The sequence below is a fragment of the Arthrobacter sp. JDC6 genome (genome assembly GCF_056484025.1).
In genome coordinates, this window is the sequence record NZ_CM151278.1 from 4,328,690 (window position 1) to 4,386,360 (window position 57,671).

General features: G+C 62.7%; 50 protein-coding genes (2 of these 50 running past the window's edge). 28 read left to right on the forward strand and 22 right to left on the reverse strand.

Going from position 1 to position 57,671, the window contains the following annotated elements; genetic code table 11:
* Together uriT and uriH are read right to left on the reverse strand one after the other, a co-directional pair.
* Positions 1-1,041, reverse strand: partial view of a uridine transporter UriT gene (gene uriT / locus ACV095_RS20080; protein ID WP_478222572.1) — the 5' portion only. It extends 387 nt beyond the left edge of the window; 1,041 of the gene's 1,428 nt are visible here — the first part of the coding sequence; its start codon is at positions 1,039-1,041; its stop codon lies off the left edge, out of view.
* Positions 1,042-2,106, reverse strand: coding sequence for a uridine-preferring nucleoside hydrolase UriH (gene uriH, locus ACV095_RS20085; RefSeq protein WP_478222573.1), 1,065 nt, complete (start codon positions 2,104-2,106; stop codon positions 1,042-1,044).
* 217 nt (positions 2,107-2,323) lie between these two features.
* Here uriH and ACV095_RS20090 point away from each other — a divergent pair, with 217 nt between their 5' ends.
* Both ACV095_RS20090 and ACV095_RS20095 read left to right on the forward strand, forming a co-directional pair.
* Positions 2,324-3,313, forward strand: a complete 990-nt coding sequence (locus tag ACV095_RS20090; protein ID WP_186447859.1) for a LacI family DNA-binding transcriptional regulator — start codon at positions 2,324-2,326, stop codon at positions 3,311-3,313.
* Positions 3,314-3,358: 45 nt separating this feature from the next.
* Positions 3,359-4,465: a GTP pyrophosphokinase gene (locus tag ACV095_RS20095; RefSeq protein WP_018770343.1), complete on the forward strand. Its 1,107-nt coding sequence runs from the start codon at positions 3,359-3,361 to the stop codon at positions 4,463-4,465.
* Positions 4,466-4,766: 301 nt separating this feature from the next.
* Here ACV095_RS20095 and ACV095_RS20100 read toward each other — a convergent pair whose 3' ends face one another.
* The gene (locus ACV095_RS20100) at positions 4,767-5,108 is read right to left on the reverse strand and encodes a YegP family protein (RefSeq protein ID WP_478222574.1); all 342 of its coding nucleotides are present in this window, start codon (positions 5,106-5,108) and stop codon (positions 4,767-4,769) included.
* Positions 5,109-5,418: 310 nt separating this feature from the next.
* On the opposite strand from ACV095_RS20100, the gene ACV095_RS20105 reads away from it, so the two are divergent.
* Complete coding sequence (locus tag ACV095_RS20105) at positions 5,419-5,634, forward strand: death domain-containing protein (RefSeq protein WP_478222575.1); 216 nt, start codon at positions 5,419-5,421, stop codon at positions 5,632-5,634.
* A 361-nt stretch (positions 5,635-5,995) separates the two neighbouring features.
* On the opposite strand, the gene ACV095_RS20110 is transcribed toward ACV095_RS20105, so the two are convergent.
* Positions 5,996-6,298: a DUF4193 domain-containing protein gene (locus ACV095_RS20110; protein ID WP_478222576.1), complete on the reverse strand. Its 303-nt coding sequence runs from the start codon at positions 6,296-6,298 to the stop codon at positions 5,996-5,998.
* A gap of 273 nt (positions 6,299-6,571) precedes the next feature.
* On the opposite strand from ACV095_RS20110, the gene ACV095_RS20115 reads away from it, so the two are divergent.
* Positions 6,572-7,135, forward strand: a complete 564-nt coding sequence (locus tag ACV095_RS20115) for a recombinase family protein (RefSeq protein ID WP_478222577.1) — start codon at positions 6,572-6,574, stop codon at positions 7,133-7,135.
* Here ACV095_RS20115 and ACV095_RS20120 read toward each other — a convergent pair whose 3' ends face one another.
* The 9 genes from ACV095_RS20120 to ACV095_RS20160 form a co-directional block, all read right to left on the reverse strand.
* On the reverse strand, positions 7,136-9,142 hold the full coding sequence (locus ACV095_RS20120) for a hypothetical protein (protein WP_478222578.1): 2,007 nt from the start codon (positions 9,140-9,142) through the stop codon (positions 7,136-7,138).
* A gap of 293 nt (positions 9,143-9,435) precedes the next feature.
* On the reverse strand, positions 9,436-11,514 hold the full coding sequence (locus tag ACV095_RS20125) for a beta-galactosidase trimerization domain-containing protein (protein WP_478222579.1): 2,079 nt from the start codon (positions 11,512-11,514) through the stop codon (positions 9,436-9,438).
* 481 nt (positions 11,515-11,995) lie between these two features.
* Positions 11,996-14,905, reverse strand: coding sequence for a carbohydrate binding domain-containing protein (locus tag ACV095_RS20130; protein ID WP_478222580.1), 2,910 nt, complete (start codon positions 14,903-14,905; stop codon positions 11,996-11,998).
* A gap of 509 nt (positions 14,906-15,414) precedes the next feature.
* A complete protein-coding gene (locus ACV095_RS20135) occupies positions 15,415-17,088 on the reverse strand; it encodes a glycoside hydrolase family 43 protein (RefSeq protein WP_478222581.1) in 1,674 nt (557 codons plus the stop codon).
* 197 nt (positions 17,089-17,285) lie between these two features.
* A complete protein-coding gene (locus ACV095_RS20140; RefSeq protein WP_200953176.1) occupies positions 17,286-18,248 on the reverse strand; it encodes a carbohydrate ABC transporter permease in 963 nt (320 codons plus the stop codon).
* Positions 18,245-19,225, reverse strand: coding sequence for a carbohydrate ABC transporter permease (locus ACV095_RS20145; protein ID WP_200953177.1), 981 nt, complete (start codon positions 19,223-19,225; stop codon positions 18,245-18,247). Before ACV095_RS20145 ends, ACV095_RS20140 begins: the two co-directional genes overlap by 4 nt.
* A gap of 78 nt (positions 19,226-19,303) precedes the next feature.
* Positions 19,304-20,647 carry an ABC transporter substrate-binding protein gene (locus tag ACV095_RS20150; RefSeq protein ID WP_478222582.1) on the reverse strand — a complete coding sequence of 448 codons (1,344 nt, stop codon included), beginning with the start codon at positions 20,645-20,647 and terminating at the stop codon, positions 19,304-19,306.
* 229 nt (positions 20,648-20,876) lie between these two features.
* Positions 20,877-21,923 (reverse strand): hydroxyacid dehydrogenase, encoded by a 1,047-nt coding sequence (locus ACV095_RS20155; RefSeq protein ID WP_056391991.1) that lies wholly within the window; start codon positions 21,921-21,923, stop codon positions 20,877-20,879.
* Positions 21,920-22,768 carry a sugar phosphate isomerase/epimerase family protein gene (locus ACV095_RS20160; RefSeq protein ID WP_478222583.1) on the reverse strand — a complete coding sequence of 283 codons (849 nt, stop codon included), beginning with the start codon at positions 22,766-22,768 and terminating at the stop codon, positions 21,920-21,922. Before ACV095_RS20160 ends, ACV095_RS20155 begins: the two co-directional genes overlap by 4 nt.
* Before the next feature lie 445 nt (positions 22,769-23,213).
* On the opposite strand from ACV095_RS20160, the gene ACV095_RS20165 reads away from it, so the two are divergent.
* From ACV095_RS20165 to ACV095_RS20175, 3 genes are all read left to right on the forward strand, one after another.
* Positions 23,214-24,305 (forward strand): LacI family DNA-binding transcriptional regulator, encoded by a 1,092-nt coding sequence (locus ACV095_RS20165; protein ID WP_056391993.1) that lies wholly within the window; start codon positions 23,214-23,216, stop codon positions 24,303-24,305.
* A 146-nt stretch (positions 24,306-24,451) separates the two neighbouring features.
* Positions 24,452-25,636, forward strand: a complete 1,185-nt coding sequence (gene manA / locus ACV095_RS20170) for a mannose-6-phosphate isomerase, class I (RefSeq protein WP_478222584.1) — start codon at positions 24,452-24,454, stop codon at positions 25,634-25,636.
* Positions 25,633-26,505, forward strand: a complete 873-nt coding sequence (locus ACV095_RS20175) for an N-acetylglucosamine kinase (protein WP_478222585.1) — start codon at positions 25,633-25,635, stop codon at positions 26,503-26,505. The genes manA and ACV095_RS20175 overlap by 4 nt, the downstream gene beginning before the upstream one ends.
* A 134-nt stretch (positions 26,506-26,639) precedes the next feature.
* Here the strand turns inward: ACV095_RS20175 and ACV095_RS20180 are convergent, their stop codons facing one another.
* Both ACV095_RS20180 and ACV095_RS20185 read right to left on the reverse strand, forming a co-directional pair.
* On the reverse strand, positions 26,640-28,607 hold the full coding sequence (locus ACV095_RS20180) for an immunoglobulin-like domain-containing protein (protein ID WP_478222586.1): 1,968 nt from the start codon (positions 28,605-28,607) through the stop codon (positions 26,640-26,642).
* A 360-nt stretch (positions 28,608-28,967) separates the two neighbouring features.
* On the reverse strand, positions 28,968-29,666 hold the full coding sequence (locus ACV095_RS20185; RefSeq protein ID WP_056392000.1) for a GntR family transcriptional regulator: 699 nt from the start codon (positions 29,664-29,666) through the stop codon (positions 28,968-28,970).
* A gap of 233 nt (positions 29,667-29,899) precedes the next feature.
* On the opposite strand from ACV095_RS20185, the gene ACV095_RS20190 reads away from it, so the two are divergent.
* The 11 genes from ACV095_RS20190 (at position 29,900) to ACV095_RS20240 (ending at position 41,664) form a co-directional block, all read left to right on the forward strand.
* The gene (locus ACV095_RS20190) at positions 29,900-31,066 is read left to right on the forward strand and encodes a mandelate racemase/muconate lactonizing enzyme family protein (protein WP_056392002.1); all 1,167 of its coding nucleotides are present in this window, start codon (positions 29,900-29,902) and stop codon (positions 31,064-31,066) included.
* A gap of 98 nt (positions 31,067-31,164) precedes the next feature.
* Positions 31,165-32,538: a cation:dicarboxylate symporter family transporter gene (locus ACV095_RS20195; RefSeq protein WP_478222587.1), complete on the forward strand. Its 1,374-nt coding sequence runs from the start codon at positions 31,165-31,167 to the stop codon at positions 32,536-32,538.
* A 116-nt stretch (positions 32,539-32,654) separates the two neighbouring features.
* Positions 32,655-33,602: a phosphoglycerate dehydrogenase gene (locus ACV095_RS20200; RefSeq protein ID WP_478222588.1), complete on the forward strand. Its 948-nt coding sequence runs from the start codon at positions 32,655-32,657 to the stop codon at positions 33,600-33,602.
* Positions 33,603-33,638: 36 nt separating this feature from the next.
* Complete coding sequence (locus ACV095_RS20205) at positions 33,639-34,718, forward strand: tartrate dehydrogenase (RefSeq protein ID WP_478222589.1); 1,080 nt, start codon at positions 33,639-33,641, stop codon at positions 34,716-34,718.
* Positions 34,715-35,026: a hypothetical protein gene (locus ACV095_RS20210; protein WP_478222590.1), complete on the forward strand. Its 312-nt coding sequence runs from the start codon at positions 34,715-34,717 to the stop codon at positions 35,024-35,026. The genes ACV095_RS20205 and ACV095_RS20210 overlap by 4 nt, the downstream gene beginning before the upstream one ends.
* Before the next feature lie 16 nt (positions 35,027-35,042).
* The gene (locus ACV095_RS20215) at positions 35,043-35,960 is read left to right on the forward strand and encodes an HpcH/HpaI aldolase/citrate lyase family protein (protein ID WP_478222591.1); all 918 of its coding nucleotides are present in this window, start codon (positions 35,043-35,045) and stop codon (positions 35,958-35,960) included.
* 113 nt (positions 35,961-36,073) lie between these two features.
* On the forward strand, positions 36,074-36,910 hold the full coding sequence (locus ACV095_RS20220; RefSeq protein WP_478222592.1) for a fumarylacetoacetate hydrolase family protein: 837 nt from the start codon (positions 36,074-36,076) through the stop codon (positions 36,908-36,910).
* A gap of 244 nt (positions 36,911-37,154) precedes the next feature.
* Positions 37,155-38,843 carry a Mu transposase C-terminal domain-containing protein gene (locus ACV095_RS20225; protein WP_478222593.1) on the forward strand — a complete coding sequence of 563 codons (1,689 nt, stop codon included), beginning with the start codon at positions 37,155-37,157 and terminating at the stop codon, positions 38,841-38,843.
* A 2-nt stretch (positions 38,844-38,845) separates the two neighbouring features.
* Entirely contained in the window at positions 38,846-39,754 is a 909-nt protein-coding gene (locus ACV095_RS20230; RefSeq protein WP_478222594.1) for a TniB family NTP-binding protein, read from the forward strand.
* The gene (locus ACV095_RS20235) at positions 39,751-40,953 is read left to right on the forward strand and encodes a TniQ family protein (protein WP_478222595.1); all 1,203 of its coding nucleotides are present in this window, start codon (positions 39,751-39,753) and stop codon (positions 40,951-40,953) included. Before ACV095_RS20230 ends, ACV095_RS20235 begins: the two co-directional genes overlap by 4 nt.
* A 99-nt stretch (positions 40,954-41,052) precedes the next feature.
* On the forward strand, positions 41,053-41,664 hold the full coding sequence (locus ACV095_RS20240) for a recombinase family protein (RefSeq protein WP_076705917.1): 612 nt from the start codon (positions 41,053-41,055) through the stop codon (positions 41,662-41,664).
* 157 nt (positions 41,665-41,821) lie between these two features.
* On the opposite strand, the gene ACV095_RS20245 is transcribed toward ACV095_RS20240, so the two are convergent.
* Together ACV095_RS20245 and ACV095_RS20250 are read right to left on the reverse strand one after the other, a co-directional pair.
* Positions 41,822-42,478, reverse strand: coding sequence for a flavin reductase family protein (locus ACV095_RS20245; RefSeq protein WP_478222596.1), 657 nt, complete (start codon positions 42,476-42,478; stop codon positions 41,822-41,824).
* A gap of 29 nt (positions 42,479-42,507) precedes the next feature.
* Positions 42,508-43,929 carry a purine-cytosine permease family protein gene (locus ACV095_RS20250; protein WP_478222597.1) on the reverse strand — a complete coding sequence of 474 codons (1,422 nt, stop codon included), beginning with the start codon at positions 43,927-43,929 and terminating at the stop codon, positions 42,508-42,510.
* 183 nt (positions 43,930-44,112) lie between these two features.
* On the opposite strand from ACV095_RS20250, the gene ACV095_RS20255 reads away from it, so the two are divergent.
* On the forward strand, positions 44,113-44,787 hold the full coding sequence (locus ACV095_RS20255; RefSeq protein ID WP_478222598.1) for a GntR family transcriptional regulator: 675 nt from the start codon (positions 44,113-44,115) through the stop codon (positions 44,785-44,787).
* Here the strand turns inward: ACV095_RS20255 and ACV095_RS20260 are convergent.
* The 4 genes from ACV095_RS20260 to ACV095_RS20275 all read right to left on the reverse strand — a co-directional run bounded on the left by ACV095_RS20260 (position 44,730) and on the right by ACV095_RS20275 (position 48,139).
* On the reverse strand, positions 44,730-45,077 hold the full coding sequence (locus ACV095_RS20260) for a hypothetical protein (protein ID WP_478222599.1): 348 nt from the start codon (positions 45,075-45,077) through the stop codon (positions 44,730-44,732). The two genes, ACV095_RS20255 and ACV095_RS20260, sit on opposite strands and share 58 nt — an antisense overlap.
* 91 nt (positions 45,078-45,168) lie before the next feature.
* Positions 45,169-45,801, reverse strand: a complete 633-nt coding sequence (locus ACV095_RS20265) for a LutC/YkgG family protein (RefSeq protein ID WP_478222600.1) — start codon at positions 45,799-45,801, stop codon at positions 45,169-45,171.
* Positions 45,798-47,339 carry a LutB/LldF family L-lactate oxidation iron-sulfur protein gene (locus ACV095_RS20270; RefSeq protein ID WP_478222601.1) on the reverse strand — a complete coding sequence of 514 codons (1,542 nt, stop codon included), beginning with the start codon at positions 47,337-47,339 and terminating at the stop codon, positions 45,798-45,800. Before ACV095_RS20270 ends, ACV095_RS20265 begins: the two co-directional genes overlap by 4 nt.
* Positions 47,336-48,139 (reverse strand): (Fe-S)-binding protein, encoded by an 804-nt coding sequence (locus ACV095_RS20275; protein WP_237429437.1) that lies wholly within the window; start codon positions 48,137-48,139, stop codon positions 47,336-47,338. Before ACV095_RS20275 ends, ACV095_RS20270 begins: the two co-directional genes overlap by 4 nt.
* Before the next feature lie 186 nt (positions 48,140-48,325).
* Here ACV095_RS20275 and ACV095_RS20280 point away from each other — a divergent pair, with 186 nt between their 5' ends.
* The 7 genes from ACV095_RS20280 (at position 48,326) to ACV095_RS20310 (ending at position 56,260) form a co-directional block, all read left to right on the forward strand.
* Complete coding sequence (locus ACV095_RS20280) at positions 48,326-50,068, forward strand: L-lactate permease (RefSeq protein WP_478222602.1); 1,743 nt, start codon at positions 48,326-48,328, stop codon at positions 50,066-50,068.
* 73 nt (positions 50,069-50,141) lie between these two features.
* Positions 50,142-50,891, forward strand: a complete 750-nt coding sequence (locus ACV095_RS20285) for a FadR/GntR family transcriptional regulator (RefSeq protein WP_478223486.1) — start codon at positions 50,142-50,144, stop codon at positions 50,889-50,891.
* Positions 50,892-51,271: 380 nt separating this feature from the next.
* A complete protein-coding gene (locus tag ACV095_RS20290) occupies positions 51,272-52,324 on the forward strand; it encodes a D-2-hydroxyacid dehydrogenase (RefSeq protein WP_478222603.1) in 1,053 nt (350 codons plus the stop codon).
* Positions 52,325-52,341: 17 nt separating this feature from the next.
* A complete protein-coding gene (locus tag ACV095_RS20295; RefSeq protein WP_018770350.1) occupies positions 52,342-53,079 on the forward strand; it encodes a fumarylacetoacetate hydrolase family protein in 738 nt (245 codons plus the stop codon).
* A gap of 99 nt (positions 53,080-53,178) precedes the next feature.
* Positions 53,179-53,976, forward strand: a complete 798-nt coding sequence (locus ACV095_RS20300; protein WP_018770351.1) for an IclR family transcriptional regulator — start codon at positions 53,179-53,181, stop codon at positions 53,974-53,976.
* A gap of 156 nt (positions 53,977-54,132) precedes the next feature.
* Positions 54,133-55,482 (forward strand): MFS transporter, encoded by a 1,350-nt coding sequence (locus tag ACV095_RS20305; RefSeq protein ID WP_056389514.1) that lies wholly within the window; start codon positions 54,133-54,135, stop codon positions 55,480-55,482.
* A gap of 142 nt (positions 55,483-55,624) precedes the next feature.
* The gene (locus tag ACV095_RS20310; RefSeq protein WP_018770353.1) at positions 55,625-56,260 is read left to right on the forward strand and encodes a PAS and ANTAR domain-containing protein; all 636 of its coding nucleotides are present in this window, start codon (positions 55,625-55,627) and stop codon (positions 56,258-56,260) included.
* A 33-nt stretch (positions 56,261-56,293) separates the two neighbouring features.
* Here ACV095_RS20310 and ACV095_RS20315 read toward each other — a convergent pair whose 3' ends face one another.
* A complete protein-coding gene (locus ACV095_RS20315; protein WP_018770354.1) occupies positions 56,294-56,698 on the reverse strand; it encodes a CBU_0592 family membrane protein in 405 nt (134 codons plus the stop codon).
* 225 nt (positions 56,699-56,923) lie between these two features.
* On the opposite strand from ACV095_RS20315, the gene ACV095_RS20320 reads away from it, so the two are divergent.
* A complete protein-coding gene (locus ACV095_RS20320) occupies positions 56,924-57,373 on the forward strand; it encodes a helix-turn-helix transcriptional regulator (protein ID WP_018770355.1) in 450 nt (149 codons plus the stop codon).
* Positions 57,370-57,671: the 5' portion of a VOC family protein gene (locus ACV095_RS20325; RefSeq protein ID WP_018770356.1), read on the forward strand. Its footprint extends 118 nt past the window's final position; the window shows 302 of its 420 coding nt (coding positions 1-302); it begins with the start codon at positions 57,370-57,372; its stop codon lies beyond the right edge, outside the window. Before ACV095_RS20320 ends, ACV095_RS20325 begins: the two co-directional genes overlap by 4 nt.

Genomic DNA, 57,671 nt, shown 5'->3' on the forward strand with positions numbered 1-57,671 from the left:
CACCCTGGTGTAGCCAAGGACCGGAGCCAGTCTTCCGCTGATCGGGCCCACCAGCCAGCCCAGCAGGGCGTACGGGGTGAGGATGATCAGCGACATTTCGGTGGGGCCCACGCCGAACCCGGGGTTGGCGGCCTGGACGTAGGCGGGAACGATGCCGTTGATGACGGCGAAGATGCCGGTCATGGTCAGCGTGGTGGTGAGCAGCGGAGCCCAGGTGGAGCGCTGGCGCAGGTGCACGGTTTCCACCATGGGCTGCGCGGCGCGCTGTTCGGTACGCCAGAAGGCGAAGGACGCGACGGCGGACACCAGTACCAGCGCCAGGCTCAGCATCAGCGTTGTGGCGGAGAAGCCGCCCACCAGCTTGGAGGCCTCGTTCAGTGCGGTCAGCAGGGCGCCGACGGCCACCACGATGAAGAACACGCCCAGCCAGTCCATCCGGGTGCCGGCGGCAGGCTTGCTTTCCGCCGCGAGGACCATGATCAGGGCGGTGGCGGCGGCGGCCAGCACCACCATGAGCCAGAAGATGCTGCGGAAGCCGAAGTGCTCCGCGAAGTAGCCGCCCACGAAGGAGTCCACGCCGGCCACGCCGCCGTTGACCGCGGTGATGAGGCCCATCAGGGTGCCGTATTTCCGCGGGTTGCTGACCGCAGAACGCAGCATGATCAGGCACAGCGGCACGGTGGGTCCGCTGACGCCCTGGATGATGCGGCCCACGAAGAGCCACGTGACGTCCGGGGCGAGGGCCGCGATGACGGACCCCACGGCCATCAGCACCATCATGCCCACCAGGACCTTCTTGCGGCCCACGATGTCGCTGAGCCGGGGCAGGAAGAGGGAGAAGAGGGCGGCGGCGGTGAAGAACCAGGTCTGGGAGAGGCCGATGACGGCCTGGTCGGTGTTGAGCTCCTCGCCCATGGTGACCAGGGCGGGGCTGAGCATGGAGGCGTTGAGCTGGAAGGCCACGCAGGCTGCCAGCAGGGCGGTCATGAGGGCGGCGATGTTGCCGCGGCCGGTCTTGGTTTCGGTCATCGTGGCAGTCATTTACTTGACCCCTCCGGCGGTGAGGGAGGCACTGGCGTGGCGTTCGACGTCGGACGCGTTGCCTTTGGTGATTGGCTCGCCGATGCGTGCCAGCGCGTCGGTGACCAGGTCCCAGAAGCGCGCGTGGTCCAGGTCCACGGCCACGCTGGTGTGGCAGTCGGCGGGGGCGGGGGCGCGGAAGTCCGCCACGGTCATGCCGAGCGTGAGGGCGCCCTGGAGTTCGATGTTGACCGGCACCTTGCGGGTGCTGACGATGCTGGGGTCGATCACGTAGGCCACGGCGCACGGATCATGGACCGGCGGGTGATCGAAGCCCTGCGCGTCCTTGTAGGTGTGGGCGAAGAAGTCCATCAGCTCGGTGACGAATTTGGCCGGGGTGGTGCCGATGGCGGCGATCCTTTCCACGACCTCGGGGGTGGCGAGCGCCTGGTGGGTGAGGTCAAGACCCACCATCACCACCGGCCATTTTTCATTGAAGACGATGTGCGCGGCCTCGGGGTCGATGATGATGTTGAACTCCGCCACGGCGCTCCAGTTGCCCACGTGGTAGCCGCCGCCCATGAGGACCACTTCCCGGACGCGTTCCACGATGCGCGGTTCCTTGCGGGCGGCCATGGCGATGTTGGTCAGGCCGGCAGTGGGGACCAGGGTGACGGTGCCGGGCTCGTGCGCCATGACAGTGTCGATGATGAGGTCGACGGCGTGGCGCGGGTCCAGTTCGATGGTGGACTCCGGCAGTGCGGGGCCGTCCATGCCGCTTTCACCGTGGATGTCCGGCGCGGTTTCGATGCTGCGGACCAGGGGCCGCGGGCAGCCGGCGGCGAAGGGGACGCCGGTGATCCCGGCGATGGTGCCGACGGCCAGGGCGTTGCGGGTGACCTTTTCAAGGGTCTGGTTGCCCACCACCGTGGTGACGGCCAGCAGTTCGATGTTCGGGCTGCCGTGCGCCAGCAGCAGGGCCACGGCGTCATCATGGCCGGGGTCGCAGTCCAGGATGATCTTCCGGGGCTTTGGGTGGCTGTCTACGGGCCGGGGATCTAGTTCCACGATGGTTCTCCACGTCATTGGGGCCTGCCGGGGAGGCAGGGATTCAGTCTTCCGGGAGTGATCATGGCAGGCTTTTGCGCCCAACGTCAAACGCTTAACGTTGGGGAGGTATTGCCGCACGTCAAACGCTTGATGCGTTGCTGCCCCTGGTGTACCCTGCGGCGGATAGGATCGAAGTATGGATTCCGGGGAACAGGTGCAGCAGCGGGCGCGGCCCCGGCGGGTGACGGCAGCCATGGTGGCGGCGCGGGCCGGCGTCTCCGTGGCCACGGTGTCATTGGTGGCCAACGGCAAGACGGCGGGCCGGGTGTCCGAGGACAACATTTCCCGGGTGCGGGAGGCCATCGCCGAGCTGGGTTACGTGGTGGACGGCATCGGGAGCTCGCTGGCCAAGGGCGTCAGTTCAATCGTGATCCTGGTGGCGCCGGACATCTCCAATCCGTTCTTCGCCAAGGTGATCGGCGGGGTGCGGGAATCCCTGGGGCCCAACTACCAGCTGCTGCTCTCCGTCACCGATTCGGGCGAATTCCCCAAGGCCGACGACGTCCGGAAGCTGATGTCCCTGCGGCCGGCAGGGCTCCTGGTTGACGCGCCCAACGCGGACTTCCTGGCCGATCTGTCCGTGGCCGGGCCCCTGGTCCTGCTGGACGCTCCCGGCCTGGAATCGGTTGCTCCCGCGGTCAATCTGGACGTCGCGCAGGGCGCCCGGGAGTTGGCCGCCCACCTCGCCGGGGCCGGGCACCGGCGCGTGGCCTACCTGGACAGCGTGACCGGAACCGAAACTTTTGCCATCCGCCGCGAGGCGTTCCTGGCCGAAGCGGCCGCCCGGGGCATGGCGGTGGATCCGCAGCATATCCCTGCCACCACCATCGATGTTGGCGAGGCCGCGGCGGCCTTTGCCGCAGCGTGGCCGGACTGGCAGCGCCAGGGGGTGACCGCCGTCGTCTGTGCCACGGACACCCACGCCTACGGTGTGCTGCAGGAAGCCCGGGTGGAAGGGGTCCGGATTCCGGAGGAGTTGGCGGTTGCCGGCTTCGACGACCTGCCGTACTCCGCTACCAGCAGCCCGGGCCTGACCAGCGTGCACCTGCCCGCGGCGCTGCTGGGCCTGAAGGCCGGGGAGCAGCTCCGCCGCCTGATGGAAGGCCGGCCGCTGGAGCAGGAGGAACTCATCCTCGAGAGCTCCCTGGTGGTGCGCGGGTCCACGTCGGCCGCCGAAACGTAGGGGGCTCAAAGGCTTCCTGTCGGACCCCCGCCGTAAGCTGGGACCATGCCGAGTAACTGGGAAAACCTGGACGAGCCGCTGCGTGAGTCGGTGCAGCACAACGTGGAGATCTATGAGCGCGTCCGGCCTGCCCTGAAGCTGGTTACCCGGGACGTTTTGCTGGTTCTGCGGGACATGCTGAAGGACAGCGAGGTCACGCCGCTGTTTGTCACCGGCCGCACCAAGACGGTGGAATCGTTCAAGGAGAAGATCTCCCGCACGGAGGAGCCGCTGGAACCCGGTGGCCGGCGGCTCCTGAAGTTCCCGGACCCCTTCCGCACGCTGAATGACATGGTGGGCATCCGGGTGATCACCAAGCTGCCGGCGGAGAACGCCGCCGTAGCCAACATCATCAAGCGCCAACGGCAGCTGTTTGACTGCCGCGGCGACCGCGAGAAGGACATCGGCTCCATCGAGAGCGGCACATACGGGTATTCCAGCCGCCACCTCATCCTGCGCACCATCCAGAACGAGGCCGTCAAGGAATACCAGCAGGTCTTCAACCCGGACCTGCAGCCCAACGGCAGCTACTTCTTCGAGTGCCAGATCCGCACCATCTTCGCCCACGCATGGAGCGAGATCGAGCACGACATCCGGTTCAAGGCCGAGGACCCTCGCGCCTGGACCCCGCACTTCGACCGGCAGTTCACCGCCACCGCGGCCATGCTGGAAACCGTGGAGACGGCCTTCGCCGACCTGCACGAACGGTATGAGGAAGTCCGCAGCTTCTGGGACGTGGACGGCGAAGGGGCCGCCCCGCTCACGCCCAACCGGATCCGGGACGTCTGGCGCACGCTGCTCCCCCACGTTGACCGCAAGGTAGACGACGACTGGGGCTGGGCCGCCGAACTCCTCGCCGCGCACGGCCTGAACCAGACCATGCAGCTGGCCGGGCTGCTCAGTGCCAACCGCATCACGGAGGTCCGCAAGGCCCTGGACCACCGCTACTCCCCCGGGCCGGACCGGCTCCTGGACGACCTCCTCCTGTGGCAGTACGGCACCAAGCACATCGACCTCACCGCGGAAGGGCCCGACGCCGTCCCGCACCCGCGGCGCGACAGCCTCCTGCGGCGGCTGCGGCAGATCGAACGGTATCGGATGACGAAGAAGTAGGGGTAGGCACCTTGACGGCCCGTCTATATGGATCGAACCCGCGACCTGAACCAGATTGGGGAGGTTATTGGGGAGGCACGGCAGCTGATCCGAGAACTCGACAGGACTCCTCTGGTCCACCTGACGCCGCTCTTTTACCAGCACGCATATGAGGAGCTGAGGATGACCGCCCTTGACCTTCTTCGTATGTTGGGACAAGAGGGCGACGGACGCAGCTGACTCTCATCAAGGCCTAAGGGCCGAGAGTGTACCTCATGTAAAGCTGCTGGTGGGAAGGGGTTCCTGGAACCCTCCCCGCCGCTCAGGAAAGGCTGTGGATTGCCCCGGCCCAGCGGGGGCCCGAGACGGCCCGGCGGACCGCCCTGGCGCGGGTGTGGAAGTCGATTTTTGGCATGCGCGGGGAATCGTCAGTTTGACTGCCGAGGTCAGTCCAGGTGGCTGGCGGTGCCGCATTTGGGGTTGTTGTGCTGTGGTCGGTGATCAGTCCCATGCCGGCATATTCGCGCACGGCGGCGATGCCGGCAACGGCGTCGGTCTTGGTATCGAAGGGCTTGGACACTGCCATGACAGTTCCATCGGGTGCTGTGAGCCGGAACCTGAACGCGGATTCGGTGTCGATAAATAGTTCGAACATTCCTGCCATTGCGATCCTTTCGTCTGCGGGATCTTGTGGCGGCATCTTTGCCGCCGGACAGGAGCGGCGGCATCGTTGCCTCCGTTTTCCCTGGTATCCCGCCGTCCAAATTTTCATCAATTCAGCGCGCGTTCCTCGAGTTTCTCGTGGGACCGCTTGCCGGCGCAAGATGTCGCCCGGCATCCAAAAGAAGTGATCGCGGGCTCTCGGAGATCCAGTCCAGGCGCACTTTCCTCGGGGAGTTCACGAGACAGCCTCAGTGCTCGGCAGGTCATCAACAAATGTTGACCCAACCTCTGGCGTCAACTAATGTTGACGCATGGAGGTGGAACGGATGAAGACTCTGGTGGCATCCATGGACGGGAAAGGACCGGCTGAAGCCCTGCAGGCGGTCGCCCAGCTGCAGAAGGAAGTCGGGCGAACAGAAGCGTCCCTGGTCAGGAAGGCCCGGCAGGCCGGCCTTTCCTGGGAAGCCATCGCGCTGTGCCTGGGCGTGAGCAAACAAGCCGTCCACCGTAAATACGGAAGGCGCTAGGTGCTGCTTCGGATCCTGGGCCGCGACCGCCCAGGATCGGAAGGCAGCCACCCCCCTGCCATGGCTAAGAAAACGTCCCTGACCGATAGCCGACGTTATGTAAAGTAAATAGGTTGAAAGTTCAACTGATGGACTCTTTGCAGTCTATAAGGACGGGCTCTCGTGCAGCCAGCCGGACGTCGCCGGCGCCAGCGAATCAGGACTGCCACCGCAGGTGCTTCCGCCCTGGAAGGTCATGGACTTGGGCGAGGTTCAAGCGCAGGAAGCCGGCAGCAGCTTGACACCAGCCGGTCGACGTTATGTCAGGCTGCACACGCCGAGAACCGGACTCGGTGCTGACAGCCCGTCCCGGAGGCTTGTCCTAGCCCTCGCACTCGATGCAGTAGGAATGGCCGCTGCTTTCGCGTGCCAGTTGGGACCGGTGCCGGACCAGGAAGCAGGAAGAGCAGGTGAACTCGTCCTTGCCTTGCGGGATGACCTGAACAACGAGTTCCTCGGAGACAATTTCGCCACCGGGAGCCAGGCCCTCATCGAGGGCGTCGGCTTCGTCCAGCTCGGTCACGACACTGCGGGCATCCGGGGCGCTGGCGGACTTCAGCGCCTCCAGGGAACTGTCTTGGGATTCCCTGACGTCGGAACGGACTTCGTCATAATCGGTTGCCAAGTTAGGTGCTTCTCATTTCTGGTGTTCTGTTTCTTTTTGGACGAGACCTCAACGCACGTTACTGTGCCGTTGTTCCCACGTCCGATCCCGGACGCCGGCGCCAGACCAATAAGCGCACCCGCGAGGCGGCCAGCACCACTCCCCTGCCGCGACGTGAGAAACCGCTGGGAATCGAGGTATAGGCCGCCGCGCGGCCAGCGCGGGCAAGCCTTGACGTGCGTCAGGGTGACCCTGAAACTCAAATACACACGTTGAGGTTTGGAGGCGGCCAAGGTGGGTCAGCGCATCGGGTACGTGCGAGTCAGCACCTTGGACCAGAACGAGAAGCGCCAACTCGAAGGCCAGGTACTGGAGCGCGTCTTCACGGACAAGGCATCCGGCAGGGACACTGCGCGGCCGGAGCTTACAGAACTGCTGCGGTTCGCCCGCGACGGGGACACCGTAGTTGTGCACAGCATGGACCGGCTTGCCCGGAACCTCGACGACCTGCGCGCCCTCGCCCAGGGACTCACCCGACGAGGCGTACGCGTCGAGTTCATCAAAGAACAGCTCGTCTTCACCGGAGAGGACTCCCCCATGGCCAACCTCATGCTCTCGGTCATGGGCGCCTTCGCCGAATTCGAACGCTCCCTTATCCGGGAACGCCAGCGGGAAGGAATCGCACTGGCCCGGCAACGCGGCGTGTACAAAGGACGGAAAAAGATCCTGACACCGGAAAGGGCCGCCGAACTGGTCCAACGCGCCGGCAGCGGCATCCCGAAAGTCGTCCTCGCCCGAGATTATGGAATCAGCCGAGAAACCGTCTACCAATACCTCCGTCATGCAAAGCTAGGATGACTACGAGCTGACGTCATTCCTGGTGCTCCGTAGGCAGAACTCATCATTGATTTTGATCACAAGGGCTAGAAGCAGTCTTAGAGCCGTGAGGTAGGTCTGGAAGTGTTCGGACTCGCTTGGTGAGGTTGGCTGTGACCCATGCAGGTACTTGTTCCGTAGCTCAGGCCCGTTGCTGAACTCGCTTTTGTTCAGAAAATAGTTGAAATAGCTGGCTTCCCCTTCGGTCAAAAGTGAGGACTTGCGGATCACCCATCCACGGGCTTCAAGGGCCCTGACGTGTGAACGGCCCTCGGGCGAGAGACGGTGGTATGCCGCGACCTGCTTGGTAAAGAGCCTGTGGAGGAGCATGAACTGGTGAGTGTCGGCGATTCGCACGCGCGCACCGGTATTTTCTAACACACCAATGTGGATCAGTTGATCGACAGTGGGCAGTTGGTGCTCCTGAAAGTCCGTGTACGTGACCTCATTTTGGATTAGAAGTCGAGCGGCGCTTTCGTCCTTGAGTGTGTCGTTGATGTAGGTCAGTGCAGACTGGTCGGAGAAGAGTGTGTGGAGCACACCGCGGATCTCTTCGTGGTCAATTGCATAGACATACTTCCCATCCAACAGGCTGGGTATTTGCTTGTAGGCCACGGGATCTGACGTGACCGAGAGAAGTTCTCTGTCGAGCTCCCCGTCCTGGACGTAAAGCCTGAACTGGTTAACGACGCCCTCCATCTCGGCGAACAGGTGACGTGCCTTCTCCAAATAGGAAGACGTCGAGGCGGGCGGCGCGAAGGAAAAGTTGAGCGCTTCGAATTCCTCGACTAAGTACTCATCAAAGAACCAAGCAATTACGTTCTCCAGGTTGATGTCCCTTGAGGACAGATAATCCTGATACAGGCGTGTCTGCAGCAGGGAGCTGAGGTCTTTGGCGCGGAAAGCGGCACCGATCTGATATTCGTTGCGCCCAGTTGTGGTCATGAACCTCTCGAAGATCCCCAGTTCGGAGGGGTACGACGGAAGTGTCAGCAGGGCTTGATCATCAGCAAATTCGAACAAATGCTGGAAGTTATTCAGGATGCTTCGATTGTCCAAGGTCTCATCCAGCCAAGTCCTGCTGTATGTGAAGGTCGTTACCATGTCGTCGAGTTCGACCTTCACGGGCTCATGCGGGGAATCAGCGAGCCGCACTTCGACCCCGGTTTTGATCTTCACCGTGGACTCTTCCTTGAAGAGTTCCTTGACCATCTGCTCACTGCGGCGTTTAGCCTTGAGCTTGAGTTTCGCGTCTACTCCTGTTTGAGCCTCAGAGTGGGCACTAGCAATTAAACGAACGAAATTGAGATTTGCATCGGCACTATCAAGGTAACTATCGAGAAGTTCCCTCGCATCGATGGGTGTGAAGCTTTCCGGAAGGTGTATTCCCGTCGACGCATCTTTCTGAAGGTACTTCCGAACGACCTGCTCCGCGTTACGCGCGTCAGCGATGAGCGCATCACGAATATGGGTGTCATAGGCAGACACGAGTTTCCAGTTGTTGAGCTCCTCGGCCAGGCCGATGCCCGCATCTGCAAGCGCCGGAAGCATGACTTGGGCGTCGCAGCGCTCGAACGCCTTAGTCTGAGCAAGAAGCTCCAATAGGTCAGACCGGTAGTAGTACGGGATACCACTCAAGTGCGCACGCACGTTGGTATCGCTCACTGTGCCAAAAAATCTGTAGGCCGCGGCCCGCAGTTTAGGAGCCAGCGCCTTCGCACCCGCCCGGTCCACGGGGCTGTATGCGGCGGGAAGAATGCCGGACTCAATGTACAACTGCACGTTATACAGCTCAATGGCATCAACTATGGTCCGTGGAGCTCCAGCGGCATCGAACTGGGAAATTATTCCGGTGATGCGATCAAACTGCCAATACGATGCAAAGTCCGCTGGCCCATAAAACTTCACATGTTTTGGCTCAGCGACGCCTTCCATCATGCTGCGACCCGTTCCTATCTGCCCAGAAATGCCCGAACCAGTGAGGTCCACTCAGAAGAGGATATCGGCGTGATCCCCTGCCCCCAAGCAAACGATCGAGCGTCGAAGCTGCACAGGTTTACAGAATCACGGTTATCGGCGTTCTAGAATGACGGACCGAGCTGCAGGAATAAGAGGGTTCGCTGGGCCTCGCTCTGTGCCGCAAAGCTATGCAGCAATAGAAAATCCGCTCTGCTTGGCGATGGAAGGACCCGGACCGTTGGCGGTCCGGGTCCTTGTCTGTGGGTAGCGGGCTATTGTCGCACGAAGCCGCCGTCTTGGATCAGGTAAAGCGTATAGGGGCTTTAGAGTTCGACATAAACCGCCGAGTGGGCAGCAAGCCATCCGGGCGCGGAAGGAGTCAGCGGGATTAGGCGTCGCGCGTGGATTCCGCTGATATCTATCGGCGATGCGCGATGGTTCACGATCACTGCCCGGCTTCCGAAAATTGCGGTCTCAACCCCTCGAGTGGGATGCATGAGGGCGGATGGGGAGATACCGATCTCGTCATCGATGGGTGTGCGCTTAAGCAGCGCTAAGGGATGCATCTCGCTCCGCCCGTAGGCGGGAGGGACGATCGGCATTGTGCGGTGGGAGTACGCGTAGCCGTACTCGAACCCGAATGACAACACCCGGCCACGACCGATGGATGTGCGCAAGATGCCCGGTCGATCCGAGCCTATGTACGAGCCGATATTCTCACCTGCGGATGTAAAGGCCGAGGTCGACCACCCGTGCGGGATGAGATCTTCTTGCCAGCGTATGCAGTCGAAGTCCACGGCCTCCTCAGTGATTCCGAACACGCGATTGGCGAGTGCGCATCCAGCTCCGTGCATCATTGTTCCGCCCGCTTCCACAAAGGCGCGAATCGCCGCTTCTGCGGCGCCGGTGTCTGTGAGGCCGTACAGCGAGTCGGTCGGGACGACCAGATGTTGGTAGTTCTGCAGGGCGCCGGCGGCTACTTGGTCGGGATGGACGATATCGACGTGCCAGCCCAGGTCGGTCATTTGCTGGTACCAACCGAGGAGGTCCATTCGGTGACGTCCACCGTCGTCGAGCTCTAGAGGTTCGTAAAAGCTCATCGCCGCCGGAAAGAGAACTGCCACCTCTTGTGGCCGGGGCTCTTCCAGAAGGGGTATCACTTCAGCCGCCCAGCGTGTGCCATTGCATAGGGAGTCCTTGAAAACGTCGTCCATGCGGAACAAGACGCCACCATCGTCGAGGCCACTGTAGCCGTATACGTGCAACCGCTTCGCACCGGCAGCGACCTGTGTGGCGATCGCCTCTGCCGGCGGCACGGTTCGGTAGACGTCCTCGTTGATGTGTCGCCCCAAGTAGAGCCCGCCAGTAAACGGACGCCCTGCGTTGGCTGTACGGGCAATTGCGCCCTCGACACTGACAACGCTCGCATCGGGACGGTTCTCGGCATTCAGCGGCGCTGCGATGAACAGCACGCTGTCGACGTGCTGAGCCAGCCGGTAGACGTCCAGGGCACGTTGTCCGGTTTGCCAGTCTGGTTGCGAAGGAGGGTTGAAGAAGTATCCCCACTGGTGCAGCACGGGTTCGACGAATAGCTGCGGATCCATGCCCCGCCAGTGCTCGCGCATCGTCGCGAAGTAGTTGACCATCACGTCACCCAGATATGTCTGGTTATCGACCCAGCGATAGTAGTCCGGGGTTTCCGCGAGGAAATCGGCGGCCGTGGGCAGGGCGCACCCGACCCAGTTCAGTTCGTCTGGTCGGAGCCAGTAGTCCGCGGGAAGCAAGCTTTCGAAACTCCCGGCGCTCACGTCATAGCGGCGAGACAGTTCGCCTATGTCACCGTTGTAACGCTGGCTGAGCCAATCCAGGTAGTGCTTTCTGCCTTCCTCGTCGAAGCTTGGCTTGGCGATCGGGTCGAACATCGTCTGCATCACGATCCGGCCGTCGCTCGTGCGACGCATGCCCGCTCCATAGAGGCGCAGGAGCCCGGCAACGTGCTCCACCATCATTGCTTGAGCGACGGGTGACCAGTACTTGTACGTACCCATCGGTTGACCGTTGGGTAGAACTGCTTGTTCTCCCCACACAGGGGGCACGTCGCGGATATTCGGGTAAAGGTTGTCGCCGCAAAGGTAAAGCGCGAGGCACGTGTAGTCCAGGCCGTGCTTTGCGGCCTCGCTCATCATGAGTTCCTGCGTCGCTACGTACTGGCTGGACGGTTCCCCTCTGTACCGCGCGAAGAAGTCCTCCCAAGGCTTAGAGTCGAGGTTCACGGAGTTGAACCCGAGGCCCGCGACGTCTGCGATACCGTTACGAACTGCGTCGGCGTCGGAGTAGAAGGGCTCGAAGAAGTTTCCAAACCACATGCTGATGAACGGGCTCGGGGTGGGGGCTGCTGGCATCTCAGTCTTTCGGTCGTCTAGGTTGGATGCGATTCCGGTACCGGGGCGCGGCATCAGCCCTCGGGAACGTACAAGCGTGACGTCGAGCTCGTCACGCAGCCGTGGAAGAACTGCGCTGTTGCGGGCCTTCCGGTACAGAAAGCTCTATGGGTCTGTGAATAACACGGGTTGCGGCCTGCCTCCGCATGAGGCGGTCTGGCGTGGCTTGATGGGTGCCCCTTCGAGTCGGGGCTGTCCCTGGTGAATGTGACCGGATGATCGACTAATTAGGACTCACATATGGTGTACCCACAGGGGACTTCCGGATCGGCCTGTACCGCGAACTCGCCGGGGGCCAACCGTCTGATTCTGATACCTTGACGCGTTGCCAGGGCCTCAGGGATGGTGGCGTCGACGGCAGCGGTCAGCGCAGCTTCGAGTTCTGCTACGTCTGTTGCTGATATTCGTCTGGCCTGCATTGGTTGGGCCGCTTCGGTGCAGGTCATGGGCGGGACGCCGGATCGAACAATACGACGGTTTCCCCGGGACCAATCCGTCGCATCTTCGGGAGTGCTGTCTTTTGTCCGGTGATGCAGTCGATTCCGGTTCCTGTTGCTGGGCACTTATAGTCGAAGCTCTGGTCGCTGGTGGTGTTCATAGCAACGTGGTAACCGGCGTAGGAGAGCCGATAGAAGGGGGCACGCCCCGATTCGATGGCCTCCACACCGAGGGCGGTGGCGCCGAGTTTCGGGTCCATGCCTTCCGGCGTCCGGGCGATCGGAAGCTCCTCGCCGGCGTACGCCTGGTGGAGGGCAGGACCGGGAGGGGCGAACCCACCGGGCCGGATACCGTTACCGTCGCTGTCGTTGATGGTGTAGTCCCAGCAGACCCAATCCTGGATGGTGAACGTCCCCACCGGATTTGCGGACCCAAACTCAACGTCGCAACGGACGGTTGCACTTCTCTCGGTATCAGGCCGCAACAGGTGGACCCGTGACCACCGGTTCACCGCCTGCCGCGCCCGCCAATAGAGTGATGCGTACAGAACCTCGTCGCCGCGCTTCACTGCAATCACACCCGTGGTTGGGTCGGCGAAAGCAAAATCGGGACGTCCCCATCCCGCGGGGAGCCGCTCACTGCTCGGGGCTGCAGCCTGGAAAGCGGGAAGGTCGTGCATGACGAACCGGGCGGCCGTGAGCCCGATCCTCGCCGATGTATCGGTGTGCAGGAGGGCGAGTGCAGGCCCAAGTTGTCCATCTTTGACCATTTGCTGGGCCCAGCCGACTAGTTTGGCGCTTGGGAACGCGGCCGTTGCCTGTAGCGGGGTGACATCCTTGTCTGTAGGAGTCACATAAACCACTTCACCGGGGTAGTGTTCGTTGCGCCAGCCGATGATGGATTCGAGCCGCATGACCCGGTGGCCTTCCTCATCGAAACCTTCGTGCCTGAACCATCCACGGGTAAGGAAGAGCTGCTCCACCCGGGCCCGCAGCTTTTCATCGTCCCGCTTGATGGCGCCCGTGGTGACGGCTTCATACATGGCCACGAGCAGATCGGCAGTGATCTCGCCGTAGCCCCCAACATAGCCAAGCTCGCGACTCAGGCCCTGCTCGCTGTAGATGTAATACTGCCTTCCCAACTTCCACTTCTTGCTGCCGTCGGCGTTTTCTCCACTGGACAAGGGAAGCAGCCCAACGGCCTCATAGATCCACTCGCGGGCGCGTTGCTCCGGCCACGCGTCCGCCGGTGAGAGCAGTTCCAGGCCCTTGTTGCAGAGATAGACTCCCAAGCTCGTGAACTGGACCTGGTTGGTGTAATGCCGCTGGTTTTGCCGCCAGTACTCCCGGCTTTCGACGAGCATCTCGCGGTACGCAGCCTTCCTCAGCGGGAGTGTGCCCGACGTTGGGGGCGTACCGTTGACCAACTCAAGGGCGACGTCATCGAACCACGCTGTTCCGGTTCCCTCGACCCTAAGGTCGATGCGGATGCGGGCTGCCCCTGCCGGGGTGGGTAGCTCCGCCGTGATCTGTTCCCAGTCGTGAGTGCCGGTGGTTGCGAAGAACTTACGGTCGGACTGCACCACGGCGCCGGCAGAGTTGTAGAAGAGGACATTCATGTAGGCGCCGGGGGCGGTGGCGTCTGCTGTCTTGCACCAGGCAGAGATACGGTAGGTTCCGCTTCCTACAAGGGGCCGGCTGTTACCGGCAAGGGTGACGCCCACGACGCTGCCGGTTGAGCCGTTCGGGTTCGCTGTGGCCTTGAGCGAGCTCTTGCCGGACCTTCCAACGGAAGGGTCCGCAACGACGGAGCCACTCCCCCGCCATGTGGTGACAGTCCAGCCTGCTGTTCCGGCCTCGAATCCGGGGTTCGGGACCAAGGTGCTTCCCGGCGTGACCTGTTTGTCCAACAACGGTTGGATGTCTCCCCAGAGTGTGTCCAGTGCAAGCGCGACGCGTCCGAACCCAAGCCACTGCTGGCCGGACGCAGTGAGGACAGCATTATTCGCTTTCCACGCCAAGTAGGTGGCGTCAATTGCTTCACAGATCTTGGTGAGCGTCAGCGGCGAGTTGAAGGCGGGGCTCTCTTTCCACTGGTACCCATGGACGAGTGTCATCCACGCCCAGGGATCGAGGGACGCCGGTGGCTTGGCGTAAAACAGGGCGTTCTGGTCTGCCAGCACCCGCTCGCGGACACGTTGGATGGCATCTTCCGAATCGTCCGGGCGGACACCGCGTTGCGACGGTGTCCCGAAAGGGTCATCGGGCGCCGGAACGAAGAAGGGATCGGTATGCGTATAAGCGGCGTAGATGGGACGGGACGGACTGGTCATGGGCTTGTAGAAGCTTGTTCCGTCGCCGTAGGCCCAAATCCTGCCCAGGGAGCGGATCTCCACCTCCAGTTCCGTCCGACCGCTGGTGAGCTTTTCGGGCAGCGGGATGGTGTGGAGATAGAACATCCCGGCTGTCCGAGGTGCCAGGCTCATCTGATCCAAACCATCCACAGGTCCCTGATCCAGCCATCCGGCAGACTTCCCGTCAATGAAGAGCTGGAGGCGCCACTCCTGCTCCTGTGCAGCAAAGTCCTCGCCCCAAAGCTTGAGCGAAAGGTACGTGGTTTTCTCCGGATCCACCATCATGCGGAAACGCAGCGTGCCACCCCAGGAACCCGCCGGTTCGGTCGGGTTGAGGACCCGTGCCGGCTGAGACAAAGCACCGGTCAAAGAGGACGACAGGGAGCTGCCCACACCGTGGGCAGTTTCCGAAGCGGGGTTGCCCAATCCGAGACGGTCCAAGGGAAGAGACCCACCGGGTGCAGCCTTGGCTGCTCCCGCATCGGTCAAAGTCCAGATGGTCGCTGTGGCCAAGGCCGCTGAGGCGGCCTGTACGAAAGTGCGACGGGATAATTCGGTCATGCGGGCTCCTTTGGCCGACAAATCAAGGGATAGGGCGACGATGCGGGCTGAACTGCCCTCAGATGCTGACCACCCTATGATATCGATTTCAGAGATTCAAGTCACAGTCGATTTTTCTTTTACATTGTGAGTTGGAGGATTTACCACCTTCAAGAAAACGCGGGGCGCCCGCTCCTGAGGCACACTTGTGTGTCTTGATTGAAGACTGTCCCTCTTTGGCCATCGGGCAGTGCACGGTCGACAGGTAAACAACGACTTGATGCAGCTCATTCGCGGCGATGTTGGGTCGCCGGACTTCGTCACTCGCCCCGACACGCAGGGTCGGGAGCGCATCAGTTGCATGTGACATCAGGACGAAGGTCCTGCCGGATGCTGGGTCCACCGCTACAACTGCAAATGCTGCGGTCCTGCCCCGCCACTTGGTGCTCCAATTCGACAGAACAGCCCTGGACGCTGGAGGTTGAATCGAGAACTGACAATGTCAAGCTGTTGAATATGAAAAGTCCCTCTTAGCTGGAGGCCTGCCCGGCAGGAACAGCTTCGACCGCTGGCAGTCGACCGTCAGGCAGCTGCGGTTGTGACGTCACCAACGAGACATCGCTGAATTCTGCGGTCCAAGCGTGTTCAGCTACGTCTACCGTGGCAACGCCGGCGAAAGCGCCCGTGAACCGCAACAGTCCGGCGTGATCGTCACTCAGCTCGCTGATATCCACTGGGAGGTCGAAGGGTGTCCATGACGATCCGTCCAGTGAGGCATATGCGCGCACGCTCGCTCCTTCGAAGGCGATCTGCAGATGGACCGGTCCGGCGGGGCCAGGGTCGAAGTCCAGGACGGCACGTGAGGCGGAGGTTGCGTTTCTGCGCTCCATGGCCAGCAGTCTTCGTCCTTCGTCGGAGGCCGTGAGGTGCCAAAAGACGTGGCTGGTTGTGTCGTAATAGGCAACGACACCGGCCTGATGTGCCGGCTCCGTCGGGGCGGCATCCACCGTGGCCCTCAACCGTGCAAAGACGGAAGTGAGCGGGTGCGCGACCAGTGATTGGGTATGTGTCGAACGCAGGCTTTCCCGGCCGGTAATGCGGAGGCTGTGTCCAGGGTTCATTGACCACTTCAGCCAGGACTCGTCAGCTGGGACACGCAGAGTCTGCCAGCCCGTAGCGAGGGTCTGCGGAGAAAGGACTTCTTCGGTCGCTGCGGGGAGTGCTGTTGTACGCCCCGGAAGAGCAGCGGGAGCATGGACTGCCAGCGCCGGAAGGAAGCCGCCGTGGGCAAGCCGCAACCATCCGTCTTCTGTCCAAGTGACCGGCTGCAGGCACGTTTCGCGGCCGAGCGGGCAGACCGCGCCTTCCGCTGCTTCCAACGGCCGGGACGCGAGATGAACGAGGTACCACTCACCGTCGGGGGTCGAGACAAGCTCGCCGTGGCCGGCCTTATGCAGGCCGCCGGAGGGCCCGGACTCACCCTTTCTCGCTACGTCGAGCGGGTCCAGGTCCCTGGTGGTCAGGACGGGAACCGGGTCTTCCTCGTACGGCCCCCACAGGTCGCGGGAGCGGGCGATTCGTATGCCATGGTTCCAGCCGGTGCCGCCCTCCGCTAGAAGCAGGTAATACCACCCGTTGCGGTAATACATGTTCGGGCCTTCGATGAGCCCGGTTGACGAGTGCACCACGCGGGCGGAACCGAGACGCTCGAAGGTGGAGGGGTGCAGCTCCTGGACCTGGATGCCACCGAATCCGGGGTTGCCGATACGGTGGTCCCACCGCAGCCCAAGGAGATAGAGCCGCCCGTCCGGGGCGTGAAAAAGGGATGCATCAAAACCACGTGAGCCCACATACACGGGCGTGCTCCAGGGCCCATCGATGGCTGGGGCGCTGGTGATGTAGTTATCGACGTCCTTGGTCTGGCCCAGTGTCCGCACAATTGTGAAAAGCAGCCGGTACTGCCCCTCGCGAAAGTAGAGGGAGGGTGCCCAGATACCCCCGGAGTCCGGCACACCGCGCAGGTCCAGGTGTGTCGGGTCGGTGAGTGCGTACCCGGCCGGTTGCCACGTGACCAAGTCCTCTGAAGTGTGGAAGCGGACCCCGGGGAACCATTCGAAGGTACTGGTGGCGATGACATAACGGTCGCCGGCGCGGACGATCGTGGGGTCAGGATTGAATCCCGGCAGTACTGGGTTGCGGATCACCCGTGGGTCTCCTTTGGTAAGCGGTGTGGCAGGGGGGATGGACGTTTCGCGGAGGCAGGGCTCTCCGGGCATGCTCTCCCTTCATCAACCGTGTCGTTGTGAGGTCGGGCATGGCTGCGGCCGGGACGTCTTCGTGGAGTGTCCCGGCAGCAATCCGGCCGGGGTTCGCGGCGGGGAACCGCGTTCCCCGCCGCGCCCTACTTCAGTGCGCCCAGGGAGACGCCGGTGCGCCAGAACCGCTGCAGGGCGATCATGACGATGGCCAGTGGGATGACCGAGAGAAGCGAGCCGGTGATGACCAGGGTGTTGAAGTCATAGACACTGGCGTTGCTGACCTGGCTTTGCCGCAGCCAGTTGTACAGGCCCAAGGTCATGTTCCAGTTCTCCGGGCTCTGCAGCATGGTGATGGGTAGGAAGAACCCATTCCATGCACTGACGAAGGCGAGCAGGAAGATGGTCGCGCCTGCGGTGGTGAGCATTCGCAGAACGATCATGAAGAAGATCCGGATCTCGCCGGCCCCGTCGATGCGTGCCGCCTCCAGGAGCTCGGCCGGGACTGCGCCTTCGATATAGACCTTGGCGAGATAGACGCTGAAGGGGTTGATGAAGGTTGGAATCAGCACGGCCCACGGTGAATCGATCAGGCCCATGTTGGAAAAGAGGAGGTACAGGGGCAGGGTGAGCATGCTGTAGGGCACCAGGAAGGACGCGATGACCAGCCCCATGGACAGCGACCGTCCCGGGAAGGAAAACCGGGCCAGCCCGTATCCTGCGGCCAATGCTACGAGCGTGCCGACGGCGGCCCCGACGCCTGCATAGATGATGGAGTTGGCGGTCCAGCGCAGGAAGATCCCGTTTTCGTACGAGAAGATATCGGTCAGGTTTTTGCCCAGGTTCCAGTCGGCGAACCACAGGCCGTTACTCAGGAGCAGGTCGCGAGTGTTTTTTGTCGAGTTGACGATGAGCCACCAGATCGGTGCAACCGAGTAGATGGTGAAGAGGGCCAGTCCAATGAGTACCAGCAGGCGTGTGCGCCGGGACTGCCGGGCGTCGCCCGCGTCATCTTCCAGATTCCGGATGCGGGTGGTTCGCTTCGGGGCTTTTGGTGTGGCCGGACGTTCCCGCCGGTCCTGGGCTGTGTTCGAGAGCAGCGCGTTCACGCTGACCTCCTGTTCGTTAGGCGGTAGAAGAGGGCGGAACTGAGACCGACGACAAGCGCGAGGATGACCGACAGCGCCGCCGCATATTGGTAGTTGCCTTCAGTGAATGCCAGGTTGTAGATCATCATGATCGGGGTGAAGCTGGCTGTGACTGTTTCCGGTGAGCTGACGCGGAAGACCAAGGGCTCGGCGAAAATTTGCAGCATGTGGATGATTGACAGCATGCCTGTCAGGACCAGGGATGAGCGGACGTAGGGGATCTTGATGGACCAGGCGATCCGCAATTCTCCGGCACCGTCCAAGCGGGCGGCCTCGAAGAGGTCCCGGGGCACGGACCGCAAAGCACCGTACAGGATCAGCATGTTGTATCCGATGCCGGCCCAAGTGAGCAGATTTCCGATGGAGACCCAGAGCAGTTCAGGTGAGAAGAAGTTGACGTCTGTCCCGAACGCTTGACCGATTTTGGTGAGGGGGCCGAGGCGCGGCGAGTACAGGTACAGCCATACCAAGGTGGCGACAATGGCCGGGATCATGTACGGGACGAGAAGACCGACGCGGAAGAAGCGTGCTGCTTTGCCGGTCATCATGTCCAGGAACAGTGCCATGAGAAGGCTCAGGAACAGCATGATGGGGATCTGGACCAGGGCGAAGACACCGACTCTGGCCATGGAGGACCAGAATTGTTCGTCGGTGAATCCTCTGATGAAGTTGTCGGCTCCTACGAAGGCGAGGAAGGAGCCTCCCAGTCCGTTTCCGGATCGCCGGACGGCGAAGAATGCCTGCACGAGGGCGTAGATGAAGGGGGCGACGAACACAAGCAGGAACCCGGCGAAGAACGGGACGGTGAAACCGAATCCCTTCAGTCCGCTGAGGCGCTGCCATCCCATGGCGCGGGGCCGCGGGGCTGCGTTGCCAGTCGTCGAGGGTGGAATCTTTTCTTTGCTGGCTGCGAGGGCCATGATGTTCTCCAGTTTCAAGCGGGTTCTGTCTGCCTGTGACAGGTGGTGTGGTCCGTAGGGAGTCCGTCGCGGACCACACCTTCAAGTCCCGGCGAATCAGTGGTTCAGTACGGTGTATCCCTGCTTCTTCATGTCATCCACAACCCAGGCCTGCAGCTGCGGGGCGATTTCCGTTGCCTTGATCTGCCCTGCTACTGCTTTGCCCCAGAGGTCCTGGAGTTTGGTGAAGGCACCGGCGTAGTCAGGTCCCCAGGTCCAGTCCGTGGCTCGGGTTTGAACGGCCTTCTTCACGACAGGGTCCCACTGGTTGATGTTGTCGCCCAGGAGGGCCTTGGGGGCAGAGGTGGCGATGTAGGGCGAGGGATCCGCGACGGCAGGGAACCAGCCAAGCCCGGTCTGAGGGCTGGCCAGGGCGGCAACAGAATCAGCATTGGTAGAGAGCCAGTGCGCTGCAAAGACTGCGGCATCTTTGTTCTTTGTCTTCGAGTCCACGGCGTAGACGCGGGTGAAGGCCGCATTCACAGTGTCCTGTCCCTTCCAGGCAAGGTTGGGTGCCGGAACCCACTTACCCAGACCAGTGGTAAGGTTCGCCTGCATACCCTTGGTCTGCCAGGTTGAGAGCTGGCGGGCGGCGATCTTGTTGGTGTTGTATTCCTGCATCATCGCCGAGTACTCGGCGTAGGAGATCTTGCTGAAGAGGCCGTTTGAGAAGGCTTCATCGAAGTATTCGGCCGCGCGGCGGGTTTCCGGGGTGTCGATATTGACGTTCCAGCCGTCGTCCTTCAGCTCCCACCACTTCGCCCCGGCTTCCCACGCCATGTAGGTGTAGGTTGTGGGATCTTCACCTGCGACGTTGAAGACGGAAATGCCCTTGGTTTTGAGTTTTTTGCCTGCCTCAAGGAAGTCCTCGTATGTGGTGGGCAGGGCGATCCCGTTCTGATCAAACACCTCCTTGTTGAAAAGCGTGAAGGTGGGGATGTCCGACGCCGGGATGCCGTACTTGCTGCCACCCAGGCTCACAGCGTCAAGAGTTGCCTTCGCGTAGTCCTTTTCGATGCTGGGGAAGTAGGGGGCGAGGTCTGTCGCGATGTCTTCGGCGATGTAGCCTGCCAGGTCCGCGGTTTGAGTGGCAAAGATGTCCGGGGGATTTCCGGCGGAGTGGGCATTGCGGACTGACTTCGCCAGATCTGTGTTGGGTGAGAATTCGATTTTGATTCCCTGGTCCGCGTGCTGGGCGTTGAAAAGGTCCGCTGCACCCTTCATTGCCGCGTTGTCGTTCCAGAGGGTCAAGGTGACGTTCCCGCCAGTCCACTTATCAGGCACTGCAATGGCAGAAGCTGTGGGTGCCTGCGTGCCGGCCGTCCCTGAGCAGCCGGCCAAGGTGCCGGCGAGGACGACCGCAGCAGCAAAAGCTGCGCGGCGTGTGATGGTGGTCTTCATTGTCACTCCTATGTGTTGGGTTGGGCTCTTCCACGAACCCTGCTGTATGCGGTGAGATTGGCTTCTTGGGCTGTTCATGGGTGTCTATTGGCGTTACCGGCAGTGCTCGTTATGGTGTGCATTGGGTGCGCCGAACCAGGCAAGTTGTCGTTGGCTGGTCAGTTCTTACGGATGTAAAAAGGTGGTCGGCATCTGTTGAGTGCACTGGACCCCGCGTCTTGTTGGCACTTCATGCCGAGCGCACCAGATCCTGAAGGTGGACGGGGTGGCGGGCAGGTTTGCCGGCGGCAAGGCGCTCGATTTCATGCACGGCGAATGCGGTCATGCGATGCAGTTCGGTGCCCATCGACCCAGCTATGTGCGGGGTGAGTTGTACGTTGGGAAGTTCAAACAACGGGTCTCCGGGTTCCAGCGGCTCAGGACTGGTCACATCCAGCACGGCGGTGAGGCGCTGCGCCATCAGTTCCCGTCTCAGAGCGTCGTGGTCAACGAGGTCACCGCGTGCCGTGTTGATCAGGGTTGTCCCGGTGCGCATTGCAGCCAGTTCTTTTTGTCCCACCATCCGCACGGTTTCAGGCAGGACCGGGGCGTGCAGAGAGACGACATCGCTAAGCTTCATCAGTTCTTCAAGCCCGACTTTCCGCACACCCAGTTTCTGCGCTTCCGACTCGCCGATGGTCGGATCGTAGAGCAGCACGCTGAGGTCGAACGGCTTGAGCCGGTCGATGACCAGCCGTCCGATCGTAGATGCGCCCACAATCCCGATGACTTTGTCGTAATTGCCCGTTCCCGGGAACTCGATTTCCCGGTCGATCCGTTCTTGGCGTTCACGGTACAGCTGCGTTGCAGCGAGAACGGATTTACCGGCCAAGAGGATTTGGGCCAGCGTAAATTCGGCGACGGGGACAGCGTTGGCGATCGCAGCAGTGGTCACCCTGATGGGCCGGCTCCAGCAGGCCGGGTCCACATGGTCCTTCACACTGCCTCCTGCGTGGGCGACGAGCCGAAGGCGGGGCATCCGGTCGAGGACCGTTTGATCAATCCTGGGGGAAAACCAGCCTGTCAGCAGAACATCCACGTCTTGAAGCACTGTGTCCGGGACAGCGTTGAAATCGTTGATGACAAGGCTGAAATCACAGTCTGAAACTGCCGTGAGCCGGTGCCTGAGCTTCTCGGAGAACAGGGCATCTCGCAGGTTTCCGTCCTGCATTGCGAGTGCGACCCGTGGACGGGCTGCGGTCCTGTCGGCCTGAGCTGCGGGGATTACCAACGTCATCGCTTGACTACCTTCGAAGTTTCCCGGTCAGACCACAACCGGGCGGAGGCGAGAGCCTCCGGCAGCGGTGGGGCTGCCGGATACCAGGCGGCTTCAAGCTCCAGGGTCACGGTTCCGCTGTATCCACGCCTGACCAGAAGATCTCTAAATGCTTCACAGGGCAGTGTTCCATCGCCGATGAGAACGGGGGTCCTGTCCTCAGGAAGGGCCGCATCCTTGATCTGCACGGAACCGAGTCCTTGACTGAGCCAAGGCCCGAGAGCGGCCCACGTTTCCATCAGGGACTCTCCTACCCGCCATGGGTGCATCAGGTCCCACACAACTCCCACCGGCCCATCCACGAGGGCGGCAATGGCGGCGATGTCACGGCCGGTCGGGTGCGAATCGTGAGTTTCAATAACCGGCAGGACACCGAGACGCGCAGCTGTTCCCGCTACGCGAGAGAGCCGGCGTGCAGCACGTTCGTTCACCGTAGCCCGCGCTTCAAGCAACCCCGGCGCGGCCATGTAGCCGCGGTCTTCGGCGGGCGCACCCGGAAAAACGCGAACAGAGGGGGCGCCGAGATCGCTGGCAAGTTCCAGAGCGGCGACCAGTTCACTTTCAATCTGAGCGTCCTGCCCGGCCTGGGCGATGTGGACGTAGCTGGCGAGCCCGGTGAGTTCCACGCCGGCAGCGTCGATCTTGTCCCTCAGTTGCCGGCGACGGGCGGGCTCCATGTCCGTTCCGGCGATCTGCCCATCCCCGACGCGGAGCTCCAGCCCATTGACGCCGGACTCGGTCAGCCAGCGCAGCAGCTGGTCTGCATCGACGTCCGGCGCCCCAAGAGACGAGGCTGATAGTTTCATGTGGCGCTGCTTTCTGGTCTGGTTCCCGGAAGCACAAGACCCCGGGTTCTCAACAATTCGCCCCCAGCCGTGGGTGTGGGCGGCAAAAGTTGCCGACCCGGAACGGGGATAGAAAACTGCGGTCCAAGGCTCAATTTGGAGTGCTGCGGCTGCTTGTGCCGGAACGAAGCGCGCACACCTGTGTGCCATGAAAAGTTCTCCTTGTGGTGCCGTCCTCCGTGGACGACCTCATGAATAAACAGTATGATATCGATATCAGAGGCGCAAGTCACAGTTTGAAGTTTCTTTATGATGGAATCTGCAAATCCTCCCGGATGCGCAGTATGAGCGATGGGACGTGGATGAAACAGGCCAGCACAGACGCTGGCGCCGCAGCGGTCGGACTTGGACAGACATCCGGGTTTCGGGTCGGCGGTGTTGGTGCCTTCGAAAGGAAGAGGCCCTGATGGCGGACAGCCGTGCGTTGGACCCGTTGCGCCGGGACGCGGATGGGTCTGGTTCGAGGATCCGGATCACCAAAGACCAGAGGAAACCTGTCATTGCTGACGTTGCCAGGCTGGCTGGCGTGTCGGTCCCAACTGTTTCCCGCGTCCTGACTGGGAACATTCCGGTAAGCGAAGAGCGACGGCAGCGGGTGCTCGCAGCCATCGAGGAACTGCAGTTTCGGCCGAGTTCGCTTGCCCGGGCGCTGAAATCTGGTGCACGGAAGATGATTGCCATCCTTGCCGGGAGCACCGAACACTACGGCTACACCCGCACGATCGCCGGTGTAGAACGCGCTGCGCAGGAGGCGGGATACTCGGTCGTCATATCGGCGGTGAAATCTGCAGATCCGGAGGACGCGAAGGCGGCCCTCGCCCCGGTGCTTGAGCAAGAGGTTGCAGGCGCTTTGGTCATTGACTTCGATCCGGCCGGGGCTCAGGTCCTGAGACATCTCCCAGAGGACTTGCCAGCGGTGGCAGCTTCTGGTTTTTCTCAAGGGCAGCCGGGTTTCCCCTATGCCTTCATCGACGAATATGCCGCCGGACTTGAGGTCACCCGACACCTGCTGGGCCTTGGTCACGCCACGGTGCACCACCTAGGATTGTTCCCGCTGTCGCAGTTCTCAGGGCGATACCAAGGGTGGCTGGATGCACTGAAAGAAGCCGGCGTTGAACCCCCACCGGTCCTGCCGGCGAGTCGTTCGCCCAAGACAGGCTATGAACAGGGCCTGAAGATCGCCGACGACAAATCGATCACGGCCGTCTTCTGCTCCAACGACGGACTGGCACACGCGGCGCTGCGGGCCCTGCACGAGCGCGGAGTGCGGGTGCCGGAAGATGTTTCGCTCATGGGTTGGGACAATCAGCCCTTTACAGAATTCACTATTCCAGCCCTCTCCACGGTGGAACCCGGATTTGGCGATGTTGGTGCGCGGGCTTTCGAGCTTCTGCTCAAGAAGATGTCCGGAGATCAAGACGTTTCGGACAGTATCGCCGCGCCTGTGCTCGTCATCCGCGAATCCACTGCCCCGCCGCCCGCCGCCCGCCGGATCTGATTCACAACCCACCTCGCGTCCCATATTGGGGACGCGCCACTTCTGCGTGCCTTCACCCCCGGTATGAAGGTCCCGCATGCCTTTGGAGACCCATGTTCAAACTAGACAACCCCGTTCGCCCGTATTCCTGGGGATCGGTTACTGCCATGGCCGACCTCTTCCGCCGGGCGCCTTCAGGTTCCCCCGAAGCCGAGATGTGGATCGGCGCCCATCCTGGCTCCCCCTCAATCGCCGAGGCGCCCGATGGAAGCATCCTCCCACTGGACGAGTTGATCAGCAGCAGCCCGACGGCCCTCCTCGGATCCCAAACCGCGGAGGTCTTCAGCGGTCGGCTGCCCTTTCTGGCCAAAATACTCGCCGCTGGTTCACCGCTGTCCCTTCAGGTTCACCCCAACCTGGAACAGGCACGAGACGGTTTCAAGGCAGAGAACGAGGTTGGCCTTCCCCTCTCGTCAGAGCATCGAAACTACAAGGACGCACATCACAAACCTGAAATGATCGTCGCGCTGTCGCCCTTCGACGCTCTTTGTGGTTTTCGCTCCCCCGCAGTTGCCCGCGAACTCCTCCTGGAGCTTGGTAGCCACTTCTCACACCGCGGGGCTTCGACGCCGGAACCAATCCGGATCACAGCAGAACTACTCGGCGAAGAGGACACTGGCCTGCGCGAAGGCCTTTCCTACCTTCTTGCCGGTGATCACTTAGTCGCCGAAGCGGTTGCCGCGTCCGTTGAACTGCTCGCGGGACTCCCCTCAGTCAGGGCAGAGTTCAGCGCGCTCGTCGGACTTGGAAGGGCTTATCCCGGAGACCCCGGGGTTCTCATCTCCCTGCTGCTCAATCACGTCTCGCTGCAGCCAGGTGAAGCCATTTACCTGCCTGCCGGAAACGTCCACGCTTACCTTGCTGGTGTGGGCTTCGAGGTGATGGCCTCCTCCGACAACGTCCTAAGGGGCGGCTTAACCTCCAAACACGTCGACGTGGCGGAGTTCCTGAAGACAGTCGATTTCCGCACCATGGACACCCCGAGACTGCAGGCCCAGGAGCCCGCCGCTGGAATCAAACGCTGGGTTCCTCCATTTCGGGAATTTCAGGTGGAGCGGATAGAGGCCAATGCCCAGGCCGGGGCCGTGCCCTTGAACCAGAATGGCCCCGTCCTGGTTCTGGCAATTGAAGGGCAGGGCGACGTCTCCATCCCGGGGGCAAGCCTTAAGTTGAGCGCTGGTGAGAGCGCCTTCGTGCCCGCCAATGCCCAATCGCTCACACTGCAGGCTGCCGGCGGGGCAAGGCCGCCCTTCGTCGCGTTCGCTGTCACCGTTGGAAAGGCCGCAGTATGACTGTTCTTGTAGGGCTGGATATTGGGGGCAGCAAAACACACGGAATTCGATTCGTGCGTGGCGAGGTCGCTGCTGAAAGGACAGTCGGCAGCGCCAATGTGCAGAATGTTTCCGCGGAGGCGGCTGGCGCTCAGCTTGAAGAGCTCTTCGCCCAGATCGGCTCTGACGTGACCCACGTAGTAGCAGGCGCAGGCGGCATTGACACCCCTGAGGATGCCCGGAGGCTTGAAGAGCTCATTCGGCCCCTGGTAGGAACTGCGGCGATACACATCGTTCATGACTCCCGCCTTATCCTCGCGGCGGGAGGCTTCGATACAGGGATCGCCGTGATCGCCGGAACCGGATCGGCCGTCTGGGGATGCAATCAGGAAGGCCGCGAGGCGCGCATCGGCGGATGGGGTTACCTCCTCGGAGACGAAGGCAGCGGCTACTGGCTCGGACGGGAAGCTGTGCGCCACAGCCTCCGCCGGATGAACAACCGCTTGCCTGTCGATCCTTTGACGGAACTGCTGCTTACCGGATGTGGGCTCAAGGGGCCCGAACAACTGATAGCCCTTTTCCATTCACCGCATCACGGCCGCCATTTTTGGGCGGGACAAGCCAGGCATGTCCTTACGGCCGCAGCCAGAGGCCACGAAGCAAGCACTGCGCTGCTGCAGCAGGCTGGCCGCAGCCTGGCAAGTATGGCAAAGGATGCTGCCGGCCAACTTGGAATGCCGGGCCCGGTTGTCCTTGGCGGTGGCATCGGCATGAACGCCGAGCCCGTCCAGGTGGCCTTCACATCGGCACTTGCTGATGCGGGACTCACCGACGTACGCATCCTCACCGCGGAACCCGCCATGGGCGCGCTACGGCTCCTGCAGGACTAGGATTTGGCAGCATTTTCACCAGGCTTTGCCCCGGGGGAAGGTTTGCCCAGCAAGTGTGTATAGGAACAGGTCTGGTTCCCGCCGCTGGGCGGGAACCAGACCTGCACAACTTACAGCTTAGGACGCCGTTGGCCTTAGAAGAGCGGTACTTTAGCGGGATCGGTGAAATACTGGGGAGGATGGGTGAACGTGGTGTTCTCGAACGTTGGGTAACTCTTCATGAGCAACAAGTCGCTGTCCCTATTGGCGAAGGTGCTGTTGATTACCTGGACATTCGAAGCGATCTTCCATACCCCGCCTCTCTTGTTCCCGGTGATTTTTGACTCGTTTATGATCACGTCGCGGGGCGCGTTCAGCGGATCTTCGGTGTACTGGTTCGGGTTGCTGAAAATTTCCGCGATGAACCACAGAGCGGTCTTTCCCGATCCGGTGATATCGAACTTGTGGAAAAGGATCTTGTTGTCATTTGCGCCGTCTGCCTGCACCCCGTTGACTGTTGAGTTGCGGATCTGGGCGCGCTGAACGATGACGTTGCTTGTTGAGGTGTATTTAGCGCCCTTACCCCTGATGGGGTTGGACATGTCCACGTCGGACTGCAGGATGTTGTTGTCGAAGAGCCAGTAGACGTTGTGGTACAGCCCGTTGGCTTCGCCGTTGTGATGCACTTTGGTGTTGGACATGATGATGTTGCTGGATCGCTTCATGTGCACTCCATGGACGGTGAAGTCCTTCACCGTCAGGTTCTGCAGCGCGATACGGCTATGGCGGGAAGCGACCGGGTCGACGCCTTCGAGGAGCACTCCATGGCTGAGATTCGCAGTGCCGCGTTCGCCAGCAATCGTGAGGTCCTTGACTACGACGTCGGTCAAAGTCCGCTGGGCAGTTCCGATGGCCGCCCCCGTTCCCTGGTACCGGATGACAGTGTGGTCGCGCCCTGCACCGACGATGGTGATGATGTTCTTGAGGTTGATCTTTGCAGCAACGGTGTGGATGCCCTCAGTAAGTCGCACCACTCCCCCGCCTTGGGCCGCCAGCGTATCAACAGCCGACTGTATGGACTCGCCGGGATGAACCAGGACTTCATTAGCGATGTTCTGACTGGGGTATTCGACGTGAGTGAAGTCGTTTGACCAACGGTCTGCAATCAAGGTTTTTACAGTGGACTCGAGCTCAACGGTGTCGACCTTGGCGGGGGTGGGTCTGGGTTCTTCCGCCACTTCCCGAGCCGGCACCTCGACTTCGAACCTGTCCCTCATTTTCACTGCGCCGTGAGTGACGGAAACGTCCAGTTTTACGTGGGCATCGCCAATTTCTTTTTGTGGTCGCGTCACTTCTCCGCCATCGGTGATTATTTCGGTGTCCCAAGACGACCAGGTGACCGACTCAGGGGAAAGCCCCCGGGTTTGTAGGGGAAGGTTGCTCGTGGCTACTTTGCTTTTCTCCAGCAAAGACCTGGCGGAGGCCAAATCCCGTTCCGCCTGTTTGAAGTCCGCTATCTCCTTGGGGTCTGTCAAGACGGTGGTGAGCACCAGATGCGGCCGCTGGACACCAACACCTCCGTCATCAGAAATGAAGCTCAGCACCTTTCCTGGTTCAACCTGATCTGCAGATACTCGGAGGCTGAGAGTCCCGTCGCCTGTACGCTCGGTTGCCGCGGCTTCTCCCACTTCTGCTGAATACGTCGTGCTGCCGCCGCTGTTCTGCAGCGACGAACTTGTGCCGGGGATGTCCGTCGACGGCAGCTTCGTCGCGCCAGTCATCTCAAACTGTGGCTGCTCGGCCCGCTCGCGCGTTGGCGCCCAACTGTCATTGGCAACGAATCCAGTTGTCAAGGTGGTTGAACCGGCCGATACGGCGCCTTTTAGTGTCATTTCCAGGCGGGCAGCAGTAAGAGTTCCGGGGATGCCCGACTTCACGTCGAACTTCAAGTAGGCGGACCGGGACTCACTGCTGTCCGGTGTGCCCGCGTTGGCAACCTCCAGGGTTTTCAGCCAGTGAGTTGGCGTAGTACTGGTGCCGCGGACGTCAGTATCAAGAGTGGGATAAATGACTTGGGTTACCTCCAAGGATGGAGAACCCGGAAGAGTGTTCTCCGCTGCCATTGCCGGCAGAGTTGAAGCGGCCAGGGTCGAGGCTGCAGTTATCGCTAACAACACCCCTAAGTCAAGACATTTCCTTTTCGGGACCATTATTTTCCTCACTAAAATTGGCGCGGCTCAGGTGCCACAAGGGTTCCGGGGAGGCCTCCGATCAGAGACCAGAGACATCGTGATCGACATCACTGATATCGATTTCAGCACGGCAGAAGTCTGTTTTCAAGCCCAGCAGGCCCAGCAGTCGACAGAAGTACGCCCCGTCCTGACCTCAGTCAGCAACGAAAGGAGCGTGTGACTCACGGCGCTGAATGTCGCGCCAGGTGGCGCTGCGAACGCGGAGGACCGTACCCCAAAAGCCAGCGGAGTTTAGGCGGTTCTCTCAAGGTCGGATGAGGATTCGTTCTCTCGCTCCTGCAGGGCGCCGGTCACCGATGCTGTGAGGCTGTTGGCGATGTGGGTACGAGCGAGTTCCGCCGCTCCGGGCCCGTCTCCTGCGGTGACGAGTTCAAGGATTTGGTGGTGCTGGTTCAGGTCGATGGTGCGGGGCTCGTCAGCGGAAGGCAGCTCCAGGCCGATGCGCCGGTAGCGGTCGGACTTGTCCCAGAGGTCATCCAGGAGCTTGATCAGGGTCGCGTTGTGAGAAGCGGTGTAGACGGCGCGGTGGAAGTCGCGATGAGCGATGATGGCGTCCTCGCCCCACACGCGTGTGACAGGGAGCAGTTTTTCGGCGGCCGCCCGGATGAGGGCAACATCAGCGTCGGTCCGGCGGTAGGCGGCGAGTTCCGTTGCGGACGGCTCCAGGGAGAGGCGGACTTCAAGCAGCTCGCGGGCTTCGGCGGCGCTCATGTCGGCAACCTTCGAGTCGCGGTGGGTGTCCATCGTGATCAGGCCCTCGCTCGAGAGCCGGCGGATGGCTTCACGAAGGGGTGTGATGCTCATCTGCATGTTCTCGGCCAACTCGTATTGGGAAATGCGCGAGCCGGGGGCTAAGGCGCCGGAGAGGATCATCTGGCGTAGTTCGCTGTACGCCAGGCTGCCCTTACTCGAAAAGACGTTGGTACTCATCTGTCGCTCCAAATCTGCCGGGAGTCGCCCGTTCCCCTTAGTATAGCCCCGCGCGAAAACATCTTATAAGAAATCTGCTCACTGGGCTTGTGCTCCCGGTCACGGGCAAGCTAACCTCGATTCAACGTCTTATAAGATATTCGCATCCAAGTACTGCAGGTGATGCGACGCTTGGGCTAGTCTCGGGTGTTGGTCTTATAAGAAATAAGTTCCGATCCCAGAGAGATTCAAAGATGAAAATCGTTTCCGCCCACGTAGGCACCATCCCCATCAGTTCCTCCATCCGGAACGCGTTCATTGACTTCACCAAGATGGACTGCACCATCATTGCCCTGGTCAGCGACGTGTTTGTTGACGGCAAGCCGCTGGTCGGCTATGGATTCAATTCCAATGGCCGCTACAACGCCACGGGCATCCTGCAGGACCGCATCCTGCCGCGCCTGCTCGACGCTCCTGCCGAGGACCTCTTGGATGAGAACGGCGAACTCTCGCCGGAAAAGGCATGGGACATCATGATGTCCAACGAAAAGCCCGGCGGCCACGGCGAACGCTCCGTTGCCGTGGGTGTAGCCGACATGGCCCTGCACGACCTGGCCGCCAAGATCGCCGGTGTCCCCCTGTACCGGTGGATCTCTGACCACTACGGCGACGGCAACCCGGACAAGGACGTCTTCGTCTACGCCGCCGGCGGCTACTACGCCCCCGGCAAGACGCTGGAAGACCTGCAGAACGAAATGCGCGGCTTCCTCGACCAGGGCTACAACATCGTCAAGATGAAGATCGGCGGAGCCGACCTGGCCGAAGACCTCCGCCGCATCGAAGCCGTGATCGAGGTCCTCGACGGCGACGCCTCCCGCCTCATGGTGGACGTGAACGGCAAGTTCGACCTGGACACCGCCCTGGAATACGGAAAGGCCATCGATAAGTACGGCCTGTTCTGGTACGAGGAGGTCGGCGACCCGCTGGACTACGCCCTGAACGCCACCCTTTCCGAGCACTACCGGAACCCCATCGCGACCGGCGAGAACCTGTTCTCCCTCCAGGACGCACGGAACCTGGTTCGTTACGGCGGCATGCGCCCGGACCGCGACTTCATCCAGGTCGACCCCGCCCTGAGCTACGGCCTCACCGAATACCGCCGGATCCAGGACATGCTGGCCCAGCATGGATGGTCATCCCGCCGCTGCATCCCGCACGGCGGACACCAGTTCTCCCTGCACATCGCCGCAGCCCTCAAGCTCGGCGGCAACGAGTCCTACCCCGGCGAATTCCAGCCCACCGGCGGCTTCACCGACGACGCGGTCGTCGTCAACAGCCGCGTGGCCCCCGGCGATCTGCCCGGCATCGGCCTCGAAGGCAAGGCCGAGTTCTACAAGGTCCTGCGCGGCCTGCACGAGTAAACCGGCTCTTCGTGCCCGGTCCCGGGCAGCAGAACTGCCCGGGACCGCACCACTCTTTCCCCAACCCCAAGTCTGAAGCGTGCAAAGGAGCACCCTGGATGTCGTCCCACACCATCAAGAACCCACAGCATTCCTCCCCGCCCAAACAGGGGTCCCGTTTCGGCCGGCTGCTTGGTGAACTCTGGTTCCAAGTCGTCCTGGGCGCCGTCCTGGGCATCGCCGTCGGCTTCCTCCTGCCCTCGGTGGCCAAGCAGCTCACCCCCCTCAGTGACTGGTTCATCGCACTGGTCAAGATGATCGTTATCCCCGTGGTGTTCTGCGTCGTTTCACTCGGCATCGCATCCATGGACAGCCTGCGCAAAGCCGGCCGTATCGGTGTCAAGGCACTGGGCTATTTCATCGTCCTGTCCCTGGTCTCGATGCTGATTGGTCTGGTGGTCGCCAACGTCTTCCAGCCCGGCGCAGGCATGAACATTGATCCTTCCAAGCTGGACGCGAGCAAAGTTCCCGCGGCGGCCAGCAAGGGCTTCGACGGACTGGCATTCGTCAACAGCATCATTCCCGAGTCCCTCTTCGGCGCCCTTACCGGACACACCATCATCGCCGCGCTCATGGTCTCGATCGTGTTCGGTGCGGCACTCAATGTCTCGGGCGAGTCCGGCGCGTTCATCACCAAGGGCATTCAGGCCCTGTCCACCGTGATTTTCAAGATCGTCGGGTGGGTCATGCGCCTTGCCCCAATCGGCACCTTCGGCGCCCTCGCGGCAGTCGTGGCCAACTATGGCACCCAGAGTCTGCAGCAACTGGGCATCCTCGTTCTGCTGTTCACCGGAACCTGCATCGTCTATGTCCTTGTTGTTCTGGGAGCCATTGCCCGGGCCTGCGGCATGAACATCTTCACTGTCATGCGTTACTTCAAGGCTGAACTCCTGATCGCCCTGAGCACCTGCTCAAGCGAGGCCGTCCTGCCCCAGCTCATCAAGAAGCTGGAGAACCTCGGCGTTGGAAAATCGACCGTCGGCATTGTCATTCCGGCCGGATTCTCCTTCAACCTCGACGGATCCGCCGTTTACCTGACCATGGCCTCGGTGTTCCTCGCCCAGGCCGTGGGCATGGACCTCTCCTGGGAACAGCAACTGGTCATGGTCGGTGTCATGATGCTCACCAGCAAGGGCACCGCGGGCATTGCCGGCGGCGCATTCATCGTCCTGGCCAGCACCTTGAGCTCCGTCGGCGGCATCCCCTTGGCTGCCCTCGCTCTCATCGTCGGCATCGACCGCCTCCTGAACGAAGGCCGCGTCTTCATCAACGTCCTCGGAAACGCGATGGCCGCCGTCGTTATCGGTAAATGGGAGAAGGACTTCAACCCCGACCAGGCCCGCGAAGCCCTCCGCGCCTCGGGCCAGAAGAAGAACGAACTCCCGGCAAGAGTGCCGGAACCAGCGGAAAGCGACACTGTCGACGCCCGCTGAAAACATTGTCAGGGCCGCCGCGCACCCGTGGCGGCCCTGATCTGTGGATCTTCACGCATGCCCAGCAAACAGCCCACCGCCGCACCACCGCACCACCGACGAGGAAGCACTGCACGATGGCCCCCCGCATCCTGATCACCACCGACTACCTCCGCCCCGGCGACTCCGTGGACCAGCTCCTGCGCCAACACGGCCTGGAACCGGTTTATTCGCCATCCCGGGGCCAACGACCGCCCGCGGAACGCCGTTCGTTGTTCGACGGCATATCCGGGGCGATTCTCGCCAGCGAACCGGTCACCGCCGACATGCTCGCTGATGCATCCTCCCTCAAAGTCATCGCCCGCAGTGGCGTCGGATACGACTCCATCGACGTCGAGGCCGCGTCCGCCCGCGGAATCAAAGTCTGCAACGCCCCCGGAATAAACCACCACTCGGTCGCCGAACTGACCATCGGGTTGATCATCATGACCGCACGCCGCCTCCTGGAGGTCACCACCGCCGTTCGCGAGGGCGGCTGGCCGCGTGAAGCCGGCCACGAGCTGCGCGGGTCCACCCTCGGAATCATTGGCTATGGCCCCAGCGGACGCGCCACCGCGACCCTGGGTGCTGCCCTCGGCATGAACGTCCTGGTCACCACCGCCCACCCCGACCCTGATAACGCCGCGGTACTGTTCAGCGATCTCGACACCGTCATCCGCAACGCCGACTACCTCTCCCTGCATACCCGTGGAGGCCAACGCACCGGCAAACTCATCGACGCGTCCCGGCTGCACGCAATGAAACCCAATGCAGTCCTTATCAACACCGGCCGCGGTTCACTCGTGGACGAACAAGCCTTGGCCAAAGCAATCTCCGACCGCACCATCGCCGGCGCCGCGCTGGACGTACTCGAGAGCGAACCCCTGCCCAGCGACAGCCCCCTACGCGGCCTGGACACCCTGCTCATCACCTCCCACCTCGCCGGACAAACGATCGAGGCACGGGCACGTGCCGGCCTGGCTGCCGCGCACGCCGTCATCGACGTTCTCGAAAACCGCGAACCGGCCCACCCGGTCGACCTCTAACCCCGCATACCTAACAAAGACGAAGAAGGTCCCCTGATGTCGAAACCCCACCGCATCGCAGTCATTCCCGGCGACGGAATCGGCACCGAAGTCGTACCGGAAGGGCTGCGCGTTCTGAACGCCGCAGCCTCAGCCTTCGACCTCAACCTCCAATACGAACACTTGGACTATGCCTCCGCCGACTACTACACCCGGCACGGCAAGATGCTCCCCGACGGGTGGTTTGAGGAACTAAACCAGTTCGATTCCATCTTCTTCGGCGCCGTCGGCTGGCCCGAAGTCGTCCCGGACCACATCTCCCTGTGGGGAAGCCTCCTGCAGTTCCGCCGCCACTTCGACCAATACGTCAGCCTCCGCCCCGTACGGCTCTTGCCCGGCGTGCCGAGCCCTTTGGCCGGCCGGGTCCCGGGCGACGTCGACTTCTACGTCGTACGGGAAAACACCGAAGGCGAATACTCCAGCATCGGCGGAAAGATCTTCGAAGGCACCGACCGGGAAACCGTAGTTCAGGAAACCGTCATGACCCGCACCGGCGTGGACCGCATCCTCAAATACGCCTTCGACCTCGCCCAGAGCCGGCCCAAGAAGCACCTCACCTCCGCCACCAAGAGCAACGGCATCTCCATCACCATGCCCTACTGGGACGAACGTGTGCAGGAAATGGCCAAAGGCTTCTCCGATCTGAAGGTGGACAAGTACCACATCGACATCCTGGCCGCTAACTTCGTCATGCACCCCGACTGGTTCGACGTCGTCGTAGCCAGCAACCTCTTTGGGGACATCCTCTCCGACCTAGGCCCGGCCTGCACCGGAACCATCGGCATCGCCCCCAGCGGAAACATCAACCCCGAACGCAAATTCCCCAGCCTCTTCGAACCCGTCCACGGATCCGCGCCGGACATCGCCGGCAAGGGCATCGCCAACCCCATCGGCCAAATCTGGTGCGCCGCCATGATGCTTGACCACCTGGGAGAACCCGAAGCAGCGGCCGCCATCACCACCGCCATGGAAACCGTCCTTGCCCGCGGACCCGAAGCCCTCACACCCGACATGGGGGGCAATGCCACCACCAAGGAACTGGGCAAAGCAGTGGCCGCAGCCCTGACCGCATCATGACCCCCTCGACCGGCCCCAGCAACGGGCGCACACCCGCCTTCGAAGAGCGCATTATGCTCCGCCAGCACCTCCACTGGCGACGGCTCATCGGAGCGACCGTCCAGATCCGCCAGCACGGCCAACTCATCCGCACCGGAACCGTGGATGACGCCATGGCAGACTCCACAGCGCTCTGGATCACAGGCGACGCCGCCCAACCACGCACCATGTACGAAGCTGCGCACGGGATCGAGGTGTGGGCCCACCCGGAAGAAGCCGAAGACGGGATCTGCTACCGGATGACATCAACAGCACCATCACATAACTGACCCAGTACGGAGACCCATGACGCAGCGCACCTACATGCCCCGAAGCACCGAAGACACCTCCTACTCCACCCCAGTACTAAGCAATGTGCTCCCGGGCGTCATCCCGGAACGCAATATTCCCGCAGAGATCGCCCGTTCCTGGCTGTTGGTCAATGCCATGAAGCCGGAGCTTTTCGACCAGTCGGCCGTCTCCCGTGCCGACTCGATCATCCTGGATATTGAGGATGCGGTGGACCCGTCCCAGAAAGACCAGGCCCGCGCCAACGTGATCGACTGGCTGACCGGCGGCGGCAAGGCCTGGGTGAGGATCAATGACGCCACCAGCCCGTTCTGGGCTGATGACCTTGCCGGGCTTCGCGGCACCCCGGGCCTGCTGGGCGTCATGCTCGCCAAGACCGAATCCGCGGACCAGGTCACCGAGAGCTTCCACCGCATGGACGGCAAGACCCCCGTGATCCCGTTGGTGGAATCCGCGCTCGGTATCGAGGAAGCCAACCATATCGCCAAGGCCCAGGGTGCGTTCCGCCTGGCCTTCGGTTCCGGCGACTTCCGCCGCGACACCGGCATGGCCGCCACCCCGGAGGCCATGGCCTACCCCCGCGCCAAGCTCGTGGTCGCCAGCCGGGTGGGCAACCTGCCGGGCCCCATCGACGGCCCCACCGTCGGCACCAACCACCCCATCCTGCGCGAGCAGACCGGCATCACCGTGATGATGGGCATGACCGGCAAGCTGTGCCTGGCCATCGACCAGACCCCGGTGATCAACGAGGTCATCAGCCCCACCCCGTCCGACGTCGCCTGGGCCACCGACTTCATGAACGACTTCGAAGCCAACGGCCGCGTCATCCGTGACGGCTCCGACCTGCCCCGACTGGGCCGCGCCGAGAAGATCATGAAGCTCGCCGTGGCCTTCGGTGTGCAGCCGGCAGGTTAGCGCCTGCGCCCAAAGGGGCCGAAGCGGCAAGGATGCCGCTGATGAACAAGTACCACCGTCCGGCACATCCGCCCACCGCCGTAATCAGCAACCAAGATCTGAAGAGAGAACGAATGGCCTACGCAAACTACCAATACAAGGGTCACAACTACCTTGGCGAAGTTCATGGCGAACACCTCATCCCGCTGGCCGGGCTCACCGACATCGGACCGGAAACATCCGCCGATCTCCTTGCCAGTGCCGCCCGCCTGAGGGAATCACGGGTTCCCCTATCCGAAGTCACCCTGCGCGCGGCGTCACCAAAGGCCGGCAAGATCATCTGCGTGGGCCTGAACTACAAAGACCATGCCGACGACACCAGCACGGCCACCTTTCCCGTCCTCTTCCCCAAGTACACATCCACCCTCATAGGACCTGCCGACGACATCATCCTTCCCCCGGAATCCACCCAGGTCGACTTCGAGGGCGAACTCGCCGTCATCATCGGCAAGACAGGCCGCCGCATCGTCGAACAGAACGCCATGGACCACATCCTTGGCTACTGCGTCTCCAACGACGTCACCATGCGCGACTACCAGAACAAGTCTCACCAATGGCTGCAGGGCAAGATCTGGGACAACACCACCCCGCTCGGCCCGCACATCGTCACACCCGCAGAAACCGACATCAGCAAGGCCGGCATAAGCACCACCCTGAACGGGGAAGTCGTCCAAAAATCGGATCTCTCCCACCTGATCTTCAGCATCCCCACACTCATCGCCACCATCTCCGAATTCACCACACTGGAACCAGGGGACGTCATCCTCACCGGCACACCAGCCGGCGTCGGATACCGCCGACACCCGCAACTGTTCCTCAAAGACGGTGACACCGTCACCGTGACGGTGGAAGGCGTTGGCAGCATCACCAACACCGTCAAGGCAGAAGCCGATCATCTCTTTTGGGTTTGACCGCCTTCGTGGGCCGTCCTACCCTTTCCTTCGGATCGTCTAGTGGTGCTGCCGGATGGCTTCCCAGGAAATCCAGTCAGGCCGAGCTACACCCCTACCTTGTCATTTTCCGTACTCGCGTGCACGGCGAGCAGCCCGTTTCCGCGGTTGTGCAGGCGGGTGTTGAGCACTGGTTTTTCCGTACTCCTCTGCACTAGGGTCGTTTTTGCTTACTACTCCTCTGCACGCCGAGGGAGGTGTCGGAGTGGATGCGGAATCGGCACCCATTCGTGAGCCGGGCATGCTGACGATGCAGGATGAGCTGTGGGATCGGACGAAGTCGGTTTCGGCCGTGATCGGTCCCTTGGCTGCGCGGACGGTCGTTGGCAGGGGAGCGGTTGATGCTGCCGCCGCGGCCTTGAACGTATCGCGTCGCCAGGTGTACGTGCTGATCAAACGCAGTCGCGATGGTTCTGGTTTGCTGACAGATTTGGCTCCGGGCCGTTCCTCCGGAGGGAAAGGAACCGCAAGGCTGTCAGAGGAGGTCGAGGACCTAGTCCGGATGATGGTGCGGAAGCAGTTCCTGACTCGGCAGAAACGGACGTTGGCGTCGGTGTATCGGGATATTGCTGCGGCCTGCCGCGCACGGCAGCTTCCTGTCCCGGCCCGAAACACGGTGGAGCGGCGCATCCGGGCATTGAATCCAGTTGAGGTAGGACGGCGTAGGAGAGGGCCCGATGCGGTGCGGTCGCTGCAGTCCGCCGGGGACGAGGTGCCTGCGGTCGGCACGATTTTGGAGCGGGTGCAGATTGACCACACAGTCATCGATGTGATCGTCGTGGACGAGCGGGAGCGGCGACCGATTGGTCGGCCGTATTTAACTGTCGCGATCGATGTTTACAGTCGGTGCATCATCGGCATGGTTGTGACCCTGGAGGCTCCCTCGGCAGTGTCGGTTGGGCTGTGCCTGGCACATGCCGGGACTGACAAAAGACCATGGCTTGAAGGTCTGGGTGTTGAGGCGGGGTGGCCGATGAGCGGGAAGCCGAGACTGCTTTACCGGGATAATGCCAGCGAATTTAAGAGCGAAGCGCTCCGACGAGGATGCGACCAGCACGGTATCGAGCTGGCCTACCGTCCGCTGGGCCGGCCTCATTATGGCGGAATTGTGGAACGCGTGATCGGCACCGCGATGAAGCAAATCCACGAACTTCCCGGGACCACCTTTTCCAACCCCGGCGAACGGGGTCGTTATGACTCCGACCGGGAAGCGGCGCTGACCCTGCGCGAGCTGGAGAAATGGATGGCCCTTGCCGTCACCAACTACCACGGCACCACCCACAGAACGCTGGGGCAGACGCCAGCTGGACGGTGGGCAGAAGGGGTGGTGGCGACGGGGCTGCCGCCGGTTGCCACTAACCCGACAGCGTTCCTGGTCGATTTCCTCCCCGTCGTGCGGCGTACCCTGACGAGGACGGGCTTCGTCATCGATCATGTCCACTATTTCTCCAATGCGCTGAAACCGTGGATCACCCGGCGCGAAACGCTTGGGCCGTTCCTCATCCGCCGGGACCCCAGGGACATCAGCAGGATCTGGGTGTTGGAACCAGAAGGGGCTCACTATGTCGAGGTCCCTTACCGGACCATGGCTAACCCCTCAGTAAGCCTGTGGGAGCACCGGCACGCCCTGGCACGACTACACGAGCGCGGCGTAGCCCAAGTGGACGAAGCGGCGTTGTTCCGCACCATCGCGCAAATGCGGGAAGTCGCAAACACTGCCTCGAAAACTACCAAGCGCATGCGCCGCGACACCGAGCGCCGCAACGCAGTGACGACGCGGCGTTCGACGACACCATCCCCGTCACTCCCGCCGGAAGCCCCTGCTCAGCAGGAACCGGACATGGTGGCGGATGCGGCCCGGGTACCGCGATTCGATCAGATCGAGCAGTGGTGACCATGCCTGAGTACGAGGCACCGGAGTTGTCCCACCTGCACCCGAGTGTGCGGGCCGCGGCACGGTTGCCTGCGAACGAGCGGGTTGAATTGATCCGAGCCGACCGGTGGATCGGCTACCCGCGCGCGGTGGAAGCGGTGGCCCGCCTGGAGTCCCTGCTGTCGTGGCCGGACAAACAGCGCATGCCGAACCTGTTGCTGATCGGGCCGACGAACAACGGCAAGTCGATGATCGTGGAAAAGTTCCGCCGGGGACACCCGCCCGCGGCCGAGCCGGAGCGGGAGCTCATCCCGGTGTTGTGCGTGCAGATGCCGTCGGAGCCTTCCGTGCTGCGCTTCTACATCGCGCTCCTGGCCGCGCTTGGGGCACCGCTTCAACCACGACGGCGCCTGGCTGACGTGGAGCAGATCGCGCTGAAACTGCTGCGCGTGACAGGAGTGCGCATGCTCGTCATCGACGAGCTGCACAATATCCTCGCCGGGCAAGGCAACAGCCGCCGGGAGTTCCTCAACCTCCTGCGATTCCTGGGCAACGAGCTGCGCATCCCGATCGTCGGCGTCGGAACCCGGGAGGCATATCTTGCCGTTCGTTCCGATGATCAGCTGGAGAACCGGTTTGAACCCATCGTCCTTCCCTTATGGAACACCGGTGCGGACACCCTGTCGTTATTGGCCAGCTTCGCGGCCGCCCTACCCCTGCAGCGCCCCTCGGACATCGCTACCGCCGATATGGCGCAGTACTTACTCGCCCGAAGCGAGGGAACCATTGGCGAACTCGCCCGGCTCCTGACGACCGCGGCGATCGCCGCCGTGGAAAGCGGTGAAGAGCGCATCAATCGGCGCACCCTGGTCATGGCCGATTACGCAGGACCCACAGAACGGCGCCGCTTGTTCGAACGCGAACTGATGTGAGACCGCCGGAGCGCTGGCCCCTTCATCCGGCACCTGCAGCAACGGAATCTTTGTCCTCCTGGCTGCGGCGGACGGCGAGCAGCTATGGCATGTACTCCCACCAACTGCTCGAACACGCACTCGGTCACCGGGAACTCAGCGACGCAGAGCTGGATCTGGACCCGCCACGGCACCTGCTCGACGAGCTCGCCAAGCGCACGGGCCTCGACCAGCACCGCGTACAGGCCATGACCATGGCCGGCTGGGTGCCATGGCTCTTCGACTCCCTCACCCCTGCACCCGATACCTACGAAACCTATGTGCACCAGCTCTCCGTGCTCCTGCCACCGGCGCGACGCCAAATCTACACACCGCGGAAGTGGCAGCCATGGCTCGCGGAAACCCGGGTGCTGCGGGGATGCCGCGAATGCCTGGAGTCCGGCCCGACGATACTGCTCTTCTGGCAATTACCGCTCATGGCCAGCTGCCCGGGACACCGACACCGGCTCGAGACCTATGAAGGACACCCTGCGGACTACATCAAGTGGACAACCTCCGCCGAGGACCAGCGGGAACTCCCGGAATCATTGACCCTGATGGACCGGCGCACCTGGCAGGCAATAACAACAGGATCCGTGGACCTACCCCGGCGCTCGGTTCACGCCGGAGTCTGGTTCCGGTTGCTCAGGACCCTGCTGGATGAACTCAGCGCGCCCCAGGGAAGATACGGCCGGCAACTGGAGGACGTGCGCCGGGTCTGGGACCACTGCGGCCACCCGTTCCGAGCCGGCCTGCACTCATGGCAACCCTTCGAGACCCTCCACTGGACCAGGCAGCAGCAACTGCTCGAAGCCGCTGCCGCCGCGATGGAAATGATCGAGGACGGCTCACTGACCGCCATGGGTACCTCCGCGCACCTTCTGCGTCCCGAACCGAAGGCACCGATCAGCAGCGGAACCCCGCCCGGACCACCGACAGCCCGCGCAGGAGCGCAGAAACAGCCGACACTGGACGAGCTCTGGAACACAGTGACGACTACCTTGGACGCATGCATCACGGCAGCCAAAACGGATCCCGTGGTCGCGAAGCACCTCTTCGACTTCGCACACTACGGGTGCCGCGGTGAGGAAGCCGTGCGCGGTCTCAAAGACGCCTTCGCCGAGCTTCAGATCCCTCTCGACTCTCTGTCACAAACAGAAGGAAAGAGTCCCCTTGTCTGACATAGAATAAGTAACTGGATAAGTGACAGGTCCCGATTTAGAACCGGGTTGAGATCCCCTTGTCACCTAAACGAACGTATAAATGACAAGGAAGCGGCAATGCTGGTTGGGTACATGCGGGTCTCGAAGGCGGACGGCTCCCAGACCACTGACCTGCAGCGCGACGCGCTCCTGGCCGCCAGCATCGGGGCGGACTCCCTTTACGAAGACAGGGCCTCCGGGAAGAAGGACGACCGGCCCCAGCTGGCCGCCTGCCTCAAGGCCCTGCGGCACGGGGACACCCTGGTCGTCTGGAAACTGGACCGGCTCGGACGAGACCTGCGGCACTTGGTCAACATCGTCCACGACCTTACTGAACGCGGCATCGGACTTAAGGTCCTCACCGGTCAGGGTGCCGCCATCGATACCACCACGGCCTCCGGGAAGCTGGTCTTCGGGATCTTCGCCGCACTGGCCGAGTTCGAACGCGAACTGATCTCTGAACGCACCCTCGCGGGTCTCGCCGCCGCCCGCGCCCGAGGCCGGAACGGCGGACGCCCGTACAAGATGACCCCCGCCAAGCTCCGGCTCGCCCTGGCGTCCATGGGCAAGCCCGGCACCAAAGTCAGCGAACTCTGTACCGAACTCGGAATTACCCGCCAGACGCTGTACCGGCACGTATCGCCCAACGGAGAGTTACGACCCGACGGTGAGAAACTACTTTCCCGATAGCCGCGGACGACCTTGGCACGTAGTTGTGGAACGAAATTAACCGAACCGGGTTCGGGCGGTCCCACGGGTTCTCCAGGCCGGCGCCGGAACCCGGTACCTCGGAAGTGAGACTTCAGCGGTACCGGGCACGCCGCGCGAAAATAGCTGTGCCGTGGAACTATGCGGGTTGTCCTGCGAGGCCCGCCATTTCGTCGGCGTCGGAGCTGGGGACTTTCATCTCGAAGGTGTCGGTGACGACGGTGTAGTCGTAGTAGCCCATGCGCGCGATCGGTTTGGCCTTGGCGATGTCGATCCGTCCGTCCGGGGTAAGGCAGTTTTCGTCCAGGTGGATGCGTTCCACGGCGGCGTAGACGACGTCGATGGACCCGACGGTGGAGTTGCCGGGGATCCGGTGGGAGGACAGGTACCGGCATTCAAAGTGGAAGGGGCTTTCGGCGACCATGGGTGTGTCGGAGAGATCGGCCTTCTTTTTCGTGACGTTGAGTCGGTCGAATTCGCTGTCGCCCGGCGGGAGTGCCATTGCACTGATGTTGACGGCTTCGCGGAGGTCCCAGGTGGCCATGTTCCAGACGAACCAGCCGGTTTCTTCGGCGTTGATGACGGTGTCTTTGCGCCGCCCGTCGGGGTATTGGTTGGCGGCGAACATCACCATGGGCGGGTCGAAGGTCAGGTTTTGCCATTGGCTGTAGGGCGCGATGTTCTCCACGCCGTCTTTGCTGACGCTGGAGAGCCAGCCGATGGGCCGGGGGACCGTGAGGCTCTTGAAGGGGGCGAACGGCAGGGGGCTCTTCTCGAAGCCGGGATCATATTTCATGGGGGTACTCCTGTGTAGGCGTTAGCGGGTCAGATGGACGGGCGGGTCACGGCGGCAGCCTCTGGCTGTTCGTCCACGGCGGGGCGGGTGGAGTACGGCGGTGCTTTGCGGGCCGGAGCGAACAGGTAATACAGGCCGCCGGAGACGGCCAGGCCGATGAGCCATGCGATTTCGGCTCCTCCCAGCCATTCCGCGACGGGCCCGACGTAGAGGGGGCTGTTCATGAACGGGATCTGGATGAGGATTCCGGCGGCGTACGCGGCGATGGCGGTCCAGCTGATGCGCCCGTATTCGCCGTCCGGTTCGAAGAGTGCGGCGACGTTGTACTTTTCTTTGCGGACGAAGTAGAAGTCGACGAGGTTGATCGCGGACCACGGAGTCATGAAGTAGAGCAGGAAGAGCAGGAAATTGGTGAAGGCTCCGAGGAAGTTGTCGCTTGCGGCCAGGGCGATGCTCAGGGCTGCTGCGGAGATCAGGACGATGTAACCGGTCCTGGCTTTGCCGGTGATGATCTCGCGCCGGGTGATGGCGGTGACGATGGTGGCCAGGGACATGAACCCGCCGTAGGTGCTCAGGGTGTTGCCGGTGAGTTTTCCGCAGATCACGGCCAGCAGGACCAGCCACGCGAACCCGGCTCCAAGGTTGGCGAGGTATCCGACCTGGTTGGTGTTGAAGCTGTGGCCGCCGATCGCTGCGCCCAGGGCGCCCAGGATCATGGCGAGTGAGCCTCCGATCACGCTGCCGGCGAAGGTCCACCCCATGGTCGCGCGCTGGGATGTGTTCTTGGGCAGGTAGCGGGAGTAGTCCGCAATGTAGGGGCCAAAAGTGAGCTGCCACGATGCCGCCAAGGAAATTCCCAGGACGAACGGGCCGATAGCGAGGTCAGTCTGTTGGATCAGAGCAGCGGCATCGGGGGCGGTGAGGATGCGAATGAAGAGCACGACGAACACGGCGGCGCTCAGCGCTGTGGCGATCTTGGAGAATTTGTGGATATAGCGGTAGCCGAAGATGGCCAGGGTCGTGGAGAGCAGCGCGAAGATCGTGGCGCCGGCCTGGACCGGCACATGGAGAAGGTCACCGATGGCCTGGCCCCCCAGGACGAGCCCGGTGGCGTAGAACCCCAGATAGATAATCAGGGAGAGTACGAGCGGGAGGATGGCGCCGTAGTAGCCGAACTGCGCCCGGCTCTGAATCATCTGCGGCACTCCCAGCTTGGGTCCCTGGGCGGAGTGAAGGGCGGTAACGAACCCGCCCAAGATGTTTCCAATAATGACGGCCGGGATGGCCCACAGGGCCGAGTTTCCCAGGATGACAAACAGCGCGCCGGTCACCACCGCAGTGATGGATGTGTTGGCGGCGAACCAGACAAAGAAGAGGCTTCGAGCCACACCGTGGCGCTCGGTTTCCGGTATGTAGTCGATGGCGCGGTGCTCAATACGCGAGGATTTCATGGCTTCCTTCGTAGAAGAGGTGCAATGCAGCCTAAGGCCGGTACGGTCACCATTGACCGACATGCAACCGATATACCGGTAACATATGCTTTAGGATGTCCCTAAGTCAATGGGCTTTCCATTGCCCGGTGAATCGGGAGACGCGGTAGCCGGGGCGGCCCGGCCGGGGGGAGGAGTGGCCAGGTGGCGGAAAAAGGTAAGGCCGACGGCGCTTATGACGAGATCGAGCGGATGATCATCTTCCAGGAAATCACACCGGGGTCTTTGGTCTCCGAGTCGATGCTCACAGCCTCAACCGGGTTCGGCCGCACCCCGGTTCGTGAGGCCCTGCAGCGGCTCGCCCGGGAGGGCATGGTCCAGATCCACCCCAGCAAGGGGGTCCTCGTCCCGGCCGCTTCGGTCGAGACTCAGCTGCGTCTCCTTGAGCTGCGCCGGGTTCTGGAGGCCTTGGCAGTGGAGCTTGCCTGCGGCCGGGCAGCTGGAGAGCACCGAAGGGAAATGGCTGCCATGGTGGACCGGCTCAAACACGAGGAATTCACCTTGGGCACCTACCTGGAGACGGTGAAGGAGACCCATCATCTGATTGTCGATGCCGCAGCCAATGAATACCTCGCGGATGCACTGGCCCCCGCGCAGGCTCTTTCCCGGCGCTTCTGGATCGCCCACATGCGGGACGAGGCAGACCAGATCTCACGGGGATCGACGCTTCACGGAAGAATTCTGGAAGCGATTCTCGCCAAAGATGATTCAGCGGCCAGGGCTGCCTCCCTGGCCCTGAACGACTACCTGGTGGACTTTGCCTACGCGGTCCTCGGCCATCTGCGGCCGCCGCGGAACAAGGATTCATCCGCAGCCTGACGGTTGAGGTGCATCCCGCGAACCTGATCTCCTTCTCCGCGCTGGAGTGCGGACAATGTCATGCGGTACGCGCGTTTACCCTCGAGTTGCCGCGGCTCGACCCACACCTCGTGGCCTTCGGCAGCTTCGATCAGCACCCGGCCGGCGAGCCCGTCGGCGGCGATCCAGAGGGCCGACGAGTCAGGCATGACGTCCTCGACGAGTCCTTCGCGAAGGACGGTGCCGTTCTTCCGGACCTGCACGAGGGCACCGCGGAGGTGCTCCCAGGCGTCATGGCGGTAGGAGGTCATGAGGGTGCCTTTCGTTCAGCGGTGAGGGTGCGGGATGCGCGGCGGTGCTTGCGGGCACGGCCAGGGTGATGCCCGGACTTGACTGCCGGATTTAGCGGGCGATGATGACGTCGAGCTTGCGGGGCCCGTGGACTCCCTCGACACGTTCGAGTTCAATGTCGCTGGTGGCACTCGGCCCGCTGATCATGGTCAGCGGCCGGGTGCCGTCAATCCGGCGCAGCGCCTCCGGCAGGATCCCGGCAATGTCGGCGACTTTCACGACGCAGATGTGGTGGTCAGGGACGAGGGTGATTGCCCGGCGGCCCTGGTTGGGACTGCCGTCCAGGATGATGGTCCCTGTCTCGGCGACAGCGACAGCACTGCCGGTCACGACCGCGTCGATACCATCGAGCTCGAGGACGCTCAGCGGAGCCGCGGCCGAATCGGTGTGGCGACGGTTGTCGTGGTCGAGTTTGAGGTCGCTGAGCCAGCCGGCGTCCAGCCCCGCAGGCAGGACGTAGCTGCGCGCTGCCGCGAGCAGTTCAGCAATCCGTGCGGGCACCTCTTCGGCGTCCACGACGGAGACCTGGGCTTTGTAATCGATCAGGCGGTCCACCAGCAGGTGGATCAGGGCATCCTCGTCCAGATCGGATGAGGACCGGTACCCGCGGGGAACTTCCGGTACCTTGGGGCTGTCTTTCAGGGCGGTGCGGATCCGTTCAAGGATCTCATCGCGTGCGCTCATGTCTGGTCTTCCTGGTGCTCTGAGGGCTGGTTATCTGACGCCGCGGGGGCAGCGCCGGTGGCCGGGGGCCGGTGTTCCTTCTTCCACCAGTCGCGGAAAGACTGCGACGGCGGCGCGGGGATATCCCTGCTTTGGGTCCAGCCGGCGGCGATGCCCGGCAGTTTCGTGATCTTCTTGTCCGGGCCCGCGGCCAGACGTCCCAGGGGCAGCCCCTTCTCGATCAATCCCAGTCGTTTGCCCGACGACAGGGCCCAGGACGCGGCGTTCATCCCAACGTCCATTTGGCTGGGGATTTTCTTCTTCCCGCGTTTGCTGTCCACGTCCACGCTGCGCAGGTGCACCAGGATGTCCGGGATATTGATCTTCACCGGGCAGGCGTCGTAGCAGGCACCGCACAGCGAGGACGCGTACGGCAGCGAACTGTTCTCCTCGGCCTGAATGCCGGTCATCAGCGGCGAAAGGATCGCCCCGATCGGACCGGGGTAGGTCGATCCGTAGGCGTGGCCGCCGGTCCGTTCATAGACCGGGCAGACGTTCATGCAGGCGCTGCAACGGATGCAGTGCAGAGCCGAGCGGCCCATTTCGTCGGCCAGGGCGGCGCTGCGTCCGTTATCAAGCAACACCAGGTGCACGTTCTGGGGCCCGTCGCCGGCGGTGACACCGGTCCACAACGAGGTATAAGGGTTCATCCGTTCCCCAGTGGAGGAGCGGGGCAGCAGCTGCATAAAGACTTCAAGGTCCTGCCAGGTCGGCAGGAGCTTTTCGACGCCCATGACGGTGATTAGTGTCTCCGGCAGGGTCAGGCACATGCGGCCGTTGCCCTCGGATTCGACGACGGCCAGGGTGCCCGAGTCAGCAAGGGCGAAGTTGGCCCCGGAGACCGCGACTTTGGCAGTGAGGAATTTACGGCGCAGGTGTGCCCGGGCTGCCGCGGCGAGGCGGGCCGGTTCGTCGGTCAGCTCCCGGTCGACGCCCTCCATTTCGCGCAGGAAGATGTCCCTGACCTGGGTCCGGTTCTTATGGATCGCCGGGACGAGGATGTGGCTGGGCTTGTCGTGGTCCAGCTGGACGATCAGCTCGGCCAGATCGGTTTCGTAGGCCGCGATGCCCTGCTCTTCAAGGTATTCGTTGAGGCCGATTTCCTGGGTGGCCATGGATTTGATCTTGACCGCTTCGGTTTCCCCGGTTTCCCGGATCAGACCGGCGACGATCCCGTTGGCCTCATCGGCGTCGCGGGCCCAGTGGATCACGCCGCCTCGGGCGGTGAAGTTTTTCTCGAACTGTTCGAGGAGTTCGGGAAGGCGGGCCATCACGGATTCCTTGATTGCGGATCCGGCGTCGCGCAGTTGTTCCCAGTCCGGCAGTTCGGAGACCACTTGGATGCGTTTGTCTCGGATGGTGTGGGTGGCGTGGCCGAGGTTGGCCCGGAGCTGGGTGTTGGCGAGTTCGCGGTGCGCGGCCTGGGGGAAGGATTCGGAGGCGTGCAGGTTGCCCGTGCCATGAACGGGGAGTGAGGGCATGCCCAGGTAGGTGCTCATCGTGTGGCCTTTCCGGTGGTGACGCGGACTTCGCCGGTGACAGAGGCCGGTTCTTCCAGGGTGCTGGCGAGGATTTCGGCCAGGTGCAGGGTGGTGACGTCGCTGCCCTGGCGGGAGAGGCCGCCGCCGATGTGCATGAGGCAGGAGGCGTCCCCTCCGGCGCACAGGCTTGCCCCTGTTGCCGCGATATTCGCCGTCTTGTCCTCGAGCATGGCGGAGGAGACGTCGGCGTTCTTCATCGAGAACGTGCCGCCGAAGCCACAGCATTGGTCAGCTTCCGGAAGTTCGGCCATGTCGATCCCTGCGACACTGCCCAGCAACCGCGCCTGCCGGTCCCCGAGCCGGAGCAGGCGCATGCCATGGCAGCTCGGGTGGTAGGTGACGCGGTGCGGGAAGTAGGAACCGAGCTGCGCGCCAGCATCGGTCACGCCGAGCACGTCCACCAGCAATTCGGAGAGCTCGTAAGTTTTGGCGCCGACTGCGGTTGCACGTGTTTCCAGATCCTTGTCGCCGCACGAGCGGGCGACCATAGGGTGCTGGTGCTTCACGGAGGCGACGCAGGAACCGGACGGGGCAACCGCGACGTCGTAGTCCTCGGTATCAAAGGCGGCGACGTGGTTGGCGATCACGGGAACCGCCTCTTTGAGGTAGCCGCTGTTGACGTGCATCTGCCCGCAGCAGGCCTGGCCGGACGGGAACACAACTTCGTGTCCCAGCCGTTCCAGGATTTTCACGGTAGCCCGCGCTGTGGCGGGGTACATCGCATCCACGATGCACGTAGCGAACAAAGCGATTCGCATGGCAGCCTTTCGGGCTAAGGGGTTGTGGTCTGACCATAGTAGATCACGTGACCGACGCCACTGGCAACCGGCGGCTCCAAGTGAAGCTGCTCACACTTTCAGAAAAATCTACGCTACACTCTGATGGTCCGACCACAAAGGTCTGACCATACCCCCCTGCCGTCCCCCTCAATGTGGAGGAACTCCGTGGATCAGTTCACACCCAGCACCGACCCGGTGCTCAACAGCGTCATGTGGTCGGCCATCGTCGCCCTGCTGCCGCTGCTGACGTTCTTCATCCTGCTTGCCGTCGTCAAAACCCGCGCCCATGTCGCCGGTGCCTTTGCGCTGCTGGCTGCCCTCCTGGTCGGAATATTCGCGTTCCAGATGCCGGCCGGGCTGGCGCTGCTCTCCGCTACCCAGGGCGGGGTTTTCGGCGCCTTCCCTGTCTTGTGGATCGTCATCATGGCCGTCTGGCTCTATCAGGTCACGGTCCTCAGCGGACGCTTTGAGGACCTCCGCCGCGTCTTCGATGTAATCGGCAAAGGCGACGTGCGCCTCCAGGCGGTCCTGATTGCCTTCTGCTTCGGCGGGCTGCTCGAAGCCCTCGCCGGTTTCGGTGCGCCGGTGGCTATCACGGCCACCATGCTGCTGGCGCTCGGACTGCCGCCGCTGCGCGCTGCCGCCGCGGTGCTGGTTGCCAACACGGCACCTGTTGCCTTTGGCGCCATGGCCATCCCGATCACCACCGCGGCCGGCCTCACCGGACTGCATGCCACGGACATTGCCTCCGTCGTTGGACGTCAGGCTCCGCTACTGGCCACCATCGTGCCGCTGATCCTGCTCTTCATCCTCGATGGCCGCAAGGGCCTGAAAGACTGCTGGCCCGCAGCGCTGGTGGTTGGCTTTTCATTCGCCACGGCACAGTTCCTGTGCTCCAACTTCTTCTCCTACGAACTCACCGATATCGTCGCCTCCCTCGTAGGCCTCGGCGCGGCCGTGCTGTTCTTCCGCGTCTGGACGCCCAAGGGAAGCGTCGCAGCACGCGAGCGTCTCGGAGCAGCCTTTGATGCAGCCTCGAAGAACACAGCCTCCACCACCGCCGGCGGCGGCTCCCGGCGGGCTACGGCTGTCGCCGTCAGCGAGGCCGCTGCAGACCGGTTGACCCCGACCCGGACGTGGCTCGCCCTGTTCCCGTACTTCCTCGTGATCGTCGTCTTCGGCATCGCCAAGCTATGGAAACTCGGTGCGGACGTGCCCGCATTCCTCGCCTCGACCGACGTCAGAATCCCCTGGCCGATCCTGCACGACGCTCTGGTCAATGCCGAAGGCAAACCCGTCTCCTCCACCATCTACTCCTTCCAATGGCTCTCCACCCCTGGAACCCTGCTGCTAATCACCGGCCTGATCGTCGCCTTCGTGTACTCGAAGTACAACGACGGCGGCCGCTACCCCATCACGGTGGCTAACGCGGTGAAGGAGATCGGCCGCACCATCTACAGGATGCGCTGGGCCGGACTGACCATCATCACCGTCCTCGCACTCGCCTACGTGATGAACTTCTCCGGGCAGACAGTATCCATCGGCACCTGGCTCGCCGGCACTGGCACCTTCTTCGCGTTCCTCTCACCCGTCCTGGGCTGGATTGGCACCGCCGTCACGGGCTCCGACACGTCCGCCAACGCGCTCTTCGCCAAACTCCAGCAGACAGCCGGCCTGAAAGCAGGCATCGACCCGAACCTCCTCGTCGCCGGAAACACCTCCGGCGGCGTCGTCGGGAAACTGATTAGCCCGCAAAACCTGGCCATCGCCGCGTCTGCGGTCAACCTTGAAGGAAAGGAATCGGTGATCCTGCGTAAAGTAGTCGGATGGAGCGTAGCGCTGTTGCTGGTGCTCTGCACCCTCTCCTACCTCCAGTCCACCCACCTCCTCGGCTGGATGCTGCCCTAGCCTCCCGCCTGGTCAGTACGGCGTGTGCGGGCCGACCTGCCCGCACACGCCCCGCCCTAAGGAACCGCCCGTGATAACCGCCGAAGCAGGAGCAACACCCCGCCGTCGCACCCATGACGCGCTCCTGAAGGACATCGAAGCGGACCTCCGCTCTGGCAAGATCAAAGTGGGCGACCGCCTCCCGGGCGAACGAACACTCGCCGAAAACTACGGCATCTCCCGGGCCTCCGTACGCGAAGCCATCCGCGTCCTGGACGCCATGGGAATACTCCGCAGCTCCGTCGGATCCGGACCCACCTCAGGAGCCATCGTCGTCTCCGACCCCTCGGTCGGCCTGTCCTCGGCCCTGCGGCTCCACGTGGCCAGCAGCACGCTTCCGGTCGCAGACATCGTAGAGACCCGCATCCTGCTCGAAACATGGACAGCCCGGGCCGGCGCGAATCGTACAGGAGGCGACGAGGACCTGGAACAGGCATCCCAGATCCTGCACGCCATGGACGATCCAGACATCGACCGGGCCGCGTTCCACGAACTCGACGCCCGCTTCCACGTGGCGCTGAGCTCGCTCGCCGGGAACGCTGTGGTCGCCACCATGATGGAATCCCTGTCCGGATCCATCGTCGGCTACGTCAAAGGCGCGATGGACGCCATGGAAACGTGGCCGGACGTCATCGCCACGCTACGGACCCAACACCACCACATCTTCGACGCCGTCCAAGCACACGACGGAGAACTCGCAGCCCGCCTCCTGCAAGAACACATCGAATGGTTCCACCAGAAGGCACAGGAAGCGACCGCACCCCGGACGACTCGGAGGCCCTGATCCTCCCGGCGTTCTGACATGACGCGGGGGCAGGGCTGCCACAAAGCGCCCGCCGTCATCCCGCGTTTGACCTGTACAGTTCCAACCCAACCGACTCCGGGTGCAGACGACTTCTGACATTCTGTGCAGACGACTTCTGAAACTGACATACCTGACGTCAGCCAGGCGTATGAGCTACGTCAGGTTGAAGTCCGAAACCGGTTTTCCTGACGTGCTAATTCAATCTCTATAGATCCCAACCTGACACGCAGCCAAGGTTTGTCCCAGCCGGGAACCACTTAGTTCGGTGCCCAACTGCCAGGGCGCCTGTGGTGGCTCGCAAGCTTCACAGAAGCCCTACAAAGTTCAACCTGCCGAACGTCATCCATTATAATGAACAGATGACTTCCCGTACGACCGTAGCCATCGCCGTCCCGCTCGAAGCAGAGCTTGTGGACCAGATCCGCGCCGTTGATCCCTCGATTACCGTCCTTTACGAGCCCGACCTCCTGCCCCCGGAACGCTATCCAGCCGACCACGCCGGCGATCCCGCGTTCAAACGCACCGATGAGCAGGAGGAGCGCTACTGGGCCATGCTCAACCGGGCCGAAGTGCTCTACGGCTTCCCCAACGAAAGCCCGGCCGGGCTTGCCCGCATCGCCCGCGACAATCCCGGACTGCAATGGATCCATGCCATGGCGGCGGGAGCGGGCGGAGCGGTGAAGGCGTCCGGCCTCAGCCAGGACGTCCTGCAGAAATTCAGGATCACCACCTCCGCCGGAGTGCACGCCCTGCCCCTCGCGGAGTTCGCTGCGATGGGAATCCTGAACGGCTTCAAGCGGACTTCCGAACTTACCCAGGACCAGGCGGCGAAGGCCTGGCCCACCCTTCGCGTCCCCACCCGGCTCGTCAACGGCTCCAACCTCGTGGTCAGCGGCCTGGGGGAAATCGGATTGGAAACGGCCCGGATCGCCCGCGCGCTGGGCATGAAGGTCAGCGGCACCAAACGGTCCGTAGAGCCCATCGACGGGATCGATCAGGTTGTGGACAACGCCGGCCTTCCTGCCCTCCTGGCCACGGCAGACGCCGTCGTCAACACCCTGCCCGGCACTGCCTACACGGAGAAGCTGTTCAACCGCCAACTGTTCGCCGCCATGAAGCCCGGCATGACGTTCGTTAACGTAGGCCGCGGCACCGTGGTGGACGAGGACGCCCTGCTGGAGGCACTGGACAACGGCCAGGTGGGCTACGCCTGCCTGGATGTTTTCGCCGTGGAGCCGCTGCCGCAGGACAGCCCGCTATGGAACCATCCCCGGGTCATGGTTTCGCCCCACACCTCGGCCCTCAGCGCAGCCGAGAACCGACTCATCACCGAGCGCTTCTGCAGCAACCTGCGCACCTTCCTCGACGGCGGGGATCTCCCCCACCTCGTGGACACGGTCCACTTCTACTAGGACGGGGCGGAGAACCGGTGCGCATCGCAAGACTAGATACAGCAGCTGGTCCGCAGTACGCCGTTGAGAGCGACAGCGGCTGGGACCACATCGTCGACCCGTTTGAGGAAAGCCTCCGCTACACCGGCGGTGCCACCACCCACAACGAGGCAATATTCCTCGCCCCGGTGAGGCCCGCCGTCGTCCTGGGCATTGGCCATAACCGCACTTTGAATGACCATCCCCTGCCCATCCAGGCGTGGCACAAGTCCGTCCACACCATCGCCGGGCCGGGCGATGCCATCACCGCGGTCCGTGGACAAGGCACGGTCAATGCCGAGGGTGAACTCGCCGTCGTGATGGGCAGGACCGCCGCCAACCTGACCGCGGAAAACGCCCTGGAGCACGTCTTCGGCTACACCTGCGTCAACGACGTCACCAACGTGGACCAAAACGCGGTGGACGAGCGGAACTTCCAGGGCAAGGCCGGCGTCAACTACACACCCCTGGGCCCTTGGATAGAAACCGGACTCCCGGATCCCGAAAGGGTGGCCATCGACGTCTACGTCAATGGGGCGGCAAAGGCCACTTCCGGGACCTTCAACCTCCCCTCCTCGGTGGTGGACTGCCTCATCTATGTCACTTCATGGCTGACCTTGGAACCCGGCGACGTGGTGATGACCGGAGCGCCCGCCACAGTGGTTCCCGTCGAGCCCGGGGACCGTGTGGACATCACGGTGGAGGGCATCGGAACCCTGAGCAACCGCGTGGCCTGAGCCGGGCCGGCGTCAGCGGGCGTCGCAGGACGTTAAGATGGATAACGTTCAGAGGACTGAACAACAGCGAAGCCCGCCCCGGCAAACCCAAGGAGAATCATGGCCGATTCCCCCATTCCTGCGTCATCCGAAAAATCGGGAACCGCCTCTCCGGCGCCCGCAGTCACCCGCGCCGCGGCCGTCCTGGATGCCCTGGCCGCCTCGGCAACCGGGCGGCTGACGCTCAGCGATCTCTCGCGCGAAGTGGGAATTCCCAAGTCATCCACCTCCAATCTCCTGCTGGCCCTGGAGGAGGCGCGCCTGATCAGCAGGCAGGGCTCGGAGTTCACCCTTGGCCGCAAGCTGGTGGAACTGGGTGCCGCCTACCTGGGCCGCATGGACGAAGTCCAGGAGTTTTACCGTTACTGCGAACAGGCCTCCGTCCTTTCCCGCGAGACGGTCCGGATCGCCATGCTGGACGGAACAAACGTCATTTACCTTGCCCGGTACGAGGGCCACCCGGCCGTGCGGCTCACCTCCAATATCGGCGACAAGATGCCCGTATCCCTCTGCGCAGTGGGGAAGGCGCTGATCGCCCGGCTGAATGTGCACGACATCGAGGAGATGTTCCCCGATGACGCAGAACTGCCCGTCCTCACGCCAAAGTCCTTGCGGACAGGGGCGGAGCTGAAGGCGCAGCTGCGGGAAATCCGCGAGCAGGGCTTTGCCTTCGAGGACGAAGAATCCACCACCGGCGTGGTCTGCCTGGCCGTTGCCGTTCCCACGCGGGGCGCGCACGGTCCCAGCCTGGGCCTGTCCGTCACGGCCCTCAAAGCCACCTACACGCCGGAACAGGGCTCCCAGATAGTCAAGGAACTGCAGGAACTGGCCCACTCGCTGGGCAACCCGATGGGCTGACCGCCAAGCGGCGGCCTTCTCCGACATATAACAGCCAGAGACTATTGCCAGCTGTTCAACTTGCTGTATCGTGTTCAGCATAGTGATCGACGCAATGGGCGTTGTCGCTATCCCACCAGGCCAACGGGGGCCTGGAGTGTGTTAGAGGGAGTTCTCGTGACAACTCGTACTAAATCACCGCAGGCCATCGCGGACGGCGCCGTCGTCGATCCGGACCAGCTGCGAAGGGCAACTCTTGCCAGCTCCGTGGGCTCCGCCCTGGAGTACTACGACTTCTACATCTACGGCCTTGCCTCGGCCCTGATCTTCGGCCCGCTCTTCTTCGCACCGCTGGGTGAGAGCGGAGCAGTCATCGCCTCCTTCGCCACCTACGGCGTCGGCTTCGCCGCCCGGCCCTTCGGCGGCGTGGTGTTCGGCTACATTGGTGACCGCTTTGGCCGGAAGATGGTGCTGATCCTGACCATCGGCCTGATGGGCCTGTCCAGCTGCGCCATCGGCCTCCTGCCCACCTTTGAACAGGCGGGCATGCTCGGTGCGGTACTCCTGGTGGCCCTGCGTATCCTGCAGGGCCTTGGCGCCGGCGCCGAGCAGGCAGGCGCCACGACCCTTATTTCGGAGGTGGCTCCGCGCCGCCGTCGTGGTTTCTTCGCCTCGCTGCCGTTCGTCGGCATCCAGCTGGGCACCCTCCTGGGCGCCGGGACATTTGCCCTGATGGCGCTGGCGGACAAGGCAGTCCTGCAGGCCTGGCTGTGGCGCGTACCGTTCCTGGCAAGCGTCGTCCTGATTGCGATTGCCGTCTTCATCAGGCTTCGGCTCAAAGAGACGCCGGTCTTCCAGGAACTCGAGAAGCACAAGGCCGTGGCCAAAAACCCTGTGGGCCAGATCTGGAAGCATTCCAAGAAAAACGTGCTGATAGGTATCGGCCTGCGGATGGGGGAAAACGGCAACTCGTCCATCTATTCCGCGCTCCTGGTGTCCTTCATCAGCATGCCTGCAGGTGTCTTCGCCGGCGACAAGTTCATCGGCCCCACGGGCCTGTTGATTGCCGCGGGCTTCGCCGCGGTAATGGTTGTTGCCTTCGGCGCCCTGTCCGACCGTTTCGGCCGGGTTCCCGTCTACCGCTACGGCGCACTCTTCCAGGCCGTTATCGCCTTGCCGGCCTTTTACCTGGTCACACTGGGCAATGTCACCCTGGTGTGGGTGGTCATGGTGATGGGCATCGCCCTCGGCGTGCAGGCCATGCTGGGCCCGCAGTGCGCCCTGCTGCCGGAACTCTTCGGCTCCCAGCACCGCTTCACCGGCGTGGCCCTCAGCCGCGAACTGTCCGCCGTACTTGCCGGCGGCTTCGCCCCGATGATCGGCGTGGCACTGCTGGCAGTGACCAACCACTCCTGGCTGGTCCCGGCGGTCTACTCGCTGGTCCTGGCGGCAATCTCGTTCGCCACCACGTTCTTCACCCCGGAAACGAATGGCCGCGACCTGGTGCTCGTAGAGGACGCCAGGTAACAACCGGCGCCGTCCCGCCCACGCCCCCCGGATCCCGCACTCATGCGTGCGGGATCCGCGGGGTGGGGGCCGCTGCTATATTCTGTTGCTTTCACGTCCAGGCCGGGGGTAGCCGGGACACAGCACGTCGAATGGCCCTTCAGTGACTTCCAGCAGCAGTTTTCCAGGACTTGGATCCGTCGATATCCCGAATGATGTCTTTCTCGACTGTCCCACCGGACTGGTCGAGTACTACTTCGCGGACGGCATCTTCCGCTGGTCGGACGGGTTGTACCGGATCTACGGGTATGAGCGCGGCGAGGTTGTCCCCTCCATGGACATGGCCATGGCCCACATCGAGCCGGCAGACCGGCCCAGGGTCCAGGCGTATTGGGACCACGTCTCAGCCGCTGGCGGCCCATCATCGATCTACGTTTCCATCCGGGACCGCAAGGACCGTCAACACAAACTGCTCTACTCCGCGGACTACATCCTGGACGGGGACACCCCTGTTGGCGTCTGGGGCGTGGTGGTGGACCTCACCACATCGATTCATACCGACCGGCACCAACTGGCCACCGAGGCGGTCGCCGCCTCAGCCCGCAGCCGGGCAGTCATTGAGCAGGCCAAAGGCATCCTCATGGGGCGCACCGGCATTGACGCCGACAAGGCCTACGACCTCATGAGCCAGCTGAGCCAGGATACGAACCGCAAGGTACACGCGATCGCCCAGGAAATCGTGGAACGGGCAACCGGGCGGGCCGGAAATCTGACAAACCAGCCACACCCTTTGCTGTAACCGCCGCCCCCACGCGCGGGCCGCCGTCGAACCCTACAACGCCAGGCGTGGCCCGTCCGCTCCAACCGGGGCGGAACCCCCAACAGGCCTGGAAGCCACAACGGGCATGGAACCGGTCAAGGCCTCAACAACCGCCATCTGGCCGGTGGTGTCGGGGACACCGGGATACTGAACCTGCGCCGGCTCGACGGCAGCAGCTGGGTTTTCGGAACGCATGCGGACCAGCGCAACGGCAGAGATCAGGAACCACGCCACATTGGTAACCACGGACGGCCATGCCCCGTGCAGCGTCCCGTTGATGATGAAGGCAACGGATCCGAACAGGTTGGCCGTCTGGAAACCCTTGCCTGCCTTCAGCCAGCCCATGGAAACCGCAAGGTAAGCACTGAGAATCGCAACAGCGCCTGCCCAGCCGGCAATTTCCCACAGCAGTTCCATGGTGTCCTTCCAAAGTGGTGCCTGCGCAGTATCCGGGCAGGGCTGAAGATGGTGATTCAGGGTTTGGTTTCGCCAGCTCTGCGTTGCCTCGAGCCCTGTTCGGGCGAGGACCTCATGCGCTGGCAGCGGCACAATCATACCCCGCTGCCGAGGGTCACTTTGACGCCGAATCCCCCACCGCCCGAAGGGTGGACAAGACCCCTCCCGCGTAGCACGATCAGAGCTGTGACCACCAGTCCCGCTTCCGATCCCTACCTCCGCGAGCTCACCCAGCTGAGGCGCGTCAAGGACCGCATGGACCGGGAGTACGCCCAGCCGCTCGACGTCGAATCCCTCGCCAGGGACGTCCATATGTCCGCGGGCCATTTCAGCCGGCGGTTCAAACTCGCCTACGGCGAATCCCCCTACAGCTACCTCATGACCCGCCGCATCGAACGGGCCATGGCGTTGCTCCGGATGGGTGACCTCAGCGTCACCGACGTGTGTTTCGCCGTCGGCTGTTCCTCGCTGGGAACCTTCAGCACCCGCTTCAGCGAACTGGTGGGGATGCCGCCCAGCATCTACAAGCAGGAGGCGCAAAGCGCGACGGCGGGCATCCCCGCCTGCGTGGCGAAGCAGGTCACCAGACCGGTCAGGAATCGAGAAGCGTCCGCCCCCGAGCCGTTACTAGCATGACTGCCATGGACATCAACATTTCCTCAACCTTCCTTCCCGCTACCGATCCGGACGCCTCGCTGGCGTTCTACCGCGACGCCCTGGGCTTCGAAATCCGCAACGACGTGGGCAAGGGCACTATGCGCTGGATCACCGTTGGCCCCGCAGGCCAAAAGGACGTCTCCATCGTCCTGCACCCGCCGGCCGTAGACCCCGGCATCACCGACGACGAGCGCCGCACCATCACGGAGATGATGGCCAAAGGCACCTACGCCACCATCGTCCTGTCCTCCCCGGACGTGGATGCCGCGTTCGCCAA

Excerpts from the sequence above, each read along its gene's own strand:
- ACV095_RS20200 (WP_478222588.1), top strand. The coding sequence starts at position 32,655 with ATGGCCCCCCGCATCCTGATCACCACCGACTACCTCCGCCCCGGCGAC.
- manA (WP_478222584.1), top strand. The coding sequence starts at position 24,452 with ATGGCCGACCTCTTCCGCCGGGCGCCTTCAGGTTCCCCCGAAGCCGAG.
- ACV095_RS20185 (WP_056392000.1), bottom strand. The coding sequence starts at position 29,666 with ATGAGTACCAACGTCTTTTCGAGTAAGGGCAGCCTGGCGTACAGCGAA.
- ACV095_RS20195 (WP_478222587.1), top strand. The coding sequence starts at position 31,165 with ATGTCGTCCCACACCATCAAGAACCCACAGCATTCCTCCCCGCCCAAA.
- ACV095_RS20250 (WP_478222597.1), bottom strand. The coding sequence starts at position 43,929 with ATGAAATCCTCGCGTATTGAGCACCGCGCCATCGACTACATACCGGAA.
- ACV095_RS20230 (WP_478222594.1), top strand. The coding sequence starts at position 38,846 with ATGCCTGAGTACGAGGCACCGGAGTTGTCCCACCTGCACCCGAGTGTG.
- ACV095_RS20105 (WP_478222575.1), top strand. The coding sequence starts at position 5,419 with ATGGAGGTGGAACGGATGAAGACTCTGGTGGCATCCATGGACGGGAAA.
- ACV095_RS20270 (WP_478222601.1), bottom strand. The coding sequence starts at position 47,339 with ATGAGCACCTACCTGGGCATGCCCTCACTCCCCGTTCATGGCACGGGC.
- ACV095_RS20160 (WP_478222583.1), bottom strand. The coding sequence starts at position 22,768 with ATGAAACTATCAGCCTCGTCTCTTGGGGCGCCGGACGTCGATGCAGAC.
- ACV095_RS20220 (WP_478222592.1), top strand. The coding sequence starts at position 36,074 with ATGGCCTACGCAAACTACCAATACAAGGGTCACAACTACCTTGGCGAA.
- ACV095_RS20100 (WP_478222574.1), bottom strand. The coding sequence starts at position 5,108 with ATGGCAGGAATGTTCGAACTATTTATCGACACCGAATCCGCGTTCAGG.
- ACV095_RS20275 (WP_237429437.1), bottom strand. The coding sequence starts at position 48,139 with ATGCGAATCGCTTTGTTCGCTACGTGCATCGTGGATGCGATGTACCCC.
- ACV095_RS20245 (WP_478222596.1), bottom strand. The coding sequence starts at position 42,478 with ATGAAATATGATCCCGGCTTCGAGAAGAGCCCCCTGCCGTTCGCCCCC.
- ACV095_RS20125 (WP_478222579.1), bottom strand. The coding sequence starts at position 11,514 with ATGCCAGCAGCCCCCACCCCGAGCCCGTTCATCAGCATGTGGTTTGGA.
- ACV095_RS20205 (WP_478222589.1), top strand. The coding sequence starts at position 33,639 with ATGTCGAAACCCCACCGCATCGCAGTCATTCCCGGCGACGGAATCGGC.
- ACV095_RS20240 (WP_076705917.1), top strand. The coding sequence starts at position 41,053 with ATGCTGGTTGGGTACATGCGGGTCTCGAAGGCGGACGGCTCCCAGACC.
- ACV095_RS20290 (WP_478222603.1), top strand. The coding sequence starts at position 51,272 with ATGACTTCCCGTACGACCGTAGCCATCGCCGTCCCGCTCGAAGCAGAG.
- ACV095_RS20095 (WP_018770343.1), top strand. The coding sequence starts at position 3,359 with ATGCCGAGTAACTGGGAAAACCTGGACGAGCCGCTGCGTGAGTCGGTG.
- ACV095_RS20190 (WP_056392002.1), top strand. The coding sequence starts at position 29,900 with ATGAAAATCGTTTCCGCCCACGTAGGCACCATCCCCATCAGTTCCTCC.
- ACV095_RS20155 (WP_056391991.1), bottom strand. The coding sequence starts at position 21,923 with ATGACGTTGGTAATCCCCGCAGCTCAGGCCGACAGGACCGCAGCCCGT.
- ACV095_RS20180 (WP_478222586.1), bottom strand. The coding sequence starts at position 28,607 with ATGGCAGCGGAGAACACTCTTCCGGGTTCTCCATCCTTGGAGGTAACC.
- ACV095_RS20300 (WP_018770351.1), top strand. The coding sequence starts at position 53,179 with ATGGCCGATTCCCCCATTCCTGCGTCATCCGAAAAATCGGGAACCGCC.
- ACV095_RS20165 (WP_056391993.1), top strand. The coding sequence starts at position 23,214 with ATGGCGGACAGCCGTGCGTTGGACCCGTTGCGCCGGGACGCGGATGGG.
- ACV095_RS20090 (WP_186447859.1), top strand. The coding sequence starts at position 2,324 with ATGGTGGCGGCGCGGGCCGGCGTCTCCGTGGCCACGGTGTCATTGGTG.
- ACV095_RS20265 (WP_478222600.1), bottom strand. The coding sequence starts at position 45,801 with ATGAGCGCACGCGATGAGATCCTTGAACGGATCCGCACCGCCCTGAAA.
- ACV095_RS20150 (WP_478222582.1), bottom strand. The coding sequence starts at position 20,647 with ATGAAGACCACCATCACACGCCGCGCAGCTTTTGCTGCTGCGGTCGTC.
- ACV095_RS20315 (WP_018770354.1), bottom strand. The coding sequence starts at position 56,698 with ATGGAACTGCTGTGGGAAATTGCCGGCTGGGCAGGCGCTGTTGCGATT.
- ACV095_RS20260 (WP_478222599.1), bottom strand. The coding sequence starts at position 45,077 with ATGACCTCCTACCGCCATGACGCCTGGGAGCACCTCCGCGGTGCCCTC.
- ACV095_RS20175 (WP_478222585.1), top strand. The coding sequence starts at position 25,633 with ATGACTGTTCTTGTAGGGCTGGATATTGGGGGCAGCAAAACACACGGA.
- uriH (WP_478222573.1), bottom strand. The coding sequence starts at position 2,106 with ATGACGTGGAGAACCATCGTGGAACTAGATCCCCGGCCCGTAGACAGC.
- ACV095_RS20130 (WP_478222580.1), bottom strand. The coding sequence starts at position 14,905 with ATGACCGAATTATCCCGTCGCACTTTCGTACAGGCCGCCTCAGCGGCC.
- ACV095_RS20210 (WP_478222590.1), top strand. The coding sequence starts at position 34,715 with ATGACCCCCTCGACCGGCCCCAGCAACGGGCGCACACCCGCCTTCGAA.
- ACV095_RS20215 (WP_478222591.1), top strand. The coding sequence starts at position 35,043 with ATGACGCAGCGCACCTACATGCCCCGAAGCACCGAAGACACCTCCTAC.